Annotated in this window: 39 protein-coding genes and 1 pseudogene; 18 read left to right on the plus strand and 22 right to left on the minus strand. The window is 67.1% G+C overall.

The window, feature by feature from the left end; translation table 11 throughout:
* Window positions 1–115 precede the first annotated feature (115 nt).
* From ACLQ26_RS32510 to ACLQ26_RS32520, 3 genes are read left to right on the plus strand one after another with little or no spacing between them, the layout of a single operon-like run.
* Entirely contained in the window at window positions 116–805 is a 690-nt protein-coding gene (locus ACLQ26_RS32510; RefSeq protein ID WP_425748184.1) for an SAVMC3_10250 family protein, read from the plus strand.
* A gap of 16 nt (window positions 806–821) precedes the next feature.
* A complete protein-coding gene (locus ACLQ26_RS32515) occupies window positions 822–2,906 on the plus strand; it encodes an AIPR family protein (RefSeq protein WP_425748185.1) in 2,085 nt (694 codons plus the stop codon).
* A 7-nt stretch (window positions 2,907–2,913) separates the two neighbouring features.
* Window positions 2,914–4,260 (plus strand): protein kinase domain-containing protein, encoded by a 1,347-nt coding sequence (locus ACLQ26_RS32520; RefSeq protein WP_425748186.1) that lies wholly within the window; start codon window positions 2,914–2,916, stop codon window positions 4,258–4,260.
* Window positions 4,261–4,665: 405 nt separating this feature from the next.
* Here ACLQ26_RS32520 and ACLQ26_RS32525 read toward each other — a convergent pair whose 3' ends face one another.
* The 3 genes from ACLQ26_RS32525 to ACLQ26_RS32535 form a co-directional block, all read right to left on the minus strand.
* On the minus strand, window positions 4,666–4,965 hold the full coding sequence (locus ACLQ26_RS32525; protein ID WP_425748187.1) for a hypothetical protein: 300 nt from the start codon (window positions 4,963–4,965) through the stop codon (window positions 4,666–4,668).
* Window positions 4,966–5,240: 275 nt separating this feature from the next.
* Window positions 5,241–6,455, minus strand: a complete 1,215-nt coding sequence (locus ACLQ26_RS32530; protein ID WP_425748188.1) for a TIGR02679 domain-containing protein — start codon at window positions 6,453–6,455, stop codon at window positions 5,241–5,243.
* A complete protein-coding gene (locus tag ACLQ26_RS32535) occupies window positions 6,445–7,209 on the minus strand; it encodes an SbcC/MukB-like Walker B domain-containing protein (protein ID WP_425748189.1) in 765 nt (254 codons plus the stop codon). The genes ACLQ26_RS32530 and ACLQ26_RS32535 overlap by 11 nt, the downstream gene beginning before the upstream one ends.
* A gap of 90 nt (window positions 7,210–7,299) precedes the next feature.
* Between ACLQ26_RS32535 and ACLQ26_RS32540 the strand changes: the two genes are divergently transcribed.
* On the plus strand, window positions 7,300–8,697 hold the full coding sequence (locus ACLQ26_RS32540; protein ID WP_425748190.1) for a tetratricopeptide repeat protein: 1,398 nt from the start codon (window positions 7,300–7,302) through the stop codon (window positions 8,695–8,697).
* A gap of 41 nt (window positions 8,698–8,738) precedes the next feature.
* Here the strand turns inward: ACLQ26_RS32540 and ACLQ26_RS32545 are convergent, their stop codons facing one another.
* From ACLQ26_RS32545 to ACLQ26_RS32565, 5 genes are all read right to left on the minus strand, one after another.
* Window positions 8,739–9,347: a hypothetical protein gene (locus ACLQ26_RS32545; protein ID WP_355598417.1), complete on the minus strand. Its 609-nt coding sequence runs from the start codon at window positions 9,345–9,347 to the stop codon at window positions 8,739–8,741.
* A gap of 308 nt (window positions 9,348–9,655) precedes the next feature.
* A complete protein-coding gene (locus tag ACLQ26_RS32550; RefSeq protein WP_425748191.1) occupies window positions 9,656–10,198 on the minus strand; it encodes a class I SAM-dependent DNA methyltransferase in 543 nt (180 codons plus the stop codon).
* A 166-nt stretch (window positions 10,199–10,364) separates the two neighbouring features.
* Window positions 10,365–11,354: a hypothetical protein gene (locus ACLQ26_RS32555; protein ID WP_425748192.1), complete on the minus strand. Its 990-nt coding sequence runs from the start codon at window positions 11,352–11,354 to the stop codon at window positions 10,365–10,367.
* 659 nt (window positions 11,355–12,013) lie between these two features.
* Window positions 12,014–12,847 (minus strand): hypothetical protein, encoded by an 834-nt coding sequence (locus tag ACLQ26_RS32560; protein WP_355598409.1) that lies wholly within the window; start codon window positions 12,845–12,847, stop codon window positions 12,014–12,016.
* Window positions 12,844–17,322 (minus strand): AAA domain-containing protein, encoded by a 4,479-nt coding sequence (locus ACLQ26_RS32565; RefSeq protein ID WP_425748193.1) that lies wholly within the window; start codon window positions 17,320–17,322, stop codon window positions 12,844–12,846. Before ACLQ26_RS32565 ends, ACLQ26_RS32560 begins: the two co-directional genes overlap by 4 nt.
* Before the next feature lie 225 nt (window positions 17,323–17,547).
* Here ACLQ26_RS32565 and ACLQ26_RS32570 point away from each other — a divergent pair, with 225 nt between their 5' ends.
* Complete coding sequence (locus tag ACLQ26_RS32570; protein ID WP_425748194.1) at window positions 17,548–17,934, plus strand: hypothetical protein; 387 nt, start codon at window positions 17,548–17,550, stop codon at window positions 17,932–17,934.
* Window positions 17,931–18,458: a DUF6036 family nucleotidyltransferase gene (locus ACLQ26_RS32575; protein ID WP_109817770.1), complete on the plus strand. Its 528-nt coding sequence runs from the start codon at window positions 17,931–17,933 to the stop codon at window positions 18,456–18,458. The genes ACLQ26_RS32570 and ACLQ26_RS32575 overlap by 4 nt, the downstream gene beginning before the upstream one ends.
* Before the next feature lie 2,072 nt (window positions 18,459–20,530).
* Here the strand turns inward: ACLQ26_RS32575 and ACLQ26_RS32580 are convergent.
* Window positions 20,531–21,574 carry an NAD(P)-dependent alcohol dehydrogenase gene (locus ACLQ26_RS32580; RefSeq protein ID WP_425748219.1) on the minus strand — a complete coding sequence of 348 codons (1,044 nt, stop codon included), beginning with the start codon at window positions 21,572–21,574 and terminating at the stop codon, window positions 20,531–20,533.
* Window positions 21,575–21,735: 161 nt separating this feature from the next.
* Entirely contained in the window at window positions 21,736–23,040 is a 1,305-nt protein-coding gene (locus tag ACLQ26_RS32585) for a multidrug effflux MFS transporter (RefSeq protein ID WP_425748195.1), read from the minus strand.
* 125 nt (window positions 23,041–23,165) lie between these two features.
* On the opposite strand from ACLQ26_RS32585, the gene ACLQ26_RS32590 reads away from it, so the two are divergent.
* Both ACLQ26_RS32590 and ACLQ26_RS32595 read left to right on the plus strand, forming a co-directional pair.
* Window positions 23,166–24,044 (plus strand): helix-turn-helix transcriptional regulator, encoded by an 879-nt coding sequence (locus tag ACLQ26_RS32590; RefSeq protein WP_425748196.1) that lies wholly within the window; start codon window positions 23,166–23,168, stop codon window positions 24,042–24,044.
* A 310-nt stretch (window positions 24,045–24,354) separates the two neighbouring features.
* On the plus strand, window positions 24,355–24,579 hold the full coding sequence (locus ACLQ26_RS32595; protein ID WP_238681073.1) for a hypothetical protein: 225 nt from the start codon (window positions 24,355–24,357) through the stop codon (window positions 24,577–24,579).
* Between the two features lie 695 nt (window positions 24,580–25,274).
* On the opposite strand, the gene ACLQ26_RS32600 is transcribed toward ACLQ26_RS32595, so the two are convergent.
* Window positions 25,275–25,880: a TetR/AcrR family transcriptional regulator gene (locus ACLQ26_RS32600; RefSeq protein WP_110567364.1), complete on the minus strand. Its 606-nt coding sequence runs from the start codon at window positions 25,878–25,880 to the stop codon at window positions 25,275–25,277.
* Window positions 25,881–25,968: 88 nt separating this feature from the next.
* Between ACLQ26_RS32600 and ACLQ26_RS32605 the strand changes: the two genes are divergently transcribed.
* Window positions 25,969–26,991 (plus strand): aldo/keto reductase, encoded by a 1,023-nt coding sequence (locus ACLQ26_RS32605; protein ID WP_425748197.1) that lies wholly within the window; start codon window positions 25,969–25,971, stop codon window positions 26,989–26,991.
* A 186-nt stretch (window positions 26,992–27,177) separates the two neighbouring features.
* A complete protein-coding gene (locus ACLQ26_RS32610; protein WP_425748198.1) occupies window positions 27,178–27,432 on the plus strand; it encodes a hypothetical protein in 255 nt (84 codons plus the stop codon).
* A gap of 490 nt (window positions 27,433–27,922) precedes the next feature.
* Here the strand turns inward: ACLQ26_RS32610 and ACLQ26_RS32615 are convergent, their stop codons facing one another.
* Together ACLQ26_RS32615 and ACLQ26_RS32620 are read right to left on the minus strand one after the other, a co-directional pair.
* Window positions 27,923–28,135, minus strand: a complete 213-nt coding sequence (locus tag ACLQ26_RS32615; protein ID WP_425748199.1) for a hypothetical protein — start codon at window positions 28,133–28,135, stop codon at window positions 27,923–27,925.
* A 486-nt stretch (window positions 28,136–28,621) separates the two neighbouring features.
* Window positions 28,622–28,783: pseudogene (locus ACLQ26_RS32620) on the minus strand (IS5/IS1182 family transposase); the annotation flags it as partial.
* A gap of 94 nt (window positions 28,784–28,877) precedes the next feature.
* Between ACLQ26_RS32620 and ACLQ26_RS32625 the strand changes: the two are divergent.
* Window positions 28,878–29,147 carry a DUF6959 family protein gene (locus tag ACLQ26_RS32625; protein ID WP_425748201.1) on the plus strand — a complete coding sequence of 90 codons (270 nt, stop codon included), beginning with the start codon at window positions 28,878–28,880 and terminating at the stop codon, window positions 29,145–29,147.
* A 248-nt stretch (window positions 29,148–29,395) separates the two neighbouring features.
* Here ACLQ26_RS32625 and ACLQ26_RS32630 read toward each other — a convergent pair whose 3' ends face one another.
* On the minus strand, window positions 29,396–30,367 hold the full coding sequence (locus ACLQ26_RS32630; protein WP_425748202.1) for a hypothetical protein: 972 nt from the start codon (window positions 30,365–30,367) through the stop codon (window positions 29,396–29,398).
* Between the two features lie 1,241 nt (window positions 30,368–31,608).
* On the opposite strand from ACLQ26_RS32630, the gene ACLQ26_RS32635 reads away from it, so the two are divergent.
* A complete protein-coding gene (locus ACLQ26_RS32635) occupies window positions 31,609–33,264 on the plus strand; it encodes a glycoside hydrolase family 43 protein (RefSeq protein ID WP_425748203.1) in 1,656 nt (551 codons plus the stop codon).
* Between the two features lie 252 nt (window positions 33,265–33,516).
* Complete coding sequence (locus ACLQ26_RS32640; protein WP_425748204.1) at window positions 33,517–34,857, plus strand: cytochrome P450; 1,341 nt, start codon at window positions 33,517–33,519, stop codon at window positions 34,855–34,857.
* Window positions 34,858–34,925: 68 nt separating this feature from the next.
* Here the strand turns inward: ACLQ26_RS32640 and ACLQ26_RS32645 are convergent, their stop codons facing one another.
* The 7 genes from ACLQ26_RS32645 to ACLQ26_RS32675 are packed head-to-tail and all read right to left on the minus strand — an operon-like array spanning window position 34,926 to window position 42,735.
* Window positions 34,926–36,116, minus strand: coding sequence for an acyltransferase family protein (locus ACLQ26_RS32645; RefSeq protein WP_425748205.1), 1,191 nt, complete (start codon window positions 36,114–36,116; stop codon window positions 34,926–34,928).
* Window positions 36,113–37,429 (minus strand): glycosyltransferase, encoded by a 1,317-nt coding sequence (locus ACLQ26_RS32650; protein WP_425748206.1) that lies wholly within the window; start codon window positions 37,427–37,429, stop codon window positions 36,113–36,115. The genes ACLQ26_RS32645 and ACLQ26_RS32650 overlap by 4 nt, the downstream gene beginning before the upstream one ends.
* 20 nt (window positions 37,430–37,449) lie before the next feature.
* Window positions 37,450–38,370, minus strand: a complete 921-nt coding sequence (locus tag ACLQ26_RS32655) for a diacylglycerol/lipid kinase family protein (RefSeq protein WP_425748207.1) — start codon at window positions 38,368–38,370, stop codon at window positions 37,450–37,452.
* On the minus strand, window positions 38,357–39,352 hold the full coding sequence (locus tag ACLQ26_RS32660; protein ID WP_425748208.1) for an NAD-dependent epimerase/dehydratase family protein: 996 nt from the start codon (window positions 39,350–39,352) through the stop codon (window positions 38,357–38,359). Before ACLQ26_RS32660 ends, ACLQ26_RS32655 begins: the two co-directional genes overlap by 14 nt.
* Entirely contained in the window at window positions 39,352–40,401 is a 1,050-nt protein-coding gene (locus ACLQ26_RS32665; protein ID WP_425748209.1) for a thiamine-phosphate kinase, read from the minus strand. The genes ACLQ26_RS32660 and ACLQ26_RS32665 overlap by 1 nt, the downstream gene beginning before the upstream one ends.
* 1 nt (window position 40,402) lies before the next feature.
* Window positions 40,403–41,389 carry a UbiA prenyltransferase family protein gene (locus ACLQ26_RS32670; protein ID WP_425748210.1) on the minus strand — a complete coding sequence of 329 codons (987 nt, stop codon included), beginning with the start codon at window positions 41,387–41,389 and terminating at the stop codon, window positions 40,403–40,405.
* Entirely contained in the window at window positions 41,386–42,735 is a 1,350-nt protein-coding gene (locus tag ACLQ26_RS32675) for an aminotransferase class I/II-fold pyridoxal phosphate-dependent enzyme (RefSeq protein ID WP_425748211.1), read from the minus strand. The genes ACLQ26_RS32670 and ACLQ26_RS32675 overlap by 4 nt, the downstream gene beginning before the upstream one ends.
* A gap of 935 nt (window positions 42,736–43,670) precedes the next feature.
* Between ACLQ26_RS32675 and ACLQ26_RS32680 the strand changes: the two genes are divergently transcribed.
* Window positions 43,671–44,054, plus strand: coding sequence for a VOC family protein (locus ACLQ26_RS32680; RefSeq protein WP_425748212.1), 384 nt, complete (start codon window positions 43,671–43,673; stop codon window positions 44,052–44,054).
* Window positions 44,055–44,286: 232 nt separating this feature from the next.
* Here ACLQ26_RS32680 and ACLQ26_RS32685 read toward each other — a convergent pair whose 3' ends face one another.
* A complete protein-coding gene (locus ACLQ26_RS32685) occupies window positions 44,287–44,556 on the minus strand; it encodes a hypothetical protein (RefSeq protein ID WP_425748213.1) in 270 nt (89 codons plus the stop codon).
* A gap of 268 nt (window positions 44,557–44,824) precedes the next feature.
* Between ACLQ26_RS32685 and ACLQ26_RS32690 the strand changes: the two genes are divergently transcribed.
* The 4 genes from ACLQ26_RS32690 to ACLQ26_RS32705 all read left to right on the plus strand — a co-directional run.
* Window positions 44,825–45,397: an RNA polymerase sigma factor gene (locus ACLQ26_RS32690; protein ID WP_425748214.1), complete on the plus strand. Its 573-nt coding sequence runs from the start codon at window positions 44,825–44,827 to the stop codon at window positions 45,395–45,397.
* Window positions 45,394–46,539: a hypothetical protein gene (locus ACLQ26_RS32695; protein ID WP_425748215.1), complete on the plus strand. Its 1,146-nt coding sequence runs from the start codon at window positions 45,394–45,396 to the stop codon at window positions 46,537–46,539. Before ACLQ26_RS32690 ends, ACLQ26_RS32695 begins: the two co-directional genes overlap by 4 nt.
* Window positions 46,540–47,330: 791 nt before the next feature.
* Complete coding sequence (locus ACLQ26_RS32700; protein WP_425748216.1) at window positions 47,331–48,488, plus strand: cellulose binding domain-containing protein; 1,158 nt, start codon at window positions 47,331–47,333, stop codon at window positions 48,486–48,488.
* 368 nt (window positions 48,489–48,856) lie between these two features.
* The coding region (locus ACLQ26_RS32705) for a VOC family protein (RefSeq protein ID WP_425748217.1) at window positions 48,857–49,053 on the plus strand (197 nt) is incomplete at its 3' end.

Consider the following 49,053-nt stretch of genomic DNA (forward strand, 5'->3'; position numbering starts at 1 on the left):
GGAGACCTCTTCAGTTATCGATCATCGCCACGCCGTGACCTCACCAGGCCCACGCCCACTTACGAAACACGGGCTAGAGGAAGCGGGGCCGAGGAGCGGGCAACCGGGGGTGCCAGTGCGTGAGGTCGTCTATCTGTCCACGGGCAAGCTGAACGAGTTCGTGCCGGAGCCGCGCCGCGCGCTGCCCGACGTCAAGGTGCACGCGGGCGGATCCCTCGCCGGGATTGATGTGGCCAATCCAGCGCCGGACAGCGTGCGGGAGATGCGGCGTCACCTCAAGCGGGTAGAGAAGCTAATGGCACGCGACGCACCTTGGCACACCGAGCCTGATCTCACTCCAGGCCGCTGGGTCAGGTTTGAGGCGGCATTGGACTGGGTGACGCTCCGCGGCAGGTACCAGGATCTGGTGCTGTTTGTGGACCCAGAGCACCCCCTCACATCCGGCTCACGGCGGCTGCTGCTGCACGGCTCGGCCCGGCACTTGCGGGGCCGCCCACCGGTCCAGGTGGACGGCCCCGCCCTGACTGGCCTGGACGGCACCGGCCACAGCGCGGGCACGATCTTTGTCACCCAGGCCGGGCACGTCGTTAGCGCACTAGCACCGGATCCGCTCGAGACGTCGAATGGACTGCTGCCCCAGGCCGGTATCCGGGATCTGCTCGCCGCCTTGGACGCCCAGCGCCCCGAGGTTGGCACGGCCGCCGTGGTGACCGGTCTGGCCCGGGTCAGTGCCCTGCTGCCAGCCGCCGCTGATGACGGTGGTTGTTTGGTGGCCAGCCCGCTGATCGTGGAATACGTCAACTAGTTGGCTGGAGGCCACCATGGAGGACCAGACCGACGCGCTCGAAGGCCTGCCGCTGGAGGTCCGGCAGGTGCGTGCCGCCCTGACCCAGGGTTTCGCCGGCCTGCTGGACCTGAATGATCTCCAGGAGCTGCCCCCGGCGCAGCGTGAGCGGATCTTCCTCACACGGGCGCTGGCCGCCAAGGCAGTCCAGCTTTCCGCGGACTGCACTGCGGCGCAGGCGGCGCGGGCAGTCACCGCCGAGGCCGAAGACCATGGGTTCGATGCGGTTCTGGTCTCGCCCGCGACCGCTGAGATCTGGCTAATCGAAGCGAAATGGAGCGACCACGCAACCGCCCGGCTTGCCGACCCGGCCATCCGCCAACTGCTGCACCGCTTTCAGCAGCTTGTCACGCTTGGGCATGATCGGATCGATGCTGTGCTCGACGCGCCGGCCGTACGGATTCACCTCGTCATGGCAGTTTTGAGCAACGATGGCCTCTCGCCCGAGGGACATGAACTGTTGACCGAGGCTGCGGCGGGCTTCAATCAGTTCGGTGAGCTGCTGGACTTCCGGGTTCTTGGGGTCGCCGACTTCCATGCTGCCGTCCGGCGAGACGCGTTGCCGGCTCCGGTCTCGGTCACCGCCACGCTTTCCGGCAGTTGGCACATGAACTCCACTCCGTACCAGGAGTATCTCGGCGCGGTGGCCGCTGACGAGGTGGCCGGATGGTATGAGCAGCACGGCGAACGGCTTTTTGAGCAGAACGTCCGATATCCGCTGGGTTGGACCGATGTCAATGCAGCCATAGTCGACAGCCTGCTGAATGAACCGAACAGCTTCTGGTACTTGAATAACGGCATTACCGTGTTATGCGACATTGTCCGTGCCGACTTCTTCGCCCGGCGTGCGCCGGGCCATCCGGTCCGGTTGAGGCTGGACTCTGCCCGTGTGGTAAATGGAGCGCAAACAGTTGCCGCCGTTTATCAGGCACACGAACAGAAGCCTGAAAAAGTCGCCGAAGCGCTCGTCCTAGTGCGAATTCTGTGCATGGACGGCGCTCCGGTTGACCTGGCGCAGCGGATCACTCAGGCCACCAACACGCAGAACCGGGTAGAGCCCCGCGATTTCGTCGCGCTCGATCCGGAGCAACAGTTGATCCGCGACGACTTCGCGTTGTCGCTAGGCAAGGCGTACGTCTTGCGGCGCGGCGAGCAGGTGCCTGCGCCGGCTGCGGGGTGCAGCGTGGCAGAGGCCGCCCTCGCTCTAGCCTGCGCGCACCCCGACGCCGCCATAGTCGCCCGCCTCGGGCAGGACCGCGATGTGCTCTGGCACCGGGGCCCGCGCGGGGTATACCACCAACTTTTCGGCAGCCGCCCTGGCGCACTGCAGATCTGGCGCTCTGTACGGCTGCTGCGCGAAGTGCGCGACGCGCTTGCCGCCCCGACGAACGGCTCGGCCGGCCGTGACCGCGGGTTCACCTCCCACGCCGATCTCTTGGTCGCCCACATCGCCTTCCAGCTAGTCGGTAGCGACGGGATCGACGAACCTGGCGACGACTGGGAGGTCCGGATGACGGCCGTCGCGAAGCTGACCGGTGTCGTTTCGACTGCGGTTACGGATCAGCTAACCGCCCAGTACGGCCGGCACGCCTTGCTCGCCCGGGCCCTCCGCGACGAGCAGAGTTGCCGAAAGCTAGCGGCAGGTGTGGTGCGGTCAATGGAGCAGGTCGACCCGCCGCCGGCACGCGGGCGGCGGCCTAACGCCGTGTCCCTGCTGGTTGCTGACGGTTTCATCAAGGACGGAACCCAGTTGGTCTACCAACCGGGTAGCGCCACTGAGCGAGACGCTTTGCGCGGGTGGCTCGGCGAGGCCCCGGAACGGTGCCTGGCCACCTGGGTTAACGACGACCGGAGGCCCCTCGTCTGGGCGGTGGATGAGCAACGCTACTCGCCGACCGGGCTCGTGATACGGATCTGGGAGCAGGCCGGGTGGGCGGACCGGCCGGTCGCGGTACAGGGCACCCGCAACTGGTATCTGCCGGGCGAGGGCACCCTCGCCGAGCTGGCCAGTGGGCTGCGAGTGGACGCGGACGCGGCAGGCGACGGTCCTGGTGCGCGGTGACCCCCATGTGCTCGACAGGCGCTACGAGCTGCGCCAGCGCCTCGGTGGCGGCGCGATGGGCGATGTCTGGCTTGGGTATGATCGTCGGTCACGGCGAGCTGTTGCGGTTAAACTAATCCACCGCGAGTGGCTGGATCCCCGGCATGGGTCGGAGCTGGCCGAACGTTTCCGGCGGGAGGCCGGCCTGCTGGCGCGGCTGCATCATCCGGGCATCCCGGCGTTGCTCGACGTCGGGCTAACTAGCGAGTACCAGGGCACCGGTGAGCACACTGGCGCGACAGAGGACGCCGGTGCAGGCCAGCCCTACCTAGTGATGGAATACATTCTCGGTCAGACTCTCGCGGAGATCGTTCAGGAGCAACGTCGTCTGCCCGAGGAACAGGTCGTGTCGATCGCCGAGCAGATCTGCGACGTGCTTGAGTACACCCACGCGATTCCGGTCGTCCACCGCGACCTCAAGCCGGCAAACATCATGCTGGCCAGCCGACGGGTCGTGGTGCTGGACTTCGGCGTGGCCCGGATGTTCCGCACCGACCAGGCGCGGCTGACGCAGGGCAACCGGGTGCTGGGCACCGTCGGATACATGCCGCCCGAGCAGTGCGCCGGGCGCGACGTTAGCCCGCGCAGCGATCTCTACTCGCTGGCCTGTCTGCTCTACGAACTCCTCACCGGGATACCACCGTTCACCGGTTCCGACCCGGCCACGGTCATGTACCACCACCAGTACCGGACACCGGAGTCGGTCGGTTTGCTACGCCCCGGCGTTGCTCCGGCTCTGGAGGCGGTCATCATGGCCGGGCTGGCGAAAAAGCCCGGCGAGCGCCCGGCAACGGCTCGCGAGTTCCGGCAGCGGCTGGTTGGCTTGCCCGGTCAGGCAGGTGGAACGGGTGCCACCGACCAGGTAGGGGACGGCCAGGCGGCCGAGCCCTTCTCCATTGAAGTGCGCATCATCCAGGCGCAGGCGCTCTTCGACGAGGGACTGATCGGTGAGGCCTTGCCGAGGTTCGCGCGCCTCGCGCGTGATTTGGCCAGGCTCGGCCCGCAGCACACCGGCGATCTTGCACGGTGCCGCATCCTGCTCGCCCGCTGCCGGACGTGTCTGGGGCATCCGCAAGAGGCGCTCAAGGACTTGCAGGCTCTTGCCGACCAACTGGTTCCTGCCCGGCCCGCTGACGACACGCTGCTGCTGGAGGTGCGGTTCCGCGCAGGACAGCTGCTGATTGACCTAGGTGATCAGCACGGCGTCAGCGAGCTCGCCGAGGTTTACCGGCTGCTGCGTAAAGCTGACCGCCCGCAAGATGCGGCGATGACTGCGGAGGTCCGCCAGGCGTTCAACCGCGCCACCCTGAGCTGACGCGCCGTGGCCGGCTCAGAACGCAAGCCCGTCCGCATGATGGCCAGGACGTTCGCGTCGAAGTCCCGATGCCTCCCGGAACCTCAAGTTGGGAGCGAAGCAGTAGAGGTACCGCGCTGCCTCCAAGCGTGAGCACCAATGGTTCATCGCGGTCGTTACAACTGCGACACGTTCCGCCGGCTTCTTAACGCCCGCCGCGCCCTCACACCCGACGAACTGCGCGCCATCAACGCTGCCGCCCGAATCGGCGGCGACGACGCCATCCCCAATGCGTTGCTCCTGCTGCGCCTCCAGACCGAAACGGCTTGCCAACGCGTGGAGGCCCTTTCTGCGCCTGATCGACCTGGGCCCCGAGAGCCCTCATCGAGATACGCGAGAAGGGCGGCACGCAACGCTGGCAGCCCATCACATGCTGCCCGTACTCTGTGCCAGCATGGGAAAAGGACGCCACGTGGTGGAGCTTGGAGGCGCTGAACGCAGAGGTGCTGCCTGACCACGCCACGACACGACGGGGAAAACCTCGACGGGATCTTTGGCGCCATCGACGAGTTGCGCTGCTTTCGCAAAGAGCACGTCCCCGTTGTCGAGATCGAGAAATGGCAGCTCCACGATGACCCCGATGACGCTGAGGGGATCGCCAAGATTGAAAACCTCCGCCGTGCGATCCAGGCTGGGGTTCGGCTGCCGGCGATCGTCCTGGTTCATGTACCCGGCGGGCCCCGATTCGAGCAGTTCAGTGACCCTCGATATGCAGGCGCTTACCACCTACTCGAAGGTCGTCACCGCTACAACGCCGCTTACCAGGAGCAGACGCCGACGATCTTCGCGTGGGTCGCTCACATCAGCTGCTGTGGCGGACCCGGCGCTGACCTTGCGGCAGAGGAATCTGGCGGGTAGACGTGGCTCCATCTGAGCTGCCCCGCAAAAGACAACGAGGGCGGCACGATCATTGCCGGTCCGGGACGCCGGGCCATGCGGGTTCAGAGCCGGTGAGCACCGAGGATTCGCGCGAGAAGGACATCGTGTTCTTGGTAGACGGCTGCCGTTGCGGCAGCGAGCGCGTGGTGCGGCTCACCTTCGCGCAGCCTGGGCCAAGGTATAGCCGGCGGGTGATGTCGAGCTTCGGAGGCGGTGTCGTCGTCCATCGCAACCAGTTCGGCGCCATAGGTCGATGCAACGACTGCCGCGATCTGCCTGCCCGCGGTGTCGATGTCGCCGGCATAGCGCAGGCGCACGCCGTGCGAGACAGCGAGTTGAAATAGCACATGATCGATCGCACGTAACTGACCGCTGGTGCAGGCGATCGGTTGCTGCACCTCGGCAGTGAAGGCGATCTCCATGACCGACGGGTTCTCCACGACCGTCAGGGTTTGCGGTGCGAGAACAGGCGGATGTTGTAAAAGGTCGAGCAATGTGAGCGCCACAGGTGCCGGTGAATCGCGCAGTCGCCGGTCGATCGGTCCGTCGCCGATAGCCTCGACGTTGAAGAGCAGGACGGTCGCGGAGAGCCGGTCGGCGATGACACCGACGCTGGCCAGCAGCGCGCGTACAAGATCCGGCCGGTTCGGCTCGGTTTGGCCGGCGCGTTCGGCGATTGCAGCCACGAGGCGGATGCCGTTGAGGGTGGTCAGGTCGAAGTAGTGTGGGTCGCCGGTGATGTCGTGGGCGAGCTTCGCCAGAGGTACCGGCGGCCGGGCTGGAATGCGTCGCAGGGCTGCGGCGAGCGCGGCGATGCTGTGCCGGATCTCGGTATCGTCCTCGCCGACACCGGTGACCCGCATCCGGGCGACGAGCTGCGGCAGGTCGGGAAGCTTCTCGGCGGCGTACTGCCACAGCTGCGCACGACGGTCCGCCGCGGCGAGCGCAGCGGCGCTACGGTCGATGACCGGTTCCCCCACTGCTTTTTCTACCAGTGCGATGAGCGTTTCTCGGTCGATGTCGAGCGCGGCGAGGAGTTCTCGCAGCGGGACCGTGGCGGTATCGCCTGACACGGTGACGGCGGGTGTGCCGCGGCGTCGGCGTGTGGAGGTGTCGAGCCAGGTCCGCAGTTGCGCGATACCGGCTGTGCTCAGTGCTAGGACCCGAACCGTGTTGATCGCCTCGGGGCGGGTGCCGGCGCAGAGACGTCCGTGGACGGCGCGCCACAGTGGATGCAGGTCGACGTCTTCCGCCAGGTAGGTGAGGTCAGCCGGCATCGTTAAGTGTCCGGCCAGGGGTCGTGTCTGCGGTCGGTGCGGCGAGGGGTAGGGGAGTCGGTTCCCCGCTGCCCTTCCACAACCACGGGACGGTCACGCGGTGCCGCCCGTCGGTGATGACTTCGTGGACGACGACGTGCTGAGCTTCGCGTTTGATCAGCGGGGCGATCGTGGGTGTGGTCGCGAGGACGTCGAAATTCCAGGTTCGCAGCAGGGTGAGGATCTGGCGCAGGTTGCGGTCGTCGAAAGCGGCGTCGATCTCGTCGATGGACAGCAGGCGAGGCCCCTGGTAGGTGTCGCCGGAGTACATCGACCAGGCGGCGGCCAGCAGCGGGAGCATCGTCGCGAGTCGGGATTCGCCGGTGGATAGGCCTTTGAGCGGGTTTGAACGGGCGTTTACCGGCTTGAACTGGTCGGCGCCGAAGCTGCTGTGCGTGACGCTGATCTCCCAGTGGTGCCAGGAGCGGTAGTCGAAGGTGTGAGCGACTCGGTCGGCCCAGGTTTCCTCGCCGGCGTCCTCCATTCGTTCCCGCAGGATCTCGTACATCTGATCGAAGACCTCGTCGGAGGGCGGCGCGTTGAGCAGGGTGACCATTTGCTGGGAGTTGCCGTCGTCGCGGACCTTCCAGTCGACCTGGACGCCGACGCGGGCCACTCCGGTCCGGACATTCTCGAGGGTGGCCCGGATCTGTCGGACAAGTTCCCTTGCCGCCTCGCGGCGGGTCTGGATGTCACGCCGCAGCTGGGTGAACATCGACGTCTTGAGAGTCGCTATACCCGCGGTGACAAGCGCCTGGCCGAGCTCATGCCCGCTGACGTCGACCCCGATGCCTACGGCCGGCCTGTGGCCGTCACCCTGCTGGTCGCTCTGGAGGCCGCCGAGCAGGTGGAACCGGTTGGGCTCGCCCGCCCTGCCCTGGTGTTGGCCGCCATCTGTGATCCGGTCGGACACCCCGACACGCTATGGTCCACCACCGCGGTCACCGACTACCTAGCGGCGCACCGCACCGCCCGTGCCGGTCAGCCCGTCACCGCCCACCATGCCCGCGAGGCGCTGCGGCTGCTGCACCGATACGGCTTACTCACCCACGCCCCGGCCGACGGAGCCCGCGCGGTGCGTATCCACGCCCTGACCGCCCGTGCTACTCGGGAAACCGTGACCGATTCGGCTGCGGTGGCCCGCGTGGTCGCCGATGCGCTGCTGCAGGTGTGGCCGGATGCTGATCACGCCACCACTGACATCGTTGCTGCGCTGCGCGCCAACACCACGACCATGGCCGGCATCGCTGGTGATCTGCTCTGGCATCCCGACGGGCATCCGCTGCTGTACCGGGCCGGCAACAGCCTGCTACTCACTGGCCTACACGCCATCGCGATCACCCACTGGCATCACATGGCCCGACAGGCGGTGCGGTTGCTCGGCGACGAGCACCCGTCAACGTTGACCGCCCGTGGCAACCTCGCCACCTCGTACCGTATGGCCGGGCGCACGGCTGACGCGATTCTCATTGAGGAGAAGGTGGTCGTCGACTTCGCGCGGCTGCTCGGCGACGAGCACCCGGACACGTTGACCGCCCGTGGCAACCTCGCCACCTCGTACTTGCAGGCGGGGCGCACGGCTGACGCGATTCTGATTGAGGAGCAGTTGGTCGCCGATTCCGCGCGGCTGCTCGGCAAGGAGCACCCGTCAACGTTGACCGCCCGTGGCAACCTCGCCACCTCTTACTTGCGGGCGGGGCGCACGGCCGACGCGATTCTCATTGAGGAGAAGGTGCTCGCCGACCGGGAGCGGCTGCTCGGCGACGAGCACCCGGATACGCTGACCGCCCGTGCCAACCTCGCCTCTTCGTACGGGGAGGCGGGGCGCACCGCCGATGCGATAACCATCGAGGAGAGGGTGGTCGCCGATTCCGAGCGGCTGCTCGGCGACGAGCACCCGTCCACGTTGACCGCCCGCGGCAATCTCGCCTGTTCGTACCGGCTGGCTGGGCGCACCGCCGAGGCGACCACCCTTGAGGAGAAGGTGCTCGCCGACCGGGAACGACTGCTCGGCGACGAGCACCCGGACATGCTGACCGCCCGTGCCAACCTCGCCGCCTCGTACCGGCAGGCCGGGCGCACCGCCGACGCGATCACCCTGCAGGAGAAGTTGGTCGCCGACTCCGCGCGGCTGCTCGGCGAGAACCATCCCCATACGGTGAGGGCAGTAGCGGCATTGCGGACATGGAAAGTCGGAACCTGAGCGACTGCTAGCAGCGCGAGGATGTGTGAATACCCGACCAGTTAGCTCCGCAGCCGTCGCCAGCCCCGGTCCTGGACGTCCTCCACGCGGGGTTCCGTCACCTGGGCGGCGTAGGAACGGTGCCAGGTGCGGCGGCCGCCACCGCCTTCGTGGCACTCAAATTCGAACAGCACGTTCAGAGGGAGGACGACTTCGTACTCAAGCATCAAGACGAGGTCGAAGGTCGCGCCCGCGGCGAGGTCGGTTCGGGTGATTGCCGTCTCCATGCCGTCCCAGCCGCCCCCGATCTTGGTCACGAAGCCACGTACCTTCGGCTGGCCAGGGGTGGTGATGACGAGGGACCCCAGGTGCTTGCCCATCAAGAGCTTGACCGGCACCTGGGCGTACTGCTCGCCGCTGAAGTGCCAGACGGCGGGCCCGACCTCGAACTGAGGCCCGTCGGCGTCGTCGCGTGCCTCCGTCTCGGCCTGGAACTGCTGCCGCGCGAGCGCAACCTGCTGCTCCGCTGCCCGCGCCTGCCGTTCTGCTAGGTCGGCCGACTTTGTGGCGGTTGCGGCCTGACCCCTGGCGATCACCGCCTGCCATACCGCCACCCCAGCAGCCGCGACCGCGGCCCCTGCCGGCAACCACGCCGACCAGTCGATGCTCACACCCGCCCCCACGCCGTGTCGGTATGGTCGTGCAGGCTACGCGACCTCGTCAAGCATCGCGCCCGCGCTCCGTCGACCGTTCAACGGCCGTCGTCGAGCAGCAGCGGCACGTCATAGACGGACAGGCCCAGCCGTGGGCCTGGTGGTGCGCGTTATTTGTGACCTGCTGTATTCGCCCGAGCCCGCCAGGGCTCCTGAGGTTCATTGCCGATTGGGCGTCGAGCCTGGCCGCCGACCGCTCGGTCAGCGGCCACGAGTGGCTCTTCAGGGTTCGACCGTGCCGATATGCGGGGGCGCGTGTCGGAGAGCTACGACATCCCGGGCTTGCGGGCTAGGAGGCAGGCATGCTGGACCTTCTCGCGCGTCTCCGGCTCGCGGAGCAGCCGGGCGTGTACGACCAGCCCGGCCTCGCTCGACAGCTCGGCAATGTGGTCAGGTAACAAGCGGTAGGCGTCGAGCGACAAGTTGTGGCCGTACCCATGCTCGATGTGCCGGCGCTCGTTGCCGACTTGGAACGCGAGGAGCAGGTGGCCGTCAGGAGCCAGCACCCGGTGGAACTCGGCGAATACCACTGGCAGCAGCTCCGGTGGGGTGTGGGTGATCGAGTACCAGGCCACCATGCCGCCGACAGAGGCGTCCTCCAGGTCTAAAGCGGCCATGGAACCCTCGTTGAATCGCAGATCGGGGTATGTTCGGCGGGCCAACGCCACCATCGCTGGCGACAGGCCGATGCCGAAGACGGTCAACCCCAGAGAGCGCAGGTGCGCGGTAATGCGGCCCGGACCGCAACCGAGGTCGGCGACCGGTCCGGCACCGGCGGATTGTACGAGTTTCGCGAACGCCGCAAGCATCGCGAGGTCCAGCGGTGTTTCTGGAGGCTCCGTGTCCAGGCGCTTGGCTCGAGTTCGATGGGACTGATTGGCAGTTTGCGGGTGAGAAAGCGTAAACCTGATTATGCGCAGCTCGTGGTCGAGCACAGCCCGGGCTCGGACTATGCGGCCGAAGATGTCAAGCGCCTCACGCATCGAAGCGGTCAGGAACCACCATCGCTCGGATCCCGCTGATGCGGTGGTATATGCGGCGGACATCAGCGATCAGCTTGACGACGGGCGTGACAGGCTCGCCAGCCGTCCACTCCCGCTCGAACTTCGTCCGCAACAGCGGCCACAACTCTTCCGCCAACCGGACCTTGGGATTACCGAGCTTCATACGCCCAAGCACCACCTTCACGTCGTCATGGGCGGCGCGTGCAGTCTCCAGCTGGCTGCGCAGCTCCTGCTGCCAGGCTGACGACTCGGCGTCATGGCGGCCCGCAGCCAGCCGGCCGATCGCCGGGACCAACTCGTCGTCAGTGAAGTTCGCCAGCTCGTAGGAATCCGCACCCCAGACGTGGACAGCTACCAGGAAGTCGAGATAGTCGTGGCCGATGTCGGCGCCTTGGCTGCGGACCTCCTCCCGGATGGCCTCTAGCAACGCTCGGCGCTCCCGCTCACGCTGCTCCGGTGTTGCCCATCTGTTCTCGGCGTCCGTCGCCACGACCAGCGCGGTCGGCGTCGCGTCCAGCAACCACCGGTCGCCCAGTCTCCGGCCGACGCGCGGCGTCACCCCGTACCGGGCGATCAGGTGCGGGCTGGCCTTCGATCCCTTGGCTCGCTGCACCCGCACTTGCTGCGGCTTGGTAAAGCCAATCTCTGCGAGAAGCCGCTTGGTGTGGAGAAGTTCAGTCTCGCCCTCGACAAGCAGGATCACCCGCGGATACGGCGACAAGCCGAAGTCGCCGAGCGCCCGTTCCAGGGTCTCGGCCTCTTCATGCCGGGCTGTGAGCCGATCATGGAGCACTGTCCACCAGGTCTCGCCCGTCAGGTCAGGCAGTTGCTTCACGTGGCCTGCTCTTGCCAGGTCTTCATGCGCCCGAAGCAGCACCTCGGCTGCGACCCGTTTCCACATGGCGTCAAGAGGTTCTCCGCGCAGCTGCGACCAACCCTTGTAGCTCATGTGACGCAGCAACGGCAGCAGCTTGGTTAGCGGATCGTCATGCGCTGCTCCTGCGCCTGCACACCGAACCGCCTGCCGCCGCGGAGTTGCGCCGCCGGCTGGCCGGCTCTGAACTGGCCGCCACAGGGGAGATCCTCGCGGGCGGGCGATGGCTGTCGGCGGGGGGCGCGGGAAGCGGCGGCGCTGTGCCTGGCCTCGACGATGTCGCCACCGCGCTCTCAGCGATGACCGAGCGGCCACATTCACTCGCCATGGCGGAAGAAGCCTTCGACGACTGGCCGACGACGGTGCGCCGTTGATTGACCATCTTGGAGGCAGGTCCGTTGTCTCGTGCAACCGGTCGGGGCGACCCTTGGTTCGCGCCGCACGGCGCGGCGGGTCCGGCCGAGGGAGCCTGAGGAGCGAGCGACAGCCATCTCTGCGGACCTACATGTCCAGCGCCGGGCCCATTTTCTCCTCTCTCAAGAGGGCGACCAAGGCCCGCAGCCCTCGGCGTCGTGCGGCCAGCGCTGCGCAGCAAGCCGTACCGGCAGCGGACCGCCGGTCGCTTTGGGACCCTGAGGCGCTCGGATCAAGCGCGTTGATTGGGTGCCAGCATGGTGATCGCGTCGGTCCCGGATTGCCCGATCGTCCCGGGCGTCCATTTTATCCGATCCCGGGTGGAACAGCGTCTATGCCTTGAGCTGTTCGAGGTCGTTGAGTGCGGCTACGACGACGTTCCAGGCGATCCGGACAGTGTCGTCATCGGGCGAGTAGTGCTGCTTGATCTGCTTCTTTGGGTGTACCAGGTTGCGGTGGTTGCGCAATACGTGGGCATAGTCGGTCACGTCTCGAGCGACCCACTTTTTCTCGGCAGCCAAATCGATCAGCGACTCCAGGTGATCGGTGGGGCGCGGGCCTCCGGTGTGTTGAGCGAGCGCCACGTCGTAGAGGACGCCTTCGAGCAGGCTTCCGAGCATGATGACGGCGGCGGTGCAGGCACCGGATTGCCAGCAGATGTGGGCCTCGTTGAGTCGGGCGGTGAGGTGGCGGCCGAAGTCTGGGTCTTTCAGGATGTTGGCGAGGCTCGCGGTGAGTTCCAGCGGCACTTGCATGGTAGGTCGCGTCATCGTCGGGGTCTGCGTGACGAGTTCGGGCCGGCCCGATGCGTAGCGGATTTGGTAGCCCTCCACGGCGAGTAGCCCGTTGAGGTCGTTGACGAGGTGACACCGCGCCTCGTCGTCGTCGAGATATTCGCGGGGGTCGGCGAGGCGGAGTAGCAGCTGGCGGAGCCCATCAGGGTCGCGGCGGCGACGCAACGTATGGAGGACCCATTCACGGCGACCGCCGTTGACGTCGCCTACGCGGCGCCAGCCTGCGGCCTCGAACAGGGCGGTGATCTGTCGGCCGGTCCGATAGTAGGGGGTGCTATCGTCGCCACAGATGAGATCTGCGAGTCGGTCGAGGACGTTGCCGTCGAGCTCGACAGTAGCCTCGCTGTTGTTGTTCATGGGATCAGTTGTCATAGGTTCTGCTCCTCATGTTCGGAAGGCAACTCGATCGGCTTCCAGGCATTGGCAGGTGTGTCCGATGCGCTTCGCGGTGAGATGCCACGTTCGGTGAGCCGGGTGAACAGGGTCGCTAACTCCTTGTTGGCGTCGAGCTCGAACTCGCTTTCACGTATGCGGATAACTTCCCAGCCCATGCGGAACAAGTCTCGGTCGCGACGCCCATCGGAGATGACGTCCGACGGTCGGGTGTGCCAGCGGTGGCCGTCGCATTCCACTGCGAGCCTGCCGCCGTCTCCTACGACCACGAGGTCAAGCGTGCGCGATCCGACCTTGAACTGGGGCACGACGTGGTAGCCGCGACGTTTGAGAATCCGAAACACGCGCTGTTCGAGAATGGATTCGAACGGAGGACACTGGCGGTCGGCGCTGACGCTCTTGAGGTCCGGCGAGGTACCGAACACGGACGGCGGATTCAGCATGTAGTTGATCAGCGAAGCGCGTAGGTCGTCGGGTTTGTAGTCTTTGGGCGGCACGGAGGTGAAGAGCCAGAGTTGATCACGAGCGCGACTGGCGGCGACGTTGTAGTTCTGGTACAGGTTTTCGCCGACCCGTCGGGGCGCCGCAGTGACGACTGTGGACAGGAAGATGACGTCACGCTCTGCTCCTTGGAAGTTGGGCGCCGAGCCGACGCTGATCTGGCGGGCGGCGCGGACTTCCGGTGCGATGGCCGCGTTGATCTCGTGCTCAAGGAGTTTGATTTGTCCGTGTCCTTGCAGCACGATGACGCCAAACGTTCTGCCCGCATACGTGGGATCGCTCAGGCATTCGAGCAATTGCGCCACGATGCGTTTCGCCTCTACCGGGTTGCGGACTGCCTGTGCAGATCCCTCCTGGTAGGCACCCTCGACGTGAGCGACGCGCAGCGGCTCCAGATCGGTAGCCTTCCTCTCGCGCAACGGAATGATCTCACTGGCCCCGCGGTAGAACTGCTCCTTCGACCAGTTGATGATTTCAGGCATGCATCGGAAGTGTTCCCGTAAACGAACGACGGCATCTCTTCCGGATCGCGCCGAGAGGAGGCCATACAGGTGAGCCTTAGGGGTGAAGTGATACCGGATTTCGGGATCAAGGTCGCCGAGGTGCTCCCCAAGAGCCCGAAAGTGTTCGTCGAAGGTCCTGCCCATTCGATTGGGTGCCGGGGTGCATTGCTGGTCGTCGCCGACAACGATGACCCTTGGTGCCAGCCACAAAAGAAAAAGATGTTCCAGCCCAACCTGACTCGCCTCATCGACAATAATCACATCGAACGCGTTGCGTCCGACGGTCAGATTCTCTAGCAGGCTCGGCAGGGGAATCACCCAGGCAGGCACGATGCTCTGGGCCTTTCCCATCGCCGCCTGCGCTGCCTGACGCAGCTCGCGAACCTTACGTCCGCCGCCAGCCCCGATCTGCTTGCGGAACCCGCGGAAGCTGCGGAGCGCCCGCATGTCGGCGTCAGTCATGCGGTTGACGAATGCCCGAGTTGCTTCGGCCGCTGCGAGCTGCTCGGTGACCTGGGCTAGGTGTATTTCGACGTCGTCGTAGTCCCGTCTGATCAGTTGTTCCGTGCCGGCTGTGCGCTGGGCCCGTACGAAACGGTCCGCGTGGTACCAGGCCCATGCTGCAGGCAGATCCCGCATGCGGTCGTCCCAGTGAGATTCGAAGCAGCTGTCTTGTAGTAGGCGAAGCAGTTGCGGATGGGCACTGTCCAGTTGGTGGGTGAGGCTGAGGCGGCGTCGCTCAGCGTGCTGCTCGTGATGGGCGGTGTCCAATGCATCGATTGCGTGGTGGTATCCCTCGGTGGATCGCTGGTCGATGGCGGCGATGAGGAGTTCAACCTCGGGGCACGGATCCTCGCGCGTCAGGTGCCTTCGGACTGCGTCGCGGTGGCCGGCTATGGCGGCCTGCGCTGCTCGCAGGCGGATGTGGTGACGGGCGGCTGCGGTGGACGAGGTCACCGCGATGACGTCGTCAGTGGTAGGCATCCTGGTCGGCAGACCAGCGGCTTCCAGGCGGTCGCGGATGGTGGTATGGACCTCGGCGAGCTGTTGGACGTGCTGAAGTAGGCGATACGAATCTTGCAACTCGGACAGGGTCGCGGTCACACCGCCGGGCGCGATAACTACTCCGACGTCTGCCCACAGCCGCAGGAGTTGCGTGGTTTCGATGTGAACTTCAAGATGATCAAGTGCGACGTCTAGCAGAGGCACCGTAGTCGGCGGCCTCCCATCGACGCGCATGCCGCTGATCAGCGCGGCGGCCTTGATGCGGGCCGGTTGCACGGCGAGAAATGTGCGACAGGTCAGACTTGCAAGGTGAGCGCGAAGTTCGCGGCCCACGGCGAGCATGTGCCGGGCTTGCCCCAGGTCGAGCTCACCAGCGTTTGTGAAACGCACTTCCGCACCCAACGTGTGCACCCGAAGTTTGGCCTGCAGGCGCTCGGCGCGGCCGGCGACTTCGGCCACGTGCCGCCACAGGGATTGCCGCCGTCCCGAGAAGTGATCTGCGATGGCACGTAACATCCAGTTCGGCGATGACTCAGAGTCCGCGTCCAAACCGAGACGCTCCACGATGGCGGTGAACCGCTGCCCGAGCAGGTCCAGGTCCTTGAGCATGTCCTCACCGGCCGCCGCCAAACGGGGCGCCCAGAGCGTGGTGTGTTCCTGGACGGCGGCCGTGGCGTTGAGTTCGGCGTCGAACGCCTCGGCGAGCGCGGCCGGCGTAGGTAGGTCTGACAGGTCAGGGATCACTTGGGCGAGGCGGGCATGTCGAGCTGGGTTCGTCGTTCGTAGCAGATGCACCAGTTCGGTAGCCTCTGCGGTCGTCAAGGGTGGCCTGTCGGGCAGGTCAGGTACGGCCGTCGGCATCCAGTCGAACTGCTTCGCGTTGCCCTTGACCTGGCGTGCGATCTGACCAAGTGATCCCCGGTAGAGCTCGGTGCTGAACCAGGGCGCGACCGGGTCATGAGCGATGAACTCCGCCTCACGCAGCTGTTGTATGCGCTGGTTGAGGTAGGCGGATCGAGACCGCAACGTGTGCCGTTCGCCGCGAAGCGCCTCGACCTGCTTGGTCAGCTTCTCGGTATCGGCATACGCTGTCAGGTGGGATAGGGCGTCAAGACCGAAGCCGACCTCGGTAGCGGCGTTTCTGCCGTCGGTCATCAGTACACAGAGATCACGCAACGACGCCGGGACCTTCTCGCGAAGCTCGCGCAGCGCCTGATCCTTCTGGCTCGTCACGAGCACCCGCTGACCGCGCGCCAGGAGCGCCGACACCAGATTGGCGATCGTGTGCGTCTTGCCGGTTCCCGGCGGCCCCTGAACCACGACCCCTGTCTCGGAGCGGAGCAGCTCGATGACGTGCATCTGCTCATCGTTCGTCGGCAGGGGAAAGAGAGGGTCGGCACCGAGCACGTCGCCGTTGGCAGCGCCCTGACTGCTCAGCCAGCCGTTACGTTGCTCGGGCTCCGTGTCCACCACAAGCTGAGCAAGCGCAACGGGAACCTGTGCGTCAGGTTGGCGCAGCGCCTCTCGGATGTGCTGGTAAGCCTCGGCAAGGAGCACCCGGCTTCGCCGACGTACCAGCAGCGCCGGCGACAAGCTCACCACCGGGATGCTCGGCAACTCCTCACCCGCCACCGCGGGATGGGCTTCCTGGTGCACCTCCGTATCCAGGCACTCCTCGAGAAGGCCCACGATCGGAGGCAGCAAATCCAGCCACGGCAGATCCCCGTCGACGATCTCCTGACGGCGATACCTCCCACGCTCACCCCGGAACAGCTCCTGATCGCCAAGGACTTCCCGGTCTTCGACCCTTCTGCGTCCCGTCCCCATCGACACCGACACCTCGGCCGTCGCTCTGTCCAGTCGAGCGACTACACCTTCGGCCATAACGTGACGACGAAAGCGGGTGCCGTCCGGCGCCGTCCACCGAAGCAGACCGATCCCGAGAACGAACTCGTACTCGTCGTCCTGCTGCTCCATCGTCTTGGCAGCGCGCTCGAGTTGCTCATACAACTGCCCAACGGCCTGCAGGCGTCGAGCCTCGTCGGACCATGCCTGCCATTGCTCAAGCCAAGCGTTGAAAGCACGCACAATCCGTCCAGGCGGTGCCTCGCGACTGTCATCGCCGCTCAGCCGAGCGTCCAACAGGCGCGGCGCAGAACCAGCGAACCCGCCCACGGAATCCATGTCGATCCACTCGTGCAGCAACTCCGGCGGCGTCGGCTCCGCCGGTGGCCGAGACGGACGCAGCCGCATGATCACATCATCGGCAGGGCTAGCCATCCACTGCACGCCCCGCGGTAGGGCATCGAGCCAGATGACGGGATCAGGCGCGTCCGGGTCTTCCAGAATGTCGCACACTGGGTCCCGCTCGACTGCGGCCGTCACCTCAGCGAGAAACTCGACCAACTTCGTCGTCTTCTCGATCGCATCCTGACTGAGAGTCACGCTCGCATGCACCCCCTGTTAGTTGACAGGCAACGTCACAGACTGCGCCGCCTACAACCAAGATCACAAGGGTGATGCCGTGCGCGCAGCATGAGTGAACCCTCCGAGCAGGGTCGCGGCCCAAATCGGGCACCCGTCGCCACCTCACCTTCTGCAGTGTTCGCGGGCGGTGCCGCGATAGTCTGCAACGGATGAAGCCGTCGGCTCGAAGGTGAGGCTTGCCCGATGGGTACCAGCTACGAACCGATGACTCTGACCAGGTTGGCCACCCATCTGGCATCCGCAGGCACCGACCAGACTCGCTGGAAGCTCGTATGGGAGTTTCTGGAGGAGTACCGCTGGGAACCCGCCGAAACCAGGGTCGACCTGTTAAGGGATGAGCCCGGGCTAACCGGAGACCCACGGTGGGACGCGCTGCTTGCCGCGCTTGCGGAGCACCTACTAGCTCAGGCAGATCTTGCCCCGCCCGCATGGGTCGACGCACGTGTTCTGCGCCGGGCATGGTTCCCGGCCGAACTGGCCATCCATCGGGCCGACGCCCTGGCATGGGCCCCGGCTGCATTCCGGAAGCACGGTGTGTACCTCTCCGTTCACGACCTGGCCGCGGCGTGAGCGGATCAGACGGCGTCCTCATGGGGCGCGCGGAACTCGAACGCGCTTTCGCTCACCTGGGCGACCGGCTTGTCCGCCGCGGAGTCGTCGCTGACATCTTCATTGTGGGTGGTGCCGCGATGGCGCTCGCCTACGACGCGAAGCGGGTTACCAGGGACGTCGACGCGATGTTCGTCCCGCACGGAGTCGTCCTTGATGAGGCGCGTGCAGTGGCCGACGAACTGGGCCTACCGCCGTGGTGGCTCAACGAGCAGGCCAGCGTGTATGTCTCCGGCAAGGACGACCCTGGCAAGCGGCGAGTCTTCGACCACCCTGGCCTGCGCGTGATGGCTGCCTCGCCGGAGCACATCTTCGCGATGAAAGCGCTCGCGGCGCGAACCCGCGACGTGGACGACCTTCGCGCCCTGGCGGCGCTGGCCAAGGTAACGACGGTGGACGACGCCATACGTCTGTGCAGCGACTTTTACCCCGACGAAGCGATCTCGCCACGAGCAATGGGAGTTATCCGCGAACTTTTCGGATGATTCGGATCCCCCACGCAGCGCGGCGGTCAACGTGATCACTTCCGATGGCTCAGGCCTCTAGACAGGATCCTCACGTGTCCGCCGAAAGCGCGTGAAACGTGACCGTAAAGCGCGGCGCTTGCTCAGAATCCTATCTGCGGTTGTTCGCCTCGGACATGGAACAGCTGGTGCCGTCGGGGGAGAGGTGCTTCGGGAATCTGCCGTTCCTGTTCAGCGTCAGGGACGTGCGACGGCAAGATGGACAGATCTGACGGCTGCGTGGACGCCTGCGCTGTCTTGGGATATCACGATCCGCAGTGTGACGAGTCGTTCCCGAGCCATTGCATTCCTTTTGGGCGCCGTAGCTGAACAAGCCGTACGTCTCTTCACCGTAATGTTTCGGCAAAGTCTTGATCTTCGTGAGCTTCAGACGCAAACAACAGACGTCACAGTGGGCCAAGGGTGGCGACCTCCCGTATCGGACGCTCTCGGCACCGATCGGCGTCCAGAGGGGATTTGCCACCGCATTCGCTGTAACGCTTCAGGGCTGATGCGCGAGGGAGCCATGAGCGGATGCTGCCCGAGGCCCGATCGAGGTCCCCTCTACTCAGGGACAACGCATGTTGAGTCATGCACGGAAAGTATCGATCAGAGTGCGCAGGGTCAGTGGAGTGATGCTCTGCGCGAAGCAGGTGCGGGATGGCCTCGAGGCCTGCCCCGGCCTGGTATGCCAGCCTGCTCGTCAGGGCTTATGCCGTCGCCATGACTGTCTACCCCAGCTCCGACACCGCGGCGGTCCGGCGACTCATCCGGATCCAGACCCTCGCCCTGGCGGTGCGAGCGCAGATCTGCGCGTTGCGGGAACACCTCGTTGCAGGGTGTTGGTCGGCGCCGGATGCTCTGGCGCTGTGCGCGGTTGTGGTGAATTTCAGAGCTCGCCGAAGGCGGTGAACCTGGTGCGCTCGCTACCGAAGAACGCGAGCGGCACGGGTTGCCGTCAACGCCGGTCGACTGAAACCCACCAGGACCCCTGGGGCGGGGCTCACGCTTGATGCCGGCACGTTCATTTCGGTCAGTCGATAACCGCACCAGCTGGCTGGCAAGATTGGACCATACGCGGCCCGACTTCGATTCATGCTCACGCCCGGTAATGAACGCGCGAGGTTGAGCCAACCCTGAACGTGCCGTAATCTATGAGCATGTGCACCCGAAATGGAGCACCGATGATACGTACAAGAGTTCGAATCCCCCCTCGGACACCAAAGTTCGTGGATATCCACGCGAGATCAACTTCCTCTCGCGTGGGACGCGAGCCGCGACGACTCATATGTGCGCACCGACCCCAGGGAGCCGGCGCCACCTGCGCTGACACCCTCGCCCTCGTGCTGGCGGGGGCCTAGGTGAACCGTGGTCGGCCGCGCCCTCGCCGGCCCGACGAGCAGCTCGTCGAGGCGCTCATACCCACCCCACTGACGGTCGTATCGCCGGAGCCGGCACCGCTGCCGATATTGCCCGCGCCCGCCGCCCGCACGAGTGATGGCGTGCTGTTCGACGTGGGCCGACCCGACGCCGCCGGCCGCGTCACCGCTCGTGCACTGCTGCGTCGCGGCCCAAGGGATCACCAGGCACTGGCTGCGCCACACCACCCTGACCTGGGTTGAGCGGCATTTCGGCGACGGTGTGGCCCGCGCCTACGCCGGCCACACCGACAGCCGTGAACCCGCCACCACCACCTACATCAAAGGCGACCTGCTCGCCGTCGCCGCCGCCTGGCTGCCCTCAGCGGTCAGCCACACTCGCTGGCCCTCGAACGGCGAGGGCTTTCGCGGCCACCGGCATAGGCCGTCGAGCCACCGAGCTGGAGAAACACCTTGTCCTGCCCTCGTGACAGGAAGGGCTGGAAGGCGTAGCCGCACCGCAATGCCGCGGTACCTACGCCACGGAGCGGGCTCTCTCGAAGGTCATGGCCGGAGACCCTGACCCTCACTGCCAATTCAAGAAGGTCATATTTACGCGATCGATGCTGTTTACCGGTCGCCCCGGCCTGGCTGCGCCAGGGCCCGCCGTTTCGGCGGACCCTGGCGCACGACAGATCAGCGCAGGGTGTCGATGTCGATGACGAACCGGTAGCGCACGTCCGAGGCGAGCACCCGCTCGTACGCGTCGTTGACTGCCTCGGCGCCGATGACCTCGACCTCGGGAGCGATGCCGCGCTCGGCGCAGAAGTCCAGCATCTCCTGCGTCTCGGCGATGCTGCCGATGCTGGAGCCGGCGAACGACCGTCGGTTGCCGAACAGCGCGAAGACGGGCACCGGCAGTGGCTCCGCCGGGGCGCCCACGCTGACGAGCGTGCCGTCCAGACGCAGCAGGCCGAGGTAGCTGGCCATGTCGATCGGTGCGCTCACCGTGTTGATGATCAGGTCGAAGCTGTTCTTGAGCGCCTCGAACGTCGCCGGGTCCTTGGTGGCGTGGTAGTGCTCGGCTCCGAAGCGCAGGCCGTCGTCCTTCTTGCCCAGCGTCTGTGAGAGCACGGTCACCTCGGCGCCCATCGCCGCGGCGATCTTGACAGCCATGTGGCCCAGACCACCGAGGCCCACCACGGCTACCTTCTTGCCAGGGCCAGCGTTCCAGTGCGCCAACGGAGAATAGGTGGTGATGCCCGCGCACAGCATCGGCGCGGCCGCCTCGTACGGGATGCTTTCCGGCACCCGCAGCACGAAGTCCTCGTTCACGACGATGTGGGTCGAGTACCCGCCCTGGGTCACGGTGCCGTCCCGGTCGACGCCCGCGTACGTCTGGGTGTTGCCCCTGAGGCAGTACTGCTCGTTGCCGGTGCGGCAGTTCTCGCACTCGCGACACGAGTTGACCATGCAGCCCACACCAGCGCGGTCGCCGACCGCGTGGCGGGTGACGTCGGCGCCGACCTCGGTGATCCGGCCGACGATCTCGTGGCCGACGGTGAGCGGGTAGGGAACGCTGCCCCAGTCGCCGCGCACGGTGTGGATGTCGGAGTGGCAGATGCCGGCGTAGCGGATTTCGATGAGAACATCGCGCGGGCCCAGGTCCCGCCGTTCGATCGTGGTACGCACGAGCGGTTCGGTGGCAGAAGGCGCGGCGATGGCGTTGACGGTGAAGATGATGTCCTCCGGTGACGTGATGCTGACCTACCTGCACCTCATCACAGGTGCGGCGGCGCTGCGAGTCTCTGCCAATGGGTGTACTGCCAGTACCCCTTGCAAGCGGGGCGCTGCTCCAGCCGATCAGGCCGGCAAGGAAGAGTCCGGTACGGCCCTGGAGTTCAGGGCGTGCTGTGGTGCGGGACACCGTTACCTGTTGTCGCGGCGCCCGCCGCCGCTGTCTTTTCCGGGCGGGCCAGAACGAGCAGGCCGATCATCGAGAGCGCCGCGCCGGCGACCATGAGCAGTGCCATCGGCACGGCGGTGTGCTCGCCGCCGAGCCCGGCGATCGGGGCGATGATCCCGGCGGCGACCCACTGGACGAACCCGAGAATCGCCGAACCGGTACCGGGATGCTCGGGCACCTCCGCGGAGGCGAGCGCGCCGCCGTTGGGGCCGATGAGGCCTTGGGCGCTCATCAGCACGAAGAAGCAGACCACCGCGAGCAGCATCGGTGTGCCGAGCCACAGCGCGCCGACGAGCATCGCCACGCCCGCGGCGAGGGCCGCGACCTGCCCGACGAGAATGACCTTGCGGGTGGCGACCCGCCCGGCCAGCCGTGCGGCGATCAGAGCGGCCACCGTCATGCCGCCGGCATTGACGGCGAAGTCGACCGAGTACGCGATCGGCGACATTTCGTTCATCGACTGCAACACGAACGCGGAGGTGGCGACGTACGCAAACAGCGCACCCATCGCTGAACCGCTGACCAGCAGGTACCCGACGTAACGGCGCCGAGCCAGGACCTGCCGCCCGGCAACGGCGAACGCCCGCAGGACACCGCCGTGGCGGCGTTCGACCGGCAGCGACTCCGGCACGGCGAGCAGCACCGCCAGCGTCATCACCACACCCAGGGCCGCGACGACCCAGAACGACACCCGCCAGTGCGACATCTGCAGGATGACCGCGCCCAGCAGCGGACCGGCGATCGGGGCGACGCCGCCGACACCGGCGATCACGTTCAGCAGGCGGACCAGCCGCGCGCCGGTCGCCAGGTCGACGATCACCGCCCGGCCGATCACCATCGCCCAGCCGCCACTGAAGCCCTGCACGAGCCGGGCGACCATCATCACGCCGATGGACGGGGCGAGAGCACAGACGACGGAAGCGACGCTCATCAGCACGATCGCGGCGATCAGCGGCCGGCGCCGGCCGCGCTGATCGGAGACCGGCCCGCCGATCAACTGGCCCAGCGCCATGCCGACGAAGAACGTGGTCAGGGTGAGCTGCACCTGCGTCGCGGACGCCGACAGGTCCCCGGCGACGCGGGGGAACGCTGGCACGTACATGTCGGTCGCCAGCGGGGCGATCGCGGTCAGGAGGATCACGGTCGCGACCAGGGCGGAGGTGATCCGGGCCTGGCGGCGTACCGGGTCGGGAACGACACTGGCTTCGGTGGTGGACGTGAGCGGGGACGTCTCTTCCATCCGGGTGGTTGATACCGCGGTCATGCATCAAGCACATCTCGCACGCCGCCCCCGGAAAAGGCCCTGACGATGGGTGTACCAGCAGTACATCGCACCTCTCCGCGGCCCGTCGTATCGTCGAGGTCGTGGACAACCGAGTCGAAGTACGCGAGTTCCTCACCACCCGCCGCGCCAAAATCACCCCGGAGCAGGCCGGGATCCCGACCGCGGGGCAGCGCCGGGTACCAGGGCTACGGCGCAGCGAAGTCGCCGCGCTGGCCGGGATGAGCGTCGAGTACTACGCCAAACTCGAACGCGGTCAGCTTGCCGGCGTCTCCGCCAGCGTGCTGGACGCGATCGCCCGTGCGTTGCGACTCGACGACGCCGAACGGACCCACCTGCTCCGCCTCGCACAGGAGGCGAACGGCAGCAACGCGTTGCTGCGGCCGAGCCGCCGACCGAAGCAGTGGACCGCCCGGCCCAGCCTGCAATGGTCGCTCGACGCCATCACCACTCCGGCGATTCTGGTCAACAACCGGCAGGATCTGCTCGCCGCCAACCACCTCGGCCGAGCCATGTACAGCGACGTCTGCACCGACCCGGCGAACGTGCCCAACTTCGGCCGGTTCACCTTCCTCGACAGCGCCGCCCGCCGCTTCTACCCCGACTGGAACCTTGCCGCCGACATGACCGTCGCGAACCTGCGCACCGCAGCCGGTAAGGACCCACACGACAAGGGCCTACACGACCTGGTCGGCGAGTTGTCCACCCGCAGCGACGACTTCCGCCGCCGCTGGGGCGCCCACAACGTGCGCACCCACGGCACCGGCACCAAGAAGTTCCACCACCACGTCGTCGGCGAGCTCACCCTGGCGTACGAGAGCATGGACCTGCGCGCCGAGCCGGACCTCACCCTGACCATCTACGCCGCCGAGCCGGCCTCACCGACCGCCCAGGCGCTGGCTCTTCTCGCCTCCTGGGCCGCCACCGCCGTCGACAGCGACGAGTCGGTGCATCCGCTGTAACGGCCATCACATCGCGGGTGACCGGGACGGCACGATTGAACGGTACCTATGGGGCGGTGGTCATCGACGATGACTCCCGCGTCGCCTACGGCGAGATCCGCGGAAACGACGGCCGACACTCATGGCCAGGTTGACCGACCTGCCTTGGGCAGTACATCTAGCCCGTCCGCTGCGTCTGGGCTCGTCGCTCAGCAGTTCCGGCGGTGGCCGAAGGAAACTCCCGCGTCCGCAGGTCGCTCATCGGTTGGTTAAATCGGCAAGATCACGTTCAGAGCCGGAGCGTGTGGGCTCCGCCCGAAGGGGAGTTCCGATGAGCCGCTATTCGATGGACGAGCGCGAGGCCTTCGTGGCCATGTCCCGGTTCGTGTGGCAGTTCGCGAACCGCGCCGGGGACGACCTGCTCACCCTCCTGGGAGACATCGGCATCGAGGCAGACGGCGGGACAACGGATCCCGCCGCGTGGAACGACTGGCTGGCCTGCGTTCGCTCCGTAGTAGACGGCGCAGAGAACCCGGCCAGCGGCTCGGCCGGATAGAGGCCAGCTCAGCGAGCATCAACTCCACCAGGAGAAGGGCTTCCGACGGGCCCCGACAGCAAGATCACGATCTACGGCTGGAGTACTAGGCGCTGGTTACGACAGTCTCGTCGACAGTGGCCGAACGTCTCCGGCAGCCCGGCGGTGCACTGTTTCACCGCTGACAAGGCGCGGCGGTCGTGAGCGTGCTCGACTGATGCGGCTGTGGGAGCCGGCGCTGGTGCCATCCAAGCGTGAGCCGGAAGCTCACGATCGGTCGGCGGGGCGGTTCGAGCCCGGTTTAGGGGAGCAGGTTGGGAGCGGCAGGGTGCTCTGAACGGCCTTGAACTGCGCCCAACGGCACCGAACGGCGCTCAAACGCACCCACCCCACCCTGCGGCTCCACGGTGCCGCAGGTCAGAGTCGGTGCGGCGTCCTGTTTCACACCGGAGTGCTCTGCGGTCCAGCCCAGCAGCGCTTCAGGCTGGTCACCTCTTCGGCGTGCCCGAAGGCGTCAGCGTCGGCGCCTCGGCGGAGGCGGTAGAGCGGGTCCGCTCGTGCCGAGTTGAGGGCGACTGCGACCGCCTGCGGGAGTGAACGCACAACACTGCACGCAATGCCGGTCGGTAAGCGGCTCAACCATCGGGAGTCGGGTGGGCGGCTGGGCACTGTATCCGGCCGAGGCTCCGGATCCGCCATGCCTATGACGAGTTAGGTCAGCGCTGGGTGTCGATGGACCGTAGTCCATCGACGAGGAGCGCGACCATGCGGCGGCCGTAGTCCGGCTCCTCGTCCGGTAGGGGTGCGCACAGTTTCGCGACCGCGTAGAGAAGGTCCTGCGAGCTAACCACGGCCCGGATTTCGTCCGCCGCAGTCGCGGCATCGAGCAACGACCCCAGCGCTGGTCCCAGCTTCTCCATCAGGTAGCCGGAGAGGCCGTCGAACGCCGGATCGCCGGAATGCAGCGCCGCGGCGAACCCGCGTTTGGTCACGACGAACGCGGCGAGCCGTTCGAGCCACCTCGCGAGGGCGATGCCCGGCGGGTGCTCGGCGGCCAGTGCAGGCGCCGCATCGGCGCAGGCGTCGATCTCGCGCTCGATCACTGCCTTGATTAGGTCGGAGCGTTGCGGGAAATGCCGGTAGAGGGTGCCGACGCCGACACCGGCCAGATCGGTGATCTCCTTCGCAGGCGCGTCGACGCCTGACGTGCCGAAGACCGTCTTCGCTGCATCCAGCAGCGCCTCGACGTTGCGGCGCGCGTCGGTGCGAATCCGGCGCGGTGCGCTCGCGCCCGTTCGCGAACCGGTGGTGTCGTTTGACACGGTAGTCCTCCTTGCCTTTCCGGAAAGGCTTTCCGTATAGTTCCGGAAAGCGATTCCGCTTCACTCACCATACCGCTAGGAGACGCTCATGCAGTACCGCACCCTGGGAGGGACCGGCATCAAGGTCAGCCCGTACGCACTCGGCGCGCTGATGTTCGCCACGTCGGTAGGCAACTCCGATCCGGAGGACTCGATCCAAGTGATCCACAAGGCGCTCGACTCCGGCATCAACCTCATCGACACCTCCGACGTCTACGGCGACTCGGAGGAGGTCGTGGGCCGGGCGCTCAAAGGGCGGCGGGACACCGTCGTGCTCGCCACCAAGTTCGGCAGGCCGACCGGCACCGACCCCAACCAGCAGGGCACCTCCCGACGCTGGATCATGACCGCGGTCGAGAACTCGCTGCGTCGCCTACAGACCGACCACATCGACCTCTACCAGGTGCACAAGCTGGACCCGGACACGGACATCGAGGAAACGCTCTCCGCGCTCACCGACCTGATCCGCACCGGCAAGGTGCGGGCGATCGGATCGTCCAACACGTCGGCCATCGACATCGTCGATACCCAGTGGCTTTCCCAACGGCACGGGCTGGCACGCTTCCGCACCGAGCAGCTACCGTACTCGATCCTCAACCGTGGCATCGAGAACGACGTACTGCCGGCAGCGCAGCGCTACGGCCTCGGCACCCTGGTGTGGGGCCCGCTCGGGCAGGGGATGCTCACCGGCCGCGTCCGCAAAGGTCAGCAGAACGACCTGAGCCGCGCGCGCTACTTCAAACACCTCAGCGACGAGCGCCGCATCGACATCGTCGAACAACTCATCCCGCTCGCCGACGAGGCCGGCCTGCCGCTGACCCACCTCGCCATGGCCTTCACCATCGCGCACCCGGGCGTCACCAGCACACTGCTCGGCGCGCGCACCATGGAACACCTCGACGACCTGCTCAGGGGCATCGGCGTCGCGCTCACCGACGACATCCTCGACCGGATCGACGAGATCGTTCCGCCCGGCACCGACATCGCCCGCCTCGACCAGGCCTACGTGCCCCCGCCAGTCCTGGACCCGGCCCTACGTCGCCGACCGGCCGGCGAACGCAGCGCTGCCTGAAAGAGACACCACCGCTACTGGACCAGCAAACATCCGGATCAGCCACGATCCGGGCGCCGGCGTCTCGACCGCACGGTCACGTGCGAACATCTGCCGCCGAGCGGGCGCCCCGTTCCGTGACGTCGGGGGGTAGGGCGGACGCCCGGCCGATGAGCGTATGTTGGGAGTAGCGAAGGGCGGATCGCCGTGATCCCGACACTGATCTTGTTCGGCCTTGTATTCGGACGCTGGTGGCGGTTGTCGATCATCGCCGCCGCTCTGGGGTGGCCAGTCCTGCTCGCCGCCGACGACGTGATGACTGTCGGGCCGGGGTTGCTCGGCGCGTCTGGGCTCGCCATAGCCAACACCGGCGTCGGCGTGTTGATTCATAAGGGCACCCTGCGAATGATGCGCGCGCTGAGAACCGAGGCAGGACCGTTAACGAGGCAGTCCGGTCGGTGATGCGGCTGTCTGGGCCGCCAGAGGTCAGCCGGTCGGTGCGGCACCGGTCCAGTCCGGTCCCGCAGAACGCTTCCACGGGCAACGACCCCGAGAACGCACGCATCTGCCGCCGACTGTGATTGCAACTGACAGCGTGGCCAGCAGCAACCGACACCTCCCCGAGTTCGACGAGATGTCGCAATCCGGTGTGGGTGAGGCTTCTGCGGGGCGTGTAGGCCTCGAGGTCGACATCGACTTCGGCTGTCGCGGTGACCCTGTAGTCGACGGGTTACCAGGCGCGGAGCGGCCATTGCTGGACGCGCCTGTGGTCACTTGCGGTGGTGCCGTGGTCCGGCATCGAAGCTGTCGTGCTGTGGACGCAACATGCCGGCCGACCACAGTCCCGAACGTCGGCCTGCAGCGGCGGCCGGGTGTGCCGCCGCTGCCAGGCGCAAGGGCGCATGCTGCCCTCAGGCCGCGCCGCGAAGAAGCCGCGAAGACGGACGGGCGATCAGTTCCAGGGGTCGGCGTTCGGATTCTCGCCGAGCAGCCGCGCACTCTCCAGGCACAGGTCTTCGCCGAACAGTTGGTTGCCGTGGGAGTCGGTGCCCCACGCGTCGTCGGCGCAGGCAGCGATGGCCCGCCATGTATACCCTTCAGCCCGCCATTGCCTCACTTGGCGCGCGACGTCCGTGGTCAGGGTCAGCCCCCACGCCTCCAGCACGTGGCCAATCTACGCTGAGCGTCCCGACGTAGCCGCCGGTGCGTCCGGATCTGCCGCTGAACATGCGCGACCCCTGCCAGCCATGGATGGTCGCAGTATGGAGAGCAACGACGGCCAAGGGGGGTAGGGCTCTCTGCTCGGTGACCTCTTCGGCGTGCCCGAAGAGGTCACCACCACAGCTAGGCTTGCGTGAGCTTCAGAGTTGCGCTGAGCGTCATCGGTGGTGGGGCAATGGGTCGTGTCGCCCCTCGGACACGAACCATTACCCCACGGTGCGCGCTGAGATCCACTTCAGCGCGCACCGTTTGCGTTTCAGGCTGGTAATTCAGCCGGCGACCGAGTTGCCGGTAGACCTCGGGCTTGTCGGCTGGGTCGGCACCAGCGTCGAGGGCGGCGCGGTAGCGCTCTAACTTGGCGTCGCACTCGGTGATGATTGTCTGGGCTGCTGTGCCTGTTGCGGGCGGATGATCTAAGGGCTGGGCAGCACCGGTCGGGCAAGTCGAGGGCCCACTGTCGGCCCGGCCGGCCGTCAGCCATGGCGTCCCCGCCGCGTTCGGCGACCAGTCGGACTAGCTTGCGGAACTGGGCGGGCTGCAGCCCGGTGAACGGGAGAATCCAAGCCGGGCGGGCTGCGGTGATCACCTGCACCCAGGCAGCCTGACCGACCGTCCTAACCAGACAGTCACCGGGGTGAAGAGACCTCCCTCGGAGGATCTTCGAGTGGTGCTGGAATCCTGCTCAGATGAGCCAGGACCAAGCGCAGGTACTGTCCCGTGGTACCAACTTTGCCGTCGTGCAGCTTTCGGGTAGGGCATTTCCCGGCATCCATCTGCAGGGCGATACGTTCGCTGCCCTGCTGGTGCAGCTGGCGGACGCGGCGCGCCTACTGCGCCGCGACTCCGGTGACCGCGCAGTTCTCGACGAACTGGACGATGCAGTCGCAGAGTTAGAGCGCTTCCTCGGCTTCTACGAAGCGACGCTCTCGGAGCGAGGGATCCAGCGGCCGTACTGATGCGGCGGTCACCGGCGGAAGCTCACCTCGAAGACCACCGTCGGTCGGACCACCGCACCAGCGACAGACATCTCACGATCTTCGAGATATGAGACGTCCCTTAGCCGCCGGCAGTGCGCGCTGCGAGGGTGTGAAAATGTGCTCGTCGAGACGTCGGCGGGTACGCGCTCGCCCCAGAGGGCTGACCGCCGTTCAGGCACCCTTGCAGCAGACCAGTGCGTGCTGTCGCCTGTCGGTCGTCCCCGTCATCACTTCCACACGGTCGCGTGGTTGCCGCCCGGTGTGTTCGTCCACCCGGCCAGCATTCCCCGATTGTTGAGTGCCACCACGGCGGCCGCCGAATCGCCGGTGACCATCCGGCGGTTGCGCAACAGGAAGGCTCGTCGTGGGTCGCCTGCGGTGGCGCCAGCGATCCAGCCTCGTTCGTTGATGCGGGCGTCATACCCGGGAAACTCGGTGCGGACACCCTGGTACCAATGGAAGACCCGGGCCGCCCCGTCCGCCGAGTTGCTCCACCCGACGACCTGACCATGGTCGTTGATCGCGAGTGCCCCGCTGTTGCCGGACGGCGTGCCAAGGTCGATCATCCGGCCACGCTGCCAGAGGAATGCGTGCTGGACGCCGTCCGCCGTGGTGCTCGTCCCAACGATCTGCCCGCGTTCGTTGATGTCGGCTGGCACCGTCTCGTTGCCGCCGAGGGTTCCCAGGTCGGTCAGAGTGCCCCGCTGCCACAGGAAGGCCCGTTGTCCGTTGGACGAGTAGTGCACGCCGATCACCTGGCTGTGGTTGTTGATGCCGGTGGCGCTGCGGTCGCCAAGGCCTCCCAGATCGGTCAGGACGCCGCGCCGCCAAAGGAAGGCGCGGGTCAGGCCACCACGGATGAACGTCTGATTGTCACCGACGACTTCGCCCTTGTCGTTTACCGCCAACGCGGTGCCCGTACCTCGTTCGTCGAGCGTGCCCAAGTCCCGCGGCCGGCCCTGCCGCCACAGGCACGGGCGTGCCGCGTGGACCGCGGACTGACAGAATCCGACGACCTCGCCGCGCTCGTTGACGTCGCGCGGGAGGCTGCCGTTGCCGCCGGGCAGCGGACGCAGCACCGTGTGTTTCCCGGCCTGCCAGAGGAATCCGAGCGGCGGTTGGATCTCTCCGTTGACCGTGTTCGTCGCGGTGACGATCACTTCACCGTGGCTGTTGATGTCCGACGCAGAACTCGACATCCATCCCGCCGGGTGGATGTTGACCGCTGTCGGCCTCCTCGGCCCGGACGCCCACGCCGGCGCCGCCGTCAGCGGCGGAAACGCAATGAGCAGCGCGCAAACGAGCCGTCCGATCAGACGGGACACGGGTTCTCCCAACCACACCGCAGGAATGACCGAGGGTCCGAGGTTGATTCACCATTTCACCCGTACTCCGGCCAAGGCAAGACGGAGGGGGCATGCAACCAGTATCTGATAGACGACCCCGTCCACCTGGCGTGGCTAACCAGGATTCGGTTTCGGTTGTCCCCCGAATCCCTTTGCTTTACGAAGCACAAAGATCACGTTCACTGATCTGCCGCTGACAGGGCGCGGTGATCGTGGGCTTGCTTCCCCGGTGTGACCTGGCAGTCGCGGTCCTGCTCGGCGTTGTCGTCACTGACACGACCCGAGCCCACCGCCGTCCACTGGAGGAGGCCTCGCCACCACGCTGACGCCTACCCGGCACCCCGCCAAACACAGTCGATTCGTCGGTGACAATCCGGATCGTTCCTCCCTCACGTCGGCGGGCGTCAGTTTCTCCGGCGATGCCGGGCCTGGGCCGACATCGGAAACCGGCGGGTCAGTAGCACCGGCTGTGGCGTCGTCGTAGTCGATGTGGCTGATGGTGCGGTCGGGTTCGAGGTAAAGATCCGTCGTTGCATCACGCGACGCTTGCCATTATCGAGTGATTTGGGGCAGCGAAAGGTGTACAGCGAGTAGTCGCGCCCCGATCTGCACGCCGACGATGTCTGGGGACGCGGTCGGGTTTTCCACGGACGGGCGCCTCGTACGCGAGGAGTGTTGACCGGGGCGCCGGCACGGTCACCGGCGGGCCACAGCTCGCCGTTGCCGAGCTGCCGTGGACCGCACCGGTCAGCAGCGGTGGCGGTTTCGCGTTGCCGTGCTGCGACCGGGGCCGGTGCCGTGCTGGCTGCCTGCGTGGCCGCCTCCGACCGATCCCACGAACGGTGACATGCAGCACGCCGGGAAGGCGAGGAAGCCGCCGTGGCGGACCCGGAGGTCAGGCCCTATCGCGGGACCACCAAGAGGTTGTTGGTGGGAAATATCGGAGCAACTTCCGGAAGCATGCGGCGTTGAAGATGACGTGGTTATACAGGCCAACGCCATTGTCACTAAGGTGCAATAGCGGCTAGTCTGTGCCGATCGGGCGATCGAAGATCGTCGAAACTTTCGACGAGGCTACCGTTACGGAGAAGCGAATGACGACCGCAACAAAGAGTCCGGCAGCGGCCGGGCCCCAGGGCGGCGGGGTGCCTGGCCGGCTGATCCGGAACCCGGTCCTTCCCGGCTTCAACCCCGACCCGTCGATCTTGCGCGTCGGCACTGATTACTACATCGCCACGTCAACCTTCGAGTGGTACCCGGGCGTCCGGCTGCACCACTCGACCGACCTGGTGCACTGGCGCCCGCTCGGTGGCGTCATCACCGAGCAGCGGCTTCTCGACCTCAGCGGAGCGGGCGACTCCAATGGTGTGTGGGCGCCCGACCTGTCCTATGTGGACGGCCAGTTCTATCTCCTGTATGCCGACGTGGCAAGCTTCGCCAGCGGATACTGGGATCCGCAGAACTATCTGGTGACCGCGCACGACCTCGCCGGGCCCTGGTCGGACCCGGTGGCACTGCACGGGCGTGGGTTCGACCCGTCGCTGTTCCACGACGAGGACGGCACGACCTGGATGCTGTCGATGCTCGCCGACTGGCGGCCGGGCCGTGATCGCTTCGCGGGCATTCAGATCCAGCAGTACGACCGCAAGGCCCGTCGCCTCGTCGGCACCGAGCGGACGATTTTCCAGGGAACCACCGCCGGCGTCACCGAGGCTCCGCACGTGTACCAGAAGGACGGCTGGTACTACCTGCTGACCGCGGAGGGCGGCACCTCCTGGACGCACCAGGCGACGATGGCCCGATCTCGTAGCCTGTTCGGCCCGTACGAAGCCCACCCGGGCGGCCCGTTGCTCACCTCGAACGGCCGTCCCGAGCTGGAGTTGCAGAAGTCCGGCCACGGCAGCCTCGTGTCCACACCGGACGGACGTTGGTACCTGGCGCACCTGACGGCCCGGCCGTACACACCCCTCGGCCGGTGTGTGCTCGGCCGGGAGACGGCAATCCAGGAGGTGGATTGGCCGGAGGGGGAGTGGCCGCGCATCGAGGACGGGATACCGGCGCTGCTCGTCCCCGTGCCGGGTGAAGCTGAGCCGGTCGAGGATCTGGCCGAGGAGCGGGACGACTTCACCGAGCCGGTGCTCGGCCCCGAGTGGTCGACGCTGCGCCGTCCCGCCACCGCGGACTGGGTGGATCTCACGTCGCGGCCCTCGTTCCTGCGGATTCACGGCGGCCAGTCGCCGGTCGGCCGACAGCGTCCGAGCTTGGTCGCGCGTCGCGTGACCTCGAAGCAGTGCGAGTTGACCGCCTCCATGCACTTCGAGCCGGCCAACTACCGCCAGCTCGCTGGCGTCACCGCCTACTACAACACCCGCAACTGGCACTACGCCTACGTGACCGCCGACGACGACGGTCAGCCGGTACTCGAGGTGATGTCGTCCGACAACGGTCGGCGTGTGATGCACGACGCGTGCCACGTCGATCTGCCGAGTGCGGGCGGCATCACGCTGCGGGCCACCTTCGACGGTCCGCGTCTCACGTTCGGCTATCAACTGGCCGGCGAAACGCGCTGGGTCGACCTGCCGGCAGAGCTCGACGCCACCATTCTGTCTGACGAGTACGCCGCGACCCTGGTGGATGGTGAGCCTGAGGGCTGGGGCTTCACCGGTGCGTTCGTCGGCTTGTGGGTCCAGGACCTGGGCGCCGAGGGCGTCCACGCGGACGTCGACTGGGCGTCGTACCGCCACTGGTGAACCGCCTCCGGCGCGAGCGCAGCAGCCGCGCCTGCCCGCACAGCCGGGCGTGTGCGCCGTCCAGCGGCGCCGCGCCCGGCTGTCGTTCCTCTACCCGATGCACCGACGCCGGCTGGTGACCTGACCTCGTGACCGCGGCAAGATCGACAACGATGACCATCGCTGCGAATTGCGAGGGCTGAAGGACTGAAAAAGGGGTACGGCGCGTGGAAATATAGTCGACGTACGTCGATCTACTGAACGGGGATCACCGTGACGACACAGTTGTCCAAGGCCGCCGCCGTACTACCGGGCCCGACCGGGCATCCGCTCCTCGGCATGCTGCCGGAGCTCCGCCACGACCTGCTGGGATCGATCCTCGACGGATTCCACACGTACGGCGATGTGGTGGCCTACCACGTCGGCCTGCCTCGGGGGCCACGCGCCGTCAGCGTCGACGTTGTGAACGTGCACCACCCCGACGGCATCCATCAGGTCCTCACCACGCCCCAGGTGTTCAGCCGCCGCGCGAGCGCCTACGAAATCCTTCGGGAGTTCATCGGTGAGGGCCTGTTGACCAGCGACGGAGACCGTTGGCTGCATCAACGGCGGACGCTGCAACCGTTGTTCACGCCGCGCCGGGTGGCCCGCTACACCGAGCTGATGGCCGAGGAAGCGGCCCGCGTCGTCGACGACATGGCGGTCACCGCAGGGTCCGTCGTGGACCTGTACCAGATCATGCAGCGTTACACGATGCGGGTGGTCGGTCGGGCACTGTTCGGCGACGACATCGACGAGGTCGTCCCCCGTCTGCAGGAGCTCATGCCCATTCTGGGCGACCTCGCGCTGGCGCGCGCCCTGCAGGTCGTCAAGCTGCCGTTGAGCTGGCCGACTCCGCGGTCGCGCCGGATCACGCAGGTCCGCGCCACCCAGTACGACATCATCGACCGGATCATTGCCGCCCGTCAGCGGACCGGCGGCGAGGAGAACGAGGACATGCTCAGCCGGTTGTTCGAGGCCAAGGATCCGGAGACCGGGCAGACACTGTCCATGGAGGAGATCCGGGATCAGATGCTCGTGTTCCTGCTCGCCGGACACGAGACGACCTCGGCCGGGCTGGCCTTCACCATGCATCTGCTGGGTCGGCATCCCGAGGTGCAGGACCGGGTCGTGGCCGGGATCGGCACTGGCGACCAGGAACTGGTGCGAGCCGCGGTCATGGAGGGCATGCGGCTGTACCCGCCCGTGTACAGCATGGAGCGGATGGCCGAATCCGACGTGGTCGTCTCCGGACACCGTATTCCGGCCAACACCAAGGTGGTGGTTGCTCCCTGGGTCACGCACCGGCATCCGGAGTTCTGGCCCGACCCGGAACGCTTCGAGCCCGACCGGTTCCTCGGGCAGCAGGATCGACCGCGCTACGCCTACTTTCCCTTCGGTGGTGGCCCGCGCAGTTGCATCGGGGAACACTTCGCGCTGCTGGAGATGACCGTACTGCTGAGCGCGTTGCTCGGCCGTTACCGTGTCGACACGCGGGACGAGCGGCTGGAGGTCGTACCGATGGTCACTCTGCGTCCCGCTGGCGCGGTCCGGGCTACGCTGACCGTCAGGTGAATCGATGCCCTGGCTGATCCGGAGCGGATCAGCCAGGGCACCGTCTGGTCTCCGGCGTCCGGCTGTCGCTACGTGACTCGTGTCCCGTCACCCGTCGCGACGGGCATCGGCTCCAGGGCGGGCGAAGTGGCAGCCGCCGCGGCGGGCGAAGCGACGGCGGCAGGTTTCCGGGCCTTGGCGAATCGGCGCATCATCGGCCGTTCCACGCCGATGTGAAGCAACGATGCCAAGCCGAGGGTCACCAGGTAGGCGCCGGCCATCACGGCGAGTGCAGCGGCGATGCCGAAGCCGTTCGGAGACATGTTGCCGGCGCCGTACAACACCAGGATGTGGAGAAGGTAGAAGGCGAAGGACGTGTCTCCCAGCCAGCCGGTGACCCGCCCGCGCAGCGGTGAGCGGTGCCCCTCGACGTCCGCACGCGCCGCGGCGGCCACCAGCAGGGCGAGCGGGATGACCATCGCCGCGACCACCGAGTAGAGCAGCGAGACGACCTCGGAAACGCCGTAGAAGGCCAGCGTGACAAGTGCGGCGGCGGGCAGGCTCAGCCTGATCCACAGCCCCCGCATGACGAGTTGGGCGATGACGATCCCGAGGACGAAGTCCAGCATTCGGCTCAACGGGAACTGTTGGACGAACCAGAACTGCGGAAATGAGGCATCCGCGTAGGTGTACGTCGGCTCGGCCGGGAGGAACGCCATGGAGAAGGCGGGTGCGACAAGCATCGCGGCGACGATGCCACCCGCGAGCGACCAGAGCCAGGCAGCGTTGAGCCTTCGGATGCTGGCGAGCACCCACGGGAACGACGCGTAGAAGAAGATCTCACAACTCAGCGACCAACTCGGCGGATTGACTCCGTTGAAGATGAACTCATTCGGAATCCAGCTCTGCACCAACGCGAGGTTCGCCACCGTCGGCCACAGCGGCGCGCCCCCTCGTACCAGGATCAGAAGGACGATGAACACGGCGCAGACGACCAGGTGATTCGGCAGGATCCGGGCGGCCCGGCGGCGCCAGAACCGGCGATTCGGCTCGTGGTCGGGAGCCGACCAGGTCAGGACGAAACCGCTGAGGATGAAGAAGAACCCCAGAGCAGCAGATCCGGTACGGCTGAGGGCGGTGTACCACCAGTCGTCGATCCGCTCGTCGGCGAAGAAGCCGAACAGTGTCGTGTGCGAGAAGAAGACAGTGACCGCGGCGACCCCCCGCAGACCGTTGAGTGTCGGCAGTTGCCGGGCCATACGTCCCGCCTGCTGTGTCATCGGCGGCCACCTTCCGTCGTTTCGGACATCTCCTGTCTGCGTACCGGCCGGCGGGTGCGGAACGCCTCCTCCGCGATGTCGGCCGCGCGTCGCACGCCGTCCAACTCCGCGATCCGGCGTTTGTAGTGCTGCGCCTTCGCGCGGTAGGCGGGGTCGCCGCTCACCTTGTCGATGGCCGCCCGTAGTCGCGCCGGTGTCACCTTGTGCACCGGGATGAACTCGCCAGCGCCGAGGTACTTGAGCCGGGCGGCCACGCCCGGCTGGTCGTTGCCCACGGGCAGCGCGACCATCGGCACGCCATGGGCGAGCGCTTCCAGTGTGGTGTTGATTCCGGCGTGCGTGATGACGAGGGACGCCCGCGCCAGCAGGTCGAGCTGTGGCGCGTACCGGACCACGATCGGGTTTCCGGCAAGGCCCACCGGCGGCTCGACGTCCGTGCTGCCGAGGGAGATGACCAGTTGCGCGTCGAGTCCGGCACAAGCCGTGGCGATCGCCTCGAATATGTGCGGGAGGCGGTTCTGGAGAGTGCCCATCGACGCGTAGATCAACGGACGGTCGTCGAGCTGCTCCCACGGGAACGGCACCGGCTCGGTGCTGTCCTCGTCGTGGAACGGCCCGGTGTAGTGGAACGAGTCCGGCAGGCGGGTGCGGGGGAAGTCGAAGAACGGCGGTTGCTGGGTGATCTGGGCGAGGTCCGAGCCGTCGTTCACACTGTTGATGAGCGGCAGGCCCCACGCGGCGCGACTCTCGTTGATCCGTTGCAGCACCGGCCGGATGACCCGGGCGATCACCTGGTCGCCCACCATGTTGCGTACCCGCGCGAGCAGCGACGGATGGTACGGCCACGCGGTCATGAACGGCGGCACACCGGGCTCGGTGTTCAGCGCCAGCGCGTTGCACACGTTCACGACTGGAATGTCGAGGTGTTCCGCGACGGTGTTGCCAGCGCCGTAGACCTGGTCCACCAGCAGCGCGTCGATGCCGTGCTTCTCCACCAGGACCGGCAGATCCCGCAGGAGAACCTCGACCTCGCGCACGTACCCGCGGACGATGAAGCGTATGGCGGCCAGGCCGGTCAACTGGCCCTGCTCCTCGGAGAAGCGCGCCAGCGAGCCGACCGGAAACTCGCGCTCGCCGATCGGCGCGAAGGCGAACCTGGCCGTGAACGACTTCGTTCCGGCATCTGGCAGGGAGACCAGGGTGACCCGGTGGCCCCGTCGAAGTAGTTCTCTGCCGAGCGTTGCCATCGGGCTGAGTTGGCCGGTGTAGTCGGGAACCACAAGTCCGATGTGGAACGTGTTCGGGGCAGGCACCTGTCGCTCCCTTGCTGGGTTCACACCACCGTCGTCAGGCACGACGGAAGTATCGAAAACTCGGCCGGGGTGTGTCCGACGATCTCGCCGTCGACCTCTACCGGCAGCGGACTGTCCGCGTCGACGCTCACGGTGCGGACCTCCTGCCGGTGGATCGCGGGGTGTCCTGCGGCGGCACCGCGGAACACCTGCCACATCAGCCCGGCCACGTCGATGCGGCCGGCACCCGCCACCCGCACCGCGTCCAGGTATCCCGCCCGCGGGGGCTGTGTGCCGCCGAAGGTCAGCCCACCGGCGAAGTACGGCACCTTGAGCACTGCGAGATTGGTGATGGTCTGGCGGGACGCTTCGCCGTCGAGTTCCAACCGCACCTCGACGGGCCGCCAGCGGGCCAGCGTCCGGATGCTCGACGTCGTCTCGGCGAGTTGGAGGTTGAGCCGCTTGAGCACCCGGTTGACCGGGGTCTTCTCGGTGAACCGCTGGCCGATCACACTGATCAGCCCGACCGTGCAGCTGACGAGGAAGTACCGCTGGTCACGCGTGCCGTCAGGCCGGGTGAAGGTCACCGTACCGACGTCGGTTTCCCGGTCGCGGGTACGGTCGAGCAGGCCACCGAGGTCGGTGACCGGCCGCAGGCCGCGAGCGAAGTCGTTGCAGGTACCGGCCGGCACGTACGCCAGCCGTACCTTCTCCCCGCCCCCCTCCAGCAACCCGTTGGCAACCTCGGACAACGTGCCGTCGCCGCCGATCGCCACCACGGTGCCGTATCCGTCCTCGACCGCCTGCCGCCCCAGGGCGATGCCGTGCCCGGGATAGCGGGTGGACCAGCACTCCGCCTCGGGTAGTTCCGCGGCGATGCGCTGCACGATCGTGCGCCTGCGCTGGACCCCGGACGCGGGGTTGATGATGCAGACGACGGGGTCGTGCTCATCGGCTGCCATGCGCCTGCTCCATCTCCAGATCGGCCATGGAATTGCTCAGCGCGTCCGCGAAGCCGTACCGGGGTGAATAGCCGATCGACCGGATCCGGCTGACGTCGTAGCGCATTCCCCCGGCGACGGACCGAACCGCGTAGCGGGTGAGCAGCGGTCGGCCGGATCTGATGCCGATGCCGGCCATCCCGGCGAGTTCGGACAGAGCCCCCGCGGCCAGGGCGGCGCTGAAGGGGACCGACGCAGTCGGCGGTCGTGCCCCGACCCGCTCGGCCACCGCCGCGAACAGTTGCCCCAGGGTCAGGCCGTACGAGTCACCGACGATGAACCTGCCACCTGCGCAGCCGGGCGTGGTGCCGGCCAGCACGATCGCGTCGGCCAGGTTCGCGCTGTACGTCAACTCGATCGGGGGTACGCCGCGGTCGAACTGGACGAGCTTGCCGTCTCGCAGCCCGCGCACGAGCTCGGGCAGGAAGTTGCGGTCACCGGGACCGAAGACCCAGGCGGGGTAGACCACTGTGACATCAAGACCATTCCCGTGGTACGACCACGCCAGGTCCTCACCGGCAGCCTTCGACAGCGGATATGGGTATCGCGGCACCCGCCGCGTCGACGCCTCGTCGATGACCTTCGAGGCGTTGAAACCGAACACGTCGACGGTGCTCAGATAGACGAATCGGGAGACACCGCAGCGCCGCGCCTCGTCCAGCACCGCCCGGGTGCCGTCCCGGTTCACCTGCCAGATGCGGGGGCCAGGTCGCCAGTCGGTCAGATCGGCGGCCGCGTGCACCACGAGGTCCACGTCCGCGCAGGAGCCGCGCAGCGACTCCGGGTCGGTCAGGTCACCGAGGTGCGTCGCATACGCCGCGTCGTCCGGCGCGGGTGCCCGCACCAGGCCACGTACCGACCAGCCCTCTTCGCGCAGGGCGGTGGCGACCGCGCGCCCGACGCAGCCGGTGACACCGGTCACCAGCGCGAGACCCGACCCCATCACGAACCCCCCGCCAGCAGGGCACGCAGGTCGGCGAGCAGCGACCCGGCCGGGTCGAGGGCCCGCATGCCCATCAGCAGGCTCCGCATGTCCTGGTGTTTGCCTGACTCGTCGATCAGCAGCAGCTCCGGACCGGCGACGAGGTGTCCAACGCGGAGGGGAAACAGTCCGCGTTGCGACAGCGCCCGGGAACACGGCTCCGCGTCGGCCGGATCGATCGCGTACAGCAGCTCGAATTCGCCCCACTCCGCCGCAGCCGAACACCACCGAGGCAGGCGCGCCGAGGCGGCGACGGCGGAGACGATCGGCGCGTACACCTCGTCGCGCAGCACCACCTCGGCCCCCAGGCCGTTGAGCTCGGCGAGGCTGACCGCCGCGCTCAACAGACCGTCGCTGGTATCGATGCACGCCCGGGCGTAGCGACGCAGCGGCTCGGACGCGGCCACCCGCGCCTCAGGCAGCCACGGCTGGCCTGCCGCCGTACCGCCCAGTGCCAGGGCACGGAATCCGACAGCGTTGCCGGCTCCGATCGGGCCGGTCACATACAGCGCGTCGCCGGGCCGAGCACCTATCCGGCTCAGGACGGATTCGCGTGGGACGGTTCCCAGGGCGCACGAGGTGAAGCTCTCCTCGTTGGCCCAGTTGGTGTCGCCGCCCACGATGTGACAGCCGTAGCGTTCGGCGGCCTCGGATGCGCCGCGCCCGAATTCGCGGGCATCCTCGAGGGTCCAACCGTCCCGGCGCAGCGAACAGGACACCAGCACGGCCAACGGTTCGGCAGCCACCGCGGCGAGGTCGCTCACGCTGACGGTGGTGGTCAACCACCCCTTCGCGTACGGCGTGGTGGCGGTGGCCAGTTCGGCCCCGTCGTTCAACGTGTCGACAGTGACCGCCAGGAGCCCGGCGGTGCCCAGATCGAGGAGTTCGGCGTCAGCCTCGAAGGCGTTGTTGAGTTGCCGCGGCGACCGGGCCATGCACTCGCGCATCGCCATGATCAGGCTGCCCTCGGCCGCGTCCAGCGACAGCCGGTTCCAGGCGGTGGACGTCATGTCACGCCTGCCGGGAGGACTGGGTCGCGCGCAACGTCAGCTCCAGGAAGGCCATCATCGGGACGGCGACGACGAGGAAGAGTGTCGGCCGGTGCAGCGCGCCGAGCGACAGGAAGAACAGTGTGGTAGCCCGGATGAACCAGACCAGCGCCTCGTACGCCCGGGTCTCCGGCGCCCGGTTCAGTGTCACGAGACTCTGCGTGAACCCGAGCGCGGACGCGACGAGCAGCACCCAGAAGACGACCTCGGCGTAGACACCCGCGCGACCGGCGTCCGCCACGGCGGCCGCAGCCGCCGCTGTCACCGCCACAACCGGAAATACCACGGCAATCCGGCTGGAGGCCCTGGTCCCGATGGCAACCGGCAGCGTGCGGTAGCCCGCGACCCGGTCACCCTCGATGTCCTTGAAGTACCCGACGAGGCAGAAACCACTGAACACGACAGCGACGAGCGCCGTCTGGAACCAGGTCACCCCCGGGATGTCGAGCCACCCCGCGTCGGGCCGGACAGCCACGGCGCCGAGCACCGTGAACAGCGCCATGTCGACGCCGTTGACGAGATTGCCCAGCATGGGGATGCGCTTGGTCCAGGAGTAGACCAGGTGCCCGCCGATCGCGATGACACTCCACAGCGCCAGCGTCGGTGCGACCACGACGGCTACCACCATCAGGGCCGCCGACATCGCGAGCGTCAGCGCCAGGCCGATGTGAGGGTTGATCAGCCCGGTGACGAACGGGCGGTCCGGAGCGTTGACCGCGTCGGCCTCGCGGTCGAACCAGTCGTTGATCACCACACCGACGCCGTATCCCAGCGTGCAGAACAGCAGTCCGACCACGACACTCGCGACGCTGGCCCCGGCCGGCGGCGCTGTCATGCCGACCAGACCTGCCGACAACGAGAAGGGCACGAAGTGGAACCGCCACATCCGCGCCCAGGCAACCACCAGATCCCGGGTCCTGACTGCTGGTTCGAGTTGGTTGACGGTCATTGGTCCTCCACGAGCATCAGGTCGCCGACCTCGGCGAACGCGGCGACGACACGCTTGAGCTGCTCCGGTGTGTGCGTGGTGGAGAAGCTCGCTCGCAGCCGAGGCGAAGCCGCCGGGGGAATGACCGCGTTGACATAGACGCCGCGGTCCAGCAGGTTGCGCCACGCGAGCAGGGTCTCCTGCACGCCGTCGAGCCGTACGGACACGATCGGCGTCTCGTTCGGGATCGGGTCGTAGCCCAGGGCCGTGAGCTCGCGACGCACGTACGACGCGTTCTCTACCGCCTGCCGGCACAGCCACGGCTCCGCCTTCAGGATGCGCAATGCGGCGTACGCGGCGGCCAGGCTGGCCGGTGGGGCGGCCGCGCTGAAGATGAGGCTGCGCGCGTGGTGGCGCAGGTACTCGATCACATCCTTTGGACCGAGCACCGCACCGCCGATCGACGCCAGCGACTTGCTGAAGGTGACAGTGACGAGGTCGACCTGATCGGTGACGCCGAAGTGCGCGCTGGTGCCCCGGCCATCGGCCAGCACGCCGATGCCGTGGGCGTCATCGACGAGCAGGCGGGCACCGTACTGCCGGCACAGCCGGACCACCTCGGTCAGCGGACACAGATCGCCGGCCATCGAGTACACCCCGTCCACGACGACCAACCGGCCGGCGTCCGAGGGACTGGCTGCCAACTGTCGCTCCAGGTCGTCCATGTCGTTGTGGGCGAATCGTCGGATCTTGGCCCGGCTCATGCCGCAGCCGTCGTAGACCGAGGCGTGCGCCTCGCGGTCGAGGATGACCACGTCGTGACGCGACAGCAGCGACGCGATCGCGCCGACGTTCGCCTGGTAGCCGGTCGGAAACACCAGTGCGGCCGGCATGCCGAGAAAGTCGGCCAGCTCGCGCTCCAGCTCGTCGTGTAGTGGCGTATTGCCGTTGAGTAGCCGCGACCCCGTGCGCGACGTGCCGTACTCCGCGATCGCCGCCTCCGCCGCCGCTCTCACGCGCGGGTCAGAGGTCAGCCCGAGGTAGTTGTTCGAGCCGCACATGAGGATGTCGCCGTCGATCGTCTGCGCGACGGTCGCATCGTGCCCCTCGAAGGGAATGAAGTACGGGTAGAGCCCGGCTGCGCGAGCCTCCTGGCTCACTGTGTATGACTGGCAGCGACCGAAGATATCCACTGTCACCACGGTTCGCGAAACCCCTCTCATCTGGTGCTTCGTGTGCATCGGGCCGTTCAGGGGACCTGCTGCTTCAGTAGTCGGCAGAACCGCTCTGGACAGTGGCGGACCGGCGGTCGAGATCGCCCAGCACGTAGCCGCCGCGCGGAGGGGGTAGGTGGTCGTCTCTTTCACCCGCCGGCGCAGCCAGCTCGCAGGTTGAGCCAGCACGGGACGGGGCGGCCCGACTCGGTGAACCGCAGCGCGAGGGCGTTCCTCGTCCCCGGCGAAGTGGTGGCGGCTCGGTCGCAGAGGACGGCGGGAGATGCTATTGATGCGCCTGGCCCGGCCGTCCCGCCCGACGATCGAGGGCGTCGACGCGGCTCCCGGCAGTGGGGACACGCGGCCGGGTGCGATGCCGGCGGCGTTGCTGGCATCGTTGTCTGATCACTCTGGAGGTGAGGACGCAGGCCGGGCCACCGCGACCTGCGGTTCGATTCCAAGGCTGACGCGCACCAGCCGACATCAGGCCAATAGGCTCGTTAAGATCGACTCTCGTCTTGTCGGCTTGTGCCGCAGCGTTCCCCGGGATCCATTTTTGGCAAGAACCCGGGGATGCGGCGCTATGGCAGCGCAAGAAAAGTGGCGTTGCGACGTCAGCGCATAGATCATGATCCCCCCGTTCCGCTGTCTGCATTCACCAGCGGCAATCGCTTGACGATCTCTCTGGGGCAGGATGTTACGCCGGATTCGCAGCGCGAGTCCAGTCCACTTTGGTCGGTAGATTCTCCCGAACACCGCGCCCGTACCGCCTGCAGGTACTTCGCTCCAGGTGGCATGACAGAGGGCGAGATCAGTCTGTTGAACAAGATCAACGAATAGACGTCGGTGAAAGCCATCTCGCGCCGGCGGCGTCGCCCTCGCGACAGTGCCGCCGCGGATCGGCTGTGCCTACGGGTGGTCAGTGGTGGCAGCCGGGTGCTGGGCTCGTCGAATCCTGGATGGGCGATGTCGTGGCGGATCGCCAGCCGGGTGACCTGGCGGAATCCACGTGAGGGCTCCTCTTTGCCCCATTTGGCGGCCATGGATGTGGTCGCCGAGTCGCCGGGTGATGTGGATAATGGTCGATCGTGGCCCATCGCAGCAGACTCTCGACGATCCTGATCGACGTACCACGCGGCGAGGCGCCTGCAGCTACCGCCTTCTGGTCGAAGGCCCTCGGTGTGCCGGCACGTACAGTTCCCGATGAGCAGCAGTTCACCTCTCTGCACGGCGCGCTGCCCGGGCTGGTTCTGGCGGTACAAGCCGTCGATGACCAGGCTCGATACCACATCGACATCGAGACCGACGACGTCGAGGCAGAAGCTCGCAGACTGATCGCCCTCGGCGCCGTCGAGGTCGGCCGCTGGCTGGAGTGCATAACCTTACGGGCCCCGGGCGGTCACCTCTTGTGCGTCATCCCGTGCCACACCGATCCGGAGACCTTTGCATCTCTTTCCCAGGCGTGGGAGTAGATGCGCGGATCACGGGCTGATCGCGGTGCCGTCGATGCCAAGCACCGAGGCGGCGCGCCTGCACGATCGCATGCTTCGACCCGATCGCGCAGCGCCCGTGGCCGGAAACTGACCGGCCCACCGCACGGGCGGTCAGTCGGCGACCAAGAGTGCCTGGCTGCGGCGGTTTGCATCCGCGCCACGACCACCTGCCAGCCCGAACCGTCAAGATCCAAAGTTGCGTCCGTTCTGATTACGGAGCGGTCGGCAGCGGAGCACGTTCGGCCGTGCGCTCTGCGTCGACGACGGATTGCACGATGTCGTCAAGGCCGTAGCGGACGGTGTAGCTGATGAGTCCGTGGGCCAGCGACAGCTCTGGCATACGGCGAGCCATGTCCTCGAAGCCGCTACCGTAGGCGACGTCGTAGGGCACCGTGTGGATGTCACTGGTCGAGCGGGTGAAGTCCCTGACCTTCTCGGCGAGTCCGCGGATGGAGATCTCCTCGCGCCCGCCGAGGTTCACCGCCCTACCGTGCGCCGCCCTGAACGGCGGAGAGACTGTCGATGTGGGGCGGCAGCCTCGCTGCCGCGACGCTGCTTCTACCTCCCGACTTCGGTCCTCGGTCCTGGCCTGGGCGCCACGCTTGGGCCCAACGCTGACCGCGCCGCAGCCGCTCGTGCTGCCCAGAGGTCGCTGTTGGGCGACCGCTTGCCGTCGGACCTCGGGGCCTGAACACTTCCCCGCCCGATTGGCAATGACAGGTTGAAGCGCGGACTTGCCGAGGAGGGCCATGGCTTCGGATGCGGATTTGATAGGCCGGTCGCTGGCTGGCGATGTCGACGCCTTCGTGGTGGTGGTCGAGCGTCATGAGGCCGCCGTCGGTGCGTACCTCGTTCGTCGGGCGGGGCGGGATGCGGCTGAGGACCTCCTGGGCGAGGTTTGGGTTGCGGCGTTCGAGTCGCGGCGGTTGTACGACCGGTCGTACAACGATGCGCGGCCGTGGCTGTACGGGGTGGCATTGAATCGCTTGCGGCGCTACTGGCGGTCCCGCCCGGCCGAGGACCTGGTCGCGGACGTGCCGGACGTGGCTACTGGACGGGATCCGTGGTCGGCGGTGGACCTCGGCGTGGACGCCCGGGCGGTGCTCCGGTCGGCCCTGACGCGGCTCAAACCCGAAGAGCGGGAGGTCCTGAGGCTCGTCGCCTGGGAGGACCTGACAGCGGCCGACGCCGCGCGGGCACTCGGCATACCGGCCGGCACCGCGCGGCGGCTGCTGAGCCAGGCCAGGACGGCATTGCGCGACGCACCGGGGGTGTCTGCGCTTCTGAAGGGCCGCAACAGCACGAAGGAGAGACACCGATGACCGACGAGCTCGATTTGGTCGGTGCGTTGGGCAGCGCAGAACCACTGCGCCCGGAGGCGTATCAGCGGGCGCGGGCGGTGCTGCGGGCGGCTATGGCCGATCCCGGATCCGTGCGGCTGCTGGGCGCGATGTCAGCAGAGGACACGATTATGGAGGCGACTTCAACCATGGAAACGACGACAATCACGCGGGACCACGAGTCCAGCCCGGCGATTCAGCGCCGCCGCCGGATCGGTATCGCGGGCCGATTGGGCATCGGCGCCGGGGTGGGGGTTGCCGCCGCGGCGGCAGTCGTCGCTGTAATGCTCAACTCGCCAGCGACTGGGGGCACGCAGGCCGGCAAGGATTCGTCGGCCGCCGCCTCGGGCTCGACCTCTGTCGACGGGTCCGCCGAGCACGCGCCGCTGATGACCCTGGCCGGGTCCATCAAGACGGTCACCCCGCCGGCGGGCGACGCGTGGCTGGTGAAGGCGACGCAGGTCCACGGCACCAGGACCATGCAGGTCGTCTACACGCTGTACACCGATGGTCACGCGATCTATACGGGCAACAGCGTGCAGGACATCAAGCGTGCGATCGCCCGTCACCAGGACCAGATGACGGACGGCGGCTACGCTCCGCTCCTCGAGGCAGCCGTCGCCGCGGCGGACAGCAGCCCGGCCGACGGCCGGACCCGGATGCTCAAGGCAGCCAAGGAGCCGCTGGTGGGCCTCGATCCCGCAGCGCAGAAGGCGGTGTGGGACAAGCAGCAGGCGGCCGCCCAGGTGATTATCAAGCAGAAGGGCGGCAACGCCGAGCCGAAGCCGTACAGCCCCAAGGCCGTTCAGCAGCACCTCGACAACGCCCTGTGGACGTACAGCACCCAAGCGCTTTCCGCTGGCGACGGCAACACGCAGGTCCGGGCCGGTGTGCTGCGTCTGCTGTCCACCATCTCCGCGGTCAGCGTCAAGAACTCGACCACCCACGGCAAGGCCACGCTGACGATCACCGCCGGCCCCGAGATGTTCGGCGGCGGGGGCAGCGAGGTGCTGACCATCGACGCCGAGACCGGCATGCTGGTCAAGGACGTCTCCACCGTGCCGGGCACCCCCCAGGCCTCCACGACGTACGAATCCTCCCGCGTGACGAAGGCCGACCTGTAGGCCAGGAACTCCCAGCCACCGGCATTCCGATAGACGGGCGTAACGCGCCCGGTGTTCGATAACGGTGCGGGCCGCCCAGAGGCGGCCCACACCGTTGTCTAGTTGTTCGCACGGCCGTGCCTGACTGCGACGATCGACGCGTGACGCACATCCCGGACCTGACGCCCTATGACTACTACCCGGGCGCCCCGGACGCCATTGCCATTGGTTGGCTGGATTCGAGCATGCCCTTCACTGCAGGAGCCTGCCCCCGAGACGTTCGAGTCTCCGCGCCCGAAGTGCTCATCGACGCCGGACGGAGAAGAGGGCTCTGACCTGTAGTGATGAGATCGAGCGGCGCGGCGAGCGTGCGTGGATCAGGTACTTCTGGGCTGGTCTGAAGCCGTGCGGTGTGCGGCGATGGAGGAGTTGTGTCGGAATCGGCCCGGTAGGTCGTCGTCATGAGGTAGCCGGTGTCGGCCAGCTTCCACTGTGGTGGGAGAGCGGCACCGGCGCCCACGTCACGAGTTTGCCCCGCGCTGTGGCTCGGGGCTGACTGGTGGCCGTCGGTCTGGTGATCTGCTCACTCGCCGGTCCACATTGCACGGTGGCGTACCCGGCGCTCGATTTTCTGCCGCGACTTGGCCGCCCACTTCGTTGCGTTCTTTGACGCGAAGTCGTCCAGGACCTGGCGGTCAGTCGCGGTCCAGGCGGGAAGCTGCGCTATCCACTCTTCGGCCTGCTCGGCGCTGTGGCCGCTACCGATCAGTCATGGGTGAGCTGTCCGTTGTCCTGCCGGCGGCAGGACTGCCGTGCGTGCCTTGACAGGAAGGCGGAGCAGCAGGACAGTCGACATATTCATAGACGTCCAGCTATTTACGGCGAGGTGTGCCATGCGGAAGTCGCTGACTGCTGTGGCCGCCATCGCTGTTGCCATGGTCGCGATGATGGCCGCGATCTCACACGCCAGTGCGGCGAACGCGGCGGCCGGGTGTCGGGTGAACTACGTCGTCACCAGCCAGTGGAGCGGTGGCTTCCACGCCGACATCGCGGTCACCAACTTGGGTGCCCCAGTCAACGGGTGGACGCTGCGGTTCGCGTTCCCTGCAGTCGACCAGCGGCTCACGCAAACCTGGAGCGCCACCTGGGCGCAGGCGGGCCAGCAGGTCAGCGCGACCAATCTGGGCTGGAACGCGACCCTGGGCACCAATGGCTCCGCGAACATCGGTTTCGTTGGCGCCTGGTCGGGCAGCAACCCCATACCGGCGTCGTTCACGCTCAACGGCGTCACGTGCACCGGCGGCGTCCTGCCCAGCGTGACGCCGACCGGGACGACCACACCGCCGGTCGCTGACTACCCGGCGATCGTCACCTGGCTCAGCCCGACGGCCGGCGCGGTGTACACCGCGCCGGGCACCGTCCCGCTGGCGGCGACCGCGACCGTGGGAGGCGGACACAGCATCACCTCGGTGTCGTTCCGGGTGGACGGCGTCACGGTGGCCCAGGGGGTGAGGACGACCGGTGACCGGTACGAGGCGCTGTGGACACCACCGATCGGGGAGCCCGGCACCAGCACCACCTTCGTGCTGTACGTCTCGGCCGGCACCGACCAGTCGCTGCCCGGCGCTGCGCCGCCGTTGCTGGTCACGGTGGTGACGCCGGCGTCCACCGGCACAAACCACCCGCCGGCGGTGGCGTTGAGCACCCCCGGCGGGCAGACCTACTTCCTCGAGCCGACGACCGTCACGCTGGTCGCCGACGTCGCCGACACCGATCCCGGGGACCTCATCAGCCGGGTGGAGCTTTACCTCGGCGCAACCCGGCTGGCCGTGACGCCGACCAACAGCGGACAGCGCTACCAGTTCCAGACGGCCCTGTCGGCCGGCACGTCCTCCACCTTCACCGTGCGGGTCCACGATTCCCACGGCGGCCTCGGCATCTCGAACCCGCTGACCTTCACCATCCGTTAGCGCCTCGGCCCTCCGTTAAGGGCTGGCCAAGGCCTTTCCACTGGCCGTCGACACGTTTACGAGTCGGCACGGCACTCTTGGTCGATTCGACCAGGCCATCGGGGTTCGCGGTGACCGTCGTGGTGGGTGAACCTGCGGCGGTCGCCTCAAACAGCTTGCTGGAGCTTTGGCGTTGCGGGTGAGCTTGCTGGAGTCGCCGCGGTCCCATCATTCGGGACACCGATCCCACCTGCCCTGAACAGGCCCTTGAGGCTGGTGACCTCGTCGGCGGGCTCGAAGCCGTCAGGGTTGCCCCTCGGAGGCGGTAGGGCAGCGTCCGCTCATGTCGAGATGAGCGCGCTCGTGGGAGCGGGCTGCACATCGTCGATATGGTCGGTGTCGTGGAGACACTGGGCCGACTTGCCGGAGTCACGGTCGACTGCCGGGATCCGCAGCGTCTGGCTGACTTCTGGTCAGTCGTGCTTGGAGGACGCGTGACGGAGTCTCTCCCCGGCTGGCGGCGCGTCACTGTCGCCGGGGGCGGCCCGGTGCTGACATTCCAGCCGGTCCCGGAGCCCAAGGCCGG

Source organism: Micromonospora sp. DT43 (genome assembly GCF_049841645.1).
GTDB lineage: Bacteria > Actinomycetota > Actinomycetes > Mycobacteriales > Micromonosporaceae > Micromonospora.

Excerpts from the sequence above, each read along its gene's own strand:
- ACLQ26_RS32660 (WP_425748208.1), bottom strand. The coding sequence starts at position 39,352 with ATGGGGTCGGGTCTCGCGCTGGTGACCGGTGTCACCGGCTGCGTCGGG.
- ACLQ26_RS32550 (WP_425748191.1), bottom strand. The coding sequence starts at position 10,198 with ATGCTTGCGGCGTTCGCGAAACTCGTACAATCCGCCGGTGCCGGACCG.
- ACLQ26_RS32635 (WP_425748203.1), top strand. The coding sequence starts at position 31,609 with ATGACGACCGCAACAAAGAGTCCGGCAGCGGCCGGGCCCCAGGGCGGC.
- ACLQ26_RS32560 (WP_355598409.1), bottom strand. The coding sequence starts at position 12,847 with ATGACAACTGATCCCATGAACAACAACAGCGAGGCTACTGTCGAGCTC.
- ACLQ26_RS32535 (WP_425748189.1), bottom strand. The coding sequence starts at position 7,209 with ATGTTCACCCAGCTGCGGCGTGACATCCAGACCCGCCGCGAGGCGGCA.
- ACLQ26_RS32625 (WP_425748201.1), top strand. The coding sequence starts at position 28,878 with ATGAGCCAGGACCAAGCGCAGGTACTGTCCCGTGGTACCAACTTTGCC.
- ACLQ26_RS32530 (WP_425748188.1), bottom strand. The coding sequence starts at position 6,455 with ATGCCGGCTGACCTCACCTACCTGGCGGAAGACGTCGACCTGCATCCA.
- ACLQ26_RS32515 (WP_425748185.1), top strand. The coding sequence starts at position 822 with ATGGAGGACCAGACCGACGCGCTCGAAGGCCTGCCGCTGGAGGTCCGG.
- ACLQ26_RS32630 (WP_425748202.1), bottom strand. The coding sequence starts at position 30,367 with ATGTCGAGTTCTGCGTCGGACATCAACAGCCACGGTGAAGTGATCGTC.
- ACLQ26_RS32645 (WP_425748205.1), bottom strand. The coding sequence starts at position 36,116 with ATGACACAGCAGGCGGGACGTATGGCCCGGCAACTGCCGACACTCAAC.
- ACLQ26_RS32570 (WP_425748194.1), top strand. The coding sequence starts at position 17,548 with ATGGGTACCAGCTACGAACCGATGACTCTGACCAGGTTGGCCACCCAT.
- ACLQ26_RS32585 (WP_425748195.1), bottom strand. The coding sequence starts at position 23,040 with ATGGAAGAGACGTCCCCGCTCACGTCCACCACCGAAGCCAGTGTCGTT.
- ACLQ26_RS32670 (WP_425748210.1), bottom strand. The coding sequence starts at position 41,389 with ATGACCGTCAACCAACTCGAACCAGCAGTCAGGACCCGGGATCTGGTG.
- ACLQ26_RS32595 (WP_238681073.1), top strand. The coding sequence starts at position 24,355 with ATGAGCCGCTATTCGATGGACGAGCGCGAGGCCTTCGTGGCCATGTCC.
- ACLQ26_RS32655 (WP_425748207.1), bottom strand. The coding sequence starts at position 38,370 with ATGGCAGCCGATGAGCACGACCCCGTCGTCTGCATCATCAACCCCGCG.
- ACLQ26_RS32525 (WP_425748187.1), bottom strand. The coding sequence starts at position 4,965 with ATGAACCAGGACGATCGCCGGCAGCCGAACCCCAGCCTGGATCGCACG.
- ACLQ26_RS32605 (WP_425748197.1), top strand. The coding sequence starts at position 25,969 with ATGCAGTACCGCACCCTGGGAGGGACCGGCATCAAGGTCAGCCCGTAC.
- ACLQ26_RS32665 (WP_425748209.1), bottom strand. The coding sequence starts at position 40,401 with ATGACGTCCACCGCCTGGAACCGGCTGTCGCTGGACGCGGCCGAGGGC.
- ACLQ26_RS32695 (WP_425748215.1), top strand. The coding sequence starts at position 45,394 with ATGACCGACGAGCTCGATTTGGTCGGTGCGTTGGGCAGCGCAGAACCA.
- ACLQ26_RS32690 (WP_425748214.1), top strand. The coding sequence starts at position 44,825 with ATGGCTTCGGATGCGGATTTGATAGGCCGGTCGCTGGCTGGCGATGTC.